Raw genomic sequence first — 56,307 nt, 5'->3', positions numbered from 1 at the left:
CCTCCGGCGACCGGGCTGGCGGCCATTCATCGCCGAATGCACGACGCGGGTAAGCATTTCGAGGCCGCGCAACTGCTCGTCGCGGCCTCCCACGCGCGGACCACCTTCGAGGTGGCCGACCGTGCCCGGCACGCACCGCCACCGATCCGGCTGGCCGAGGGATCCGGTGACACGGTGGTGGTGGCCTTCCCGGCGGTCAGCGCGATCTCCGGGCCGCACGAATACTCCCGGATGGCACAGGAATTGCGCGGCGAGCGCGATGTCGTCGTCATCCCCGCACCGGGTTTCACCGCGGGCAGCCAGGATCTGCCGGACTCGGTGCAGACGCTGGTGCGGCTGGGGGTCGAAGCGCTCACCGATGTCGTCGGTGATCGGCCCTTCGTGGTGCTCGGACGTTCGATGGGTGGGTGTGTCGCGCATGCGGTCACGGCGGCCGTGGAGGCCGAGGGGCTGCGGCCGCGCGGACTGCTGCTCATCGACAGCTACCCGATCGAGGCCGCCCTCGAACCCGGCATGGAATGGTGGACCGGCGCGATGATCGGCGGAATGCTCGCCCGCGTCGACCGATTCGACATGTCCGTGCAGGACGAGCGCCTGACCACGATGGGCACCTACAACCGGATCTTCCTCGACTGGCGGGCCGCGCCGGTGCGGGCGCCGATCCGGCTGCTCCGGTCGTCGACACCGTTGCCGGGCACCCGGCTCGACGGCCCACGCGACTGGCGTGCGTTCTGGCCCGTCCCGCACGACACCACCGACATCCCGGGCGACCATTTCACGGTATTGGAGGAGGACGCCCCGACAACCGCTGCGGCCCTGCGGGAGTGGATCGAATCCCTGGAGCGCGCCACGCCGTGAGCCGGGTGAACGCCGTCGGCCGGCACGGAAATCCGTGCCGGCCGACGGCGTTTCCCGGATCAGTCCCGGGTGGGTGTGCTCACCGGAGCAGTTGGGACACGATGCCGAAACGGTCGGGCAGCACGGCGTATTCGACGATGCGCCCGTCCCGGAATCGGATGGTGCTGATGCTGACCCCGGTGAAGCGGCGCCCCGCACCCGAATCGGGCACGCCGAACAGCTCACCGCGCTGCACCCCGTCGATGGTCCAGTAGACGACGACGCGATCACCCTCGGCGATGAGATCGTCCACCGTGGCGGTCACGCCCTCGACATTGGCACGCAGCCAGGTGATGTGCTCGACGAAACCCTGGCGGCCGGTGATGTCGGCGGCCGGGGACGCGGTGTCGCGTCCGTCGTCGGCGATGATCTCGTCGAGCACCTCCAGCTTGCCCTGGGTGATCGCCTCCTCGTAGAACCGGCGCGCGGCGGCCTTGTTGACCTCGACCGCGGAAATGGTCGTCATGATGTGCCTCCTCGATGAGATGGAACGTCGGAATCGGTTGGTGGAGCGAGGTGTTCAGAACCCCTGGCCGGGCAGCGGCAGGATGCCGAGGTTGGCGTCCAGGCCGCCGTCCACGACCAGGGTGGTACCGGTGATGTAACCGGCGGCGGGGGAGGCGAGGAACCAGACGGCCTCCGCCTGTTCGATCGGTTCGGCGAAGCGGCCCAACGGGATCCGGCGTTCGATCGCCGCCAGTACGCGCGGATCCTGATGCACGTTCGCGGTGATGCCGGTCCGGGTCAGTCCCGGCGCGAGCGCGTTGACCCGGACCCCGTCCCCGGCATAGTCGATCGCGAACGCCCGGACCAGATTGACCAGTGCGCCCTTCGAGGCGTTGTACGCCCAGTTGCCCGGGTCACCGCGCAGACCGGCCACCGACGAGGTGAGTACGGCCGATCCCCGCGACGCGCGCAGCGCCGGAATCGCCGCGCGCAGACCGTGAATCGGCCCGCGCAGATTCACGCCGAAGATCCGGTCGGCCCGGTCGACGGCGCCGGGCGCCTCCAGCGGCGGAGTGCCGCCGATGCCGGCGTTGAGCACGATGGTGTCGATGCGGCCGAACAGATCCAGCGCGGTCTGCACGGCGGCCCGGTTGGCGGGCTCGGTGGCGACGTCGCCGACCAGAGTCACCTGCCCGCCGGTCAATTCGGCGAGGCCGCGTTCGTCGACATCGACGGCGAGCACGTGCTCACCGCGTTCGGCGAACAGTTCGGCCGTGGCCCGGCCGATGCCGGAGGCCGCGCCGGTGACGATCGCGACCCGCTGGCCGGCGGTCGAGGTCATATGGTTCCTTTCGCGAGAGCCGCGCCTGCCGCACGCGGCACCGCGGCCAGCAGACGACGGGTGTATTCGTGCTGGGGTGAAGCGAAAACCTCTGCGGTAAGACCGGTTTCGACGATCCGGCCGTGCCGGATCACGGCGATCCGGCGGCACAGCCGGCGCACCACGGCCAGATCGTGCGAGATGAACAACAGGGCCGCACCGCTGTCGTGCCGGACCCGGTCGAACAGGTCCAGTATCTGGGCCGCAATCGTGATGTCCAGCGCGGACACCGGCTCGTCGGCGACGAGCAAGTCGGGTGCGGCGGCCAGTGCTCGCGCGATGGCGACCCGCTGCCGCTGCCCGCCCGACAGCTGGGCCGGACGGCTGTCGCGCACCGACGGCTCTAGTCCGACATCGCGCAGCAATTCGTCGATGCGCTCGGATCGCGCCGCGCGGGACCGGATCCGGCGCAGCGCCGCCCCGATGATCGCCGCCGTCGAATCGCGGGGATCGAAGGCGCTCAACGGGTCCTGATCGATGAGTTGCACCCGGTGCCGCGACGGCCGGCGGGCGGATTCGCGCAGCTCCGACCACGGCTGCCCGTCGAGCAGCACCGCACCCGCGTCGGGCGCCAGGTGGGCCAGGGCCAGCCGGGCGAGTGTGCTTTTCCCGGAACCGGATTCGCCCACCACGCCGAGCGCCTCGCCCGGATGCAGTGTGAGCGAGACCGAGTCGAGGGCGAGGTTGCGGCTGCCGCCGGGCAGGCGGAAATGCCGGGTGACCTCCCGGAACTCCAGCAACGGCGGCCGATTCGGCGTGGGTGGCGCGACCGGCGGGGCGGGTATCGGCGTCGTCGGCACCACGGTGCGGGACGGGTACAGGCAACGCACCCGGCGCCCGTCCGGCAACGTCACCGGTGGCGGACGCCGCGTCCGGCAGTGCGCGTCGGCCGCCGGGCACCGCGGCGCGTACGGGCAGCCGTCCGCGGCCGGTGGCGCCCACCGGCGCGGCGCCGCGGCGATCGGTCCGTCGATACGCGGTGTGGCCGCGAGCAATTCGGCCGTGTACGGGTGCGCCGGAGCGGTGAGGACCGCGGCCGCGGGACCCTGCTCGACCACGCTGCCCGCGTACATGACCGCGACGTCGTCGGCGGATTCGGCCACCACGGCCAGGTCGTGACTGATCAGCAGCACCGCCGTACCGGCGGCCCGCAGTTCCCGTAGCAGTGCCAGGATCTGCTGCTGCACCACGACATCCAGTGCGGTGGTCGGCTCGTCCGCGATCAGCAATTCGGGTTCCGCCGCGATGGCCGATGCGATGAGCGCCCGCTGACGCAGGCCACCGGACAATTCGTGGGGGTACTGGTGCCACCGGTGATCGGGGTCCGGGATGCCGGCCCGCCGCAGCAGCCCGAACACGGCGTCGTCGAGTCCGTCGCCGGATGCCAGCCGATGGATCTCCAGCGGCTCGGCGACCTCGTAACCGATGCGGCGCAACGGATCCAGCGAGGTCAGGGCATCCTGCAACACGAACCCCACCCGCCGGCCCCGGATGCGCCGCCACTGCGCGGCACTCGCGCGGCGCAGGTCCGTCCCGCCGAGCGTGAGGGTCTCGGCCCGCACCCGCGCCCCCGGACCGGCGAGGCCGAGCAGCGTGCGCGCGGTCACGCTCTTGCCGGAACCCGATTCACCGACGATCGCCAGGCAACCGCCGGCCGCCAGCTCGAGATCGACCTCGGCCACGGCGCGGGTGGGACCGAAATCGACCGACAGGCCACGTACTTCCAGCAGCGGGTCACTCATCGGGTGACTCCCCGTCCACCCCGGCCCGCAGGGCGCGGCCGAGCACGCTGATCGCCATGACCGTCACCGTGACCGCCAGTCCGGGGAACAGCGCCAGCGTCCACGCGGCGCCGAGATAGTTGCGTGACTGCGCGAGCATCGCCCCCCACTCCGGTATCTCCGAATCCGGGCCGAGCCCGAGGAAACTCAGCGACGAACCGATGATGATCGCGGTCCCGATGTTGATCACCACGAGAACCCCCAAGGGCAGCAGCACATTCGGCACGATGTGCCGCAACGTCACCCGCCAGGGCGCGGTGCCCAGATCCAACGCCGCACGGACATAGGCGAAGTGCCGGACCAGATGGGTACGGATGCGGACCAGTCGGGCGAAACCCGGTGTCAGCGCGATGGTGATGGCGAGCACGACATTGCCGGTGCCCGGCCCCAGCACCGCCACCACCAGCAACGCCATCAGAATCGTCGGAAAGGCCAGCAGCACGTCTGCCGCCCGCATCGCGATCCGATCGGCCAGCCGGCCGCCCAGCGCCGCGGCCAGCCCCCACAGCGTCCCCGCCACCGTCGACAGCACCGTCGAGCCGATACCGACCAGCAGCGATGTCCGCGCACCGTAGACCACGCGCGCGTACTCGTCTCGGCCCAGCCAATCGGTGCCGAACGGATGCGCCGCACTCGGCGCGCGCAGTGCGACACCGGGATCGATCGACTCCGGCGAGCCCGCGAGCAACCCGGGCGCGACGACCGCCACCGCCACCGCGAGGACTGTCAGCGCGGCCACGATCCGGCCCGGCCGCCGCAGCACCGCTCGGACCCGCACCACCCCCGGCACGGCGGCGAATGCCGCGGTCACCGGACGGCCTCCCGGATCCGCGGGTCCACCAGCCGGTACAGCAGATCGAGTACGAGGGAGATCAGCGAGAAGGCCGCCGCCGTGAGTATCACCAGCGCGGTCACCACCGGATAGTCGCGGCCGCGCACGGCGGTCACCAGGACCTGCCCCAAACCCTTACGCGCGAAGACGGTTTCGACGACCACCACACCACCGAGCAGATTGCCCAGCATCCATCCCGACAGCGTCAGCACCGGCGCCGCCGCATGCCGCAACGCATGTCGCGACCGCACCCGCAGCTCGGAGGCGCCGCGCGCGCGAACGGTCAACGCGAACGGTTGATTCAGGGCATCCTCGAGTCCGTCCCGGGTCACCTGGGACAACACCCCGGCGACCGCGACGGCGAGGGTCACCACCGGCAGCACCGATCCGCGCCACCCGGTCTCGCCGATCACCGGGAACAGCCGCCACCGGAACGAGAACAGCGCCAGCAGCAGAAATCCCACCCAATAGGTGGGCATCGACAGCGCGGTGAACTCCGCCGCGCGCGCCACCGCCCGCACCCGGCGCCGCTGCGCGGTGAACACCGCGACCGTCACCGACAGCCCCAGCCCGAGCAACAGCCCGCCGACCGCGAGCGACAGTGTGGGCCACAGCTGTTCGGCGATGATCGACCGGACCGCCCGATGCTGCTGATACGACGTGCCGAGATCCCCGCGCGACAATCGCGCCAGGAAGCGGCCGTACTGCACGTACAGCGGCGCGTCGAAGCCGTACTCCCGGCGAATCTGCGCGAGCACCTGCGGTGAGCTGGTCGCCGCGACACCCCCGGCGATGGCTCGCGCCGGATCGCCCGGAATCGCCTGCAGCCCGGCGAAAGTGAGGGTGGCCGCCGCCCAGATCACCAGAACCGCCGCGGCGGCCCGCCCCCCTGCCCGGCGCAGCCGTTCGGTCATGCCGCGAGCCAGGCGTCGTAGAACCGCGGATAGGTCTGCACGTCGAAGGTCAAGTCCCGCACGGATTTCGACACACCGGTCAGACTCACCGGCGTGTAGATCGGGATGATGTAGGCCTGCTTCAGCACATCGTGCTGCACCGCGGCGTAGTTCGCGGCGGCACGCCCCGCGTCCCCGGTGGCCGCCGCCTCGGTCACCTGTGCGTCGAGCTGCGGCGAATTCACCAGTGCCACATTGCCGCCCGCCTTGGCGTAGGTGTTGGCGGAGTAGAAGGCGAACCGCAGCACATCCGGAGTGGGCCGGGCGAAGCTGACGTCGACGAGATCGTAACCGCCACCGATCAGATACTTGTCGACGTAGGTGCCGGTATCGACCGTCGGCCGCTGGATCTCGATCCCGACCGCGCGAGCCTGCGCCCGGATACCGTCGGCGACGACATCGCGCTGCTCCCGCGTGCCGTCGGGCCAGTACGGCCACACCAGCGACAGCCGCGCACCGTCCTTCACCCGGATACCGTCGGGGCCGAGGCGATTCCACCCCGCCTGATCGAGCAGCCGCTTCGCGTTCTCCGGGTCGTATCCGGTCAGATCGTTGCGAGCCGAGGCATCGTAGTCGGCGGTCACCTTGCTGATCGGGTTGTCCGCCACCGGATACCGGCCGAAGTAGATGTTGTCCACCAGCTTCGCGACATCCACCGAGGCCGAGAGTGCCTTGCGCACAACCTGATCGGCCAGTGGCCCCCGCGACTGGTTGAGGTAGACGTTGTAGTTGAGCCCCGGCGTCTGATCGGCGCGCAGGGTGAATCCGTCGCGGCCGGCGAGATCGCCCGCCGACACCGGCGGCACACCCGCGATCGCCTGCACCTGCCCGCTGGTCAGCGCCCCGTACCGGGTCGCGTCCTCGTTGATGAACCGGAAGACGAGCTTGCCGAACCGCGCGGGCCCGGAATGGCGGGCGCCCGGCGGTGGCGAATCGTATCCGTCGAAGCGGGTCAGCGACTCGCTCTTGCCCTGATCCCACTGCTCGAATGCGAACGGACCGGTACCGACCGGCCGGTAATTCGCTGCGGTGAGCGCCGCGGGGCTCTGAATTCCCAGGCTCGGCGTCGACAATGCCTGCAGGAATGGCGTGAACGGCTGCTTCAGGACGATTTCCACCGTGTGCGGATCGACGATCCGCGTTTCCTGATAGGCACTGATCAGCGACGCCGCGTACGCCGATTTGGTGTTCGGGTCGACGACGTGATCCAGGCTGGCCCGCACGGCGTCGGCGGTGAACGGCGTGCCGTCGTGGAAGGTCACCCCGTCGCGCAGGGCGAACCGATAGGTCCGGCCGTCGCCGGAGATCGTCCACGACGACGCCAACCAGGGGGTGAACGTGTCCGGCCCGGTCTGCGCCACCAGGGAATCGAAGATGTTGCGGTTGATCACACTGGTCACCGCGGTGGCCGCGACGGCGGGGTCCAGCGACACCTGGGTGCCCGAGATCCCGTACACCAGCGTGCCGTCCGGTGCCGCGGCGTCCGGGCCGCGGGAATTCGATCCGGCGAACCCGGCGACGACACCGGCCACGACCACCACCGCGAGCACCGCGCCGGCGGCGATCCACGCGGCCCGCCGCCGGCGCGCACGTATTCCGCGCCGGCCGGACGCGCCGCCGCCCCCATCATGTGTAGACATTTCACCCGTTCGTCGAAGTGAGACCGGAATCGGGCAATGGTTGTGACCACCCTGTCGTGGACCCCGGATGCCCGTCCCGGCGGCCATCAAGACTTCAACACGCGAATATACCCAGGTCAATGATTTCGGTACGGCGTGAATTCAATTCGATCGATCACGTTCGGTCATGGAAATGTATCGTGATTTCGAACGAGAATTCCCGTCCGGGATATTGACGGCGGTGGCCGGAGTGCCTGCGACCGGCCGGCCGTGGCGCGCTCCGCGCATACCGTCCGGTCCGATTGTCCTCTGTGACAGCGGAATCGGGTATCGGCGCGTTCGCGACGTCCGTCGCCCGCGAGCGCGGGTGCGCGGCGGCCCGGGAGCGGGGGCGTGGCACCGGGTTCGGCGGGGCGGCGCGGCGGCCGGGCGGGCGTTCCGGGTGGTGTACTGTCGGGGCATCAAGACCACTGAGGCCTTGCAAATAAAGGACGTTCCCGTTGTCCGATAAATCTCCGCGCAGCACGATGTCCAAAAAGCAGGGAAAATCCATCAAGGAGAAGCGAGCGGAGAAGAAGGCCAAGTCGGCGACCGCTCAATCCGGTGTCGAGGCCCTGGAGAACAAGGTCAAGAAGCACAAGTAGCAGCCTGTTCGTCGCCGAGCTCGGTCGTCGGGTGCGCCGTTGCGCGGGCCGATCGGCCGGGCAGGGCCGGTAGCGGGGTCGAATTCCCGGCCGGGCCGGTGATACCGGCCGCGCGGTGCGTGTGATGTTGCCGATATCCCGCCCGGATCGGCTCACCGGAGTTGTCGGGATCGGTGTTTTGGATACTGTACCCGACATGAACGTCGTCATTCTCGTTGTGGAGGGCGTTGCCGACTTCGGGCTGGCCGCGCTGCTGGAGACCCTGAACACGGCGAATTCGCTTCGTACCGAACTGGATAACGCGTCACCGCCGTGGTCGGTGCGCTGTGTGTCGTTCGGCGCCGGGGTCCGCTCCGGATACGGCCATCTCATTCCGACCGTGCCGCTGGCGGAGTGCGACGGTGACGCGGACGTGATGATCGTGCCGGCGGTCGCGGCGCTGGAGGCCGAGGCGCTCATCGGATTGGTGTCGGCGCCCGAGAGCCGCGCGGTGCTGGACCTCATCGCGTGCTCGCGCGCGCGGGGCGTGCATCTGGCCGGGGCCTGCACCGGTACCTTCTTCCTCGCGGAGGCGGGGGTGCTGGACGGGCAGCCCGCGACGACGAGTTGGTGGCTGGGGCCGGTGTTCCGGCGCCGGTATCCGAAGGCGGAACTCGACGAGGGCCGCACGCTGTGCCGGGGAGACCAGGTGACCACGGCGGGTGCGTCGCTGTCGCATCTGGATCTGGCGCTGTCGCTGGTGCAGGCGCAGAGCCCGGCCTTGGCGACGCTGACCAGCCGGTACATGGCGGTCGGCAATCGGAAATCCCAAGCGGCGCATGTGATTCCGGAGGTCGTCGCGCGGGGTAACGTACTGGTCGCCGATTTCGAGCGGTGGGTGCGGACGAATCTGTCCGAGCCGATGCGGCTCGCCGACGTGTCCCGGATGCTCGGCGCCTCCGAGCGCGGTCTGCAACGTGCCATGCAGGCCGAATTGGGCAAGTCGCCACAGGAATTCGTGCACGACATCCGGCTGGAGCGCGCCGTCGAACTGCTGCGCACCACCGCGCTGACGGTGGACGCGGTGGCCGGGCGGGTGGGCTATCAGAACGCGAGCACACTGCGGACCCTGATCCGGCGGCGGCGTGGCGTCACGGTCGCGGAGATCCGTGCCGCTCGCTCCGCCTGGTGAAGGGTCAGTCGCGGCCCGGCGGGAATACCCCGTGCGCGGTGAGTTCCGCGGCGTGCAGTCCGCCGCAGATGATTTCCAGGCGCCGGGGCCACGGCTTGCCGGGAACGGTCCCCGGACCCGCGAAATAGAATGTCGAGCAACCTGTTCCGTGACTGCGCTCGTGCGGATTCCAGCCGCCGCCGTCGGGGTGCAGCCCGCCCGATTCGGCGAGATATGCGCGGATCGAACGATAAGTGTCCGAATCGAATTCGCGGACGGTGAAGGCGAAATGGGTCTCCCGATTGTGGATACGTTCGTCGGCGCGGGCCCGTCGCAACGCGGGGCCGGCCGATGCGGTGGGCGCCGGGTAGAACAGTTCCAGTCGCTGCGGTGCCGCCGCGCCGTCGCGATCGCGGGAGGCGAACAGGATGGAGACCGCGCAGTGCGCCGGGTCGAGCTCGTAGCGCTGGCAAAGTCGTTGCTGCACAATGACACTGGGAACGGTGTCCAGGATCCGGAAGCCGGCGGCGACGAGCCGGTGGTGCAGCGCGGCCACCGAGGGCGGGAACACCAGCGCCGCGGCATGGTCCAGGACCAGGCGGTCGCCGATCGGATCGCCGCTGTCCCGCCCGGCCAGCAGTCCGGTCAGAACGGCACGCGAACAATGGTGTGCCAGATAGTCTGTGAGTTGCCCCAGCCGGGTGTCGTCCTCGGTATCGCACAGGTCGGATCCGGGATCGGACACAGTGCCGGAGCGTGTTTCCGGTAAGTCGATCACGCGAGACACCCTAAGTCGCGCAACGTATTTCCGCGACCCGGCCGCAAATGTCGTATCCGGTACCGAATCTGTCGTTTTCGCCGCTGTTTCCGAATTCGCCGCGGTTCTAGGCTCTGCCGTGCCGGGCGCATCGGGCCGACGACGGCCGGCGCCCCCGAAAACATCGAAACCGTAGTGGATTGGCCGATGACCGATACCAAGATGCTGGACCGGATCCGGGACCTCGTCCCGGACATCGCGGCGCGCGCCGTGGACACCGAACGTGAACGCCGGGTGCCCGATCGCACCGTGCGCGAGTTGACCGACGCCGGCGTGTTCCGGATGTTGCAACCCCGGGAGTTCGGTGGGGCCGAGGCCTCGCCGGTGGAGTTCTTCGCCGTGGTCCGCGCGCTCGCCGCCGGATGCCCGTCGACGGGCTGGGTGACATCGGTATTCGGCACGCACGCATGGCAATTGGCGTTGTTTTCCGCCGCCGCGCAGCACGACGTGTGGGGTGCGGATCCGGATTCGGTGATCGCGACCTCGTATGTGCCCTCGGGCCGGGTGACGCGGGTTCCGGGTGGCTTCGAACTGTCCGGACGCTGGAGTTTCTCCTCCGGCTGCCAGCACGCCGGTTGGATCATGGTGGGCGCGCTGACCACGGCCGACGACCCGGCCCCCGGCGCCCACCTCACGCTGCTGCTGCCGCGCGCCGACTGCACCATCGACGAGGTGTGGCAGGCGGTGGGCCTGGCGGGAACCGGTAGTCACGATCTCGTCGTCGATGCTGCCTTCGTGCCCGCGCATCGCGTCCACGACGCCGAGCAGCACAATGCCGAGGACGGTCCCGATTCGGAACTGCCTGCCCTGTACCGCCTTCCGTTCACCAGCATCCTGCCCGGCGGGGTGACCGCACCGCTGCTCGGCGCCGCCGAGGGCGCGTACGCGGCATTCCTCGATCGGATGCGGGGCCGGGAATCCGGCCCCGGTGTCGCGGAGCGGGTCAGCCGCGTGGCCGCCGAGATCGACGCCGGAATACTGCAACTGGAGCACAATCTCGCCGCCGCGTTGCGCTGCGCCGAAGCGGGCGAGGAGATCCCGCTCGATCTGCGCCTGCGGGCCCGCCGCGATCAGGTGCGGGCGGTCGAGCGCGCGGTGGACGCGACCACGGCCCTGTTCCGGCTGGCCGGCGGCCGGGCCGCGCGCAGTCCCGATGTGCTGGAACGGCATTGGCGTGACGTGACCACCGGCAGCCTGCACCGCGCGAACTCCGCGGAACGGCCGCTGATCAACTTCGGGCAGGGCGCGCTCGGCCTGCCGGTCGCGGATCGGATCCTCTGATGCGACCGCCCGCACCCCACATCCAGCTCGCATTCCGAGGTGAAAACCTGTGACCGTCACGATGATCGACCCGTCTCTGCTCGGCATCGCCGCCGAACTGCCGCGGTCCGCGTACTCCACCGATGAACTGCTCGACGCCGGGCAGGGACATCTGTCCGACCGGCTCGAGGAGATGCTGGGCAGCCTCGGCGTCGACAACCGGCACTCGATCCTGACCAACTATCCGGACGTCCTGTTCCGCGGCGCGGAGCCCGAGATCGGTATCCCCGTCGTCGATCTCGCCGTCCGCGCCGCGCGCCGCTGTCTCGCCGGGACACCGGAGCAGGTGGAGTCGATCGGCCTGGTGCTCGGCGTCTCCAGCAGTCCGGGCCGGCTGGTGCCGAGCCTGGTCTGCGACATGTTCGCGCGGATGCCGGAATTGCCCCGCACCGCACAGAATCTCAGCATCGAGTACATGGGCTGCTCGGCCATGGCGAAGGCCATCGATACGGCGCGGTGGTACCTGGCCTGTCATCCCGGTAGGACGGTGCTGGTCTGTTTCGCCGAGGCGACCACCCCGCTGTCGCCGCCGCTGCCCGGATTCCACCGGCACTTCCTCGAATTGGCGCCGGAGGAGCGGCAGGAGGCGGTGAACGCGCTGCACGGCTTCCTGTTCGCCGATGCCGCGGTGGCCATGCTGCTCGGCGGCGAGGGCGACGGACCCCGGTTCGGCCCGGTGTCGAATCTGACCAACGCCCTGCCGGAGGACGCCGAACTCGGCACGGTGCCCGACGGCGGATCCGATATCCCGGTGGTCGACGGGCGGCGCGGGTACACCCTCAGCCCTCTGGTCACCCCGCGCGGCGCCTACTACGCGCGGGAGACGGTGAAAATGGCACTGGCCGACGAGGCGTGCAAGCTCGCCACCCCTGCCGAGGCGGCGGCGTTGCTCGTGCACACCGGCAGCGTCCGGATCCTGGACGCGTTGTGCACGGAATTCGGTGTCGCACCCGGCGACGAGACGGTCGTGTCCTCGTATCGGGTACTGCGCGACTACGGCAACACCCTGGGCTGCTCGGTACCGCTCATGCTGACCGAGCCGGTACACCGGCCCGCCGGTCAGGGCCTGCTGGTCGCCTTCGGATTGAGTTTCGGCTGCGGCGTTTTCACCATGACCGTGCCGGACGGCGGATGGACACCGCTGCCGTGACCGCGCTCGGAACCGCCGGACCGCGCACCCTCCCCGCGCTGTTCCGGGCCGCCGCGGCCGCGGGCGGGACCACCGGCGCGGTGTGGGTCGGCGACGAATTGCGGTCGTGGGACCGCTGGCGTACCGAATCGGACGCGTTGACTCGATTCCTCCAGGAATCGGGTGTCGGACCCGGCGATGTCGTCGCCGTCCACCTGCCGAACTGCTGGGAATTCCTGACCCTCCACGTCGCGGTCGCCGCCGCCGGAGCGGTGCTGCTGCCGCTGCCGATGGCGCTGGGCGCGTACGAGATCCGCGCACTGCTGGCGCGTACCGGCGCGGTCGCGCTGGCGGTGGGCGCGGACCGGTACCGTGCGCTGCTGCCCGCGCTCGGCGCCGAATTCGCCACGCTGCGGCCGACTCTGGTGGTGGGTGGCGACGACGAGAGCACCGGCGGCCACTGTGCGATCGACCATGCGGTGCGCCGCTGGACCGGTACCGCGCCACTGCCCGTAGAGGTCTCGCCGGACGACCGCTTCGTACTCGTGCCGTCGTCGGGAACGACGTCGTTGCGTCCCAAGATCTGCGTGCACACCCACGAGAGCCTGATCGCGAACGCGGTCGCGGTGGCCGCGGACGCCGCGGCGCGGGCCGACGACACCCTGATCGCGGCGGGCCCGCTCACGCACCTGTTCGGTCTGCTGTCGGTCCATCTGAGCCTGGTGACCGGTGGCCGCCAGGCCCTGCTGCCCGAATGGGACCCGCGCGTCGCGGCGCGACTGGCCCGGGACAGCGCCGCCACCGTCCTGTTCGCCGCGCCCGCGCAGATCCGGGACCTGTTGCGCGAGAAGGAGAGCGGGACCGGACTGCAGCTGCGTGAGATCCGCGTGAGCGGCGCCGCGGTACCCGCCTCCCTGGTCGCCGACGCGCGCCGGGTGTTCGGCACCGCGGTGATCGCGCAGTGGGGGATGTCCGAGGTCGGCGCAGGGCTGTTCACCCGCCCGGACGACCCGGACGATGCCGCCGCCCGGGGCGTGGGCCGTCCGGTCACCGGCGCGCGGGCCCGGGTGGTCACTGCGGACGGCGCCGAATGCGCTCCCGGTGAGACCGGAGAGTTGCAGTTCCGCAGCGACTTCCGATGCCGGGAATACCTCGGGGACCCGGAGCTCACCCGGGCGGCGCTGACCGCGGACGGCTGGCTGCGCACCGGCGATCGAGCCGCGGCGCACCCCGACGGCAGTATCACGCTGCGCGGGCGGGACGCCGAGGTGATCAATGTCGGTGGCCTGAAATTCGTTGCGCCCGAGGTGGAGACGCTGCTGGATGATCTCCCGGGCCTGGACCGCGTCGCGGTGATCGGCCGCCCGGACGAGCGGCTGGGCGAATATCCGTGCCTGGTCGCGACGCTGCGCTCACCCGGCGCCTCGATCACCCTGTCCGGGATCGCTGCGCATCTGACCGCGAAAGGTGTAGCACCGTATCGGATTCCGGCGGAGCTGGTGATCCTGGACCGGCTGCCGTACACGGCCACGGGCAAGGTCGCGCGGGTCAGGCTGGCCGAACTGCTGGATCGCCGTGCCGCCGAGCCGGATCCGGTCTGGACGCGTGCGGTGTCGGGTCTCCCGGCCACCGAACAGCGGGCCCGGGCACTGGAACTGGTGCGGGCGCAGGTACTTACGGTGGTCGGCGCGACCGAACCCATCGGTCCGGATCAGGTGTTCACCGACTACGGGCTCACCTCCTCCGGCGCGGTACGGCTGAGCACTCAGCTCGCCGAGGCAACCGGGCTTCCTGTCGCCACCACGGCCGCCTACGACCTGCCCACCCCGGCCCTGCTCGCCGCGCATCTGACGACGCTGCTCGACTCGAAAGCAGTGGCAGGCGTGCGTGTTTCGGACGGTGCGGCATCGCCTTCGCGCACGGGTGCGGAGTCCGCAGGAGGCGCAGGTTCGGAGGGGATCAGGGACGCGGGTGCGGAGCCCGCAGCGGGCCCGATTTCGGGGGCGAACACGAGCGCGCGGGCGGACGATCCGGTCGTGGTGATCGGGATCGGCTGCCGGGTGCCCGGCGGCGTCTCGTCCCCGGACGAGTTCTGGGAACTGCTGGCCGCCGGACGGGACACGATCGGCGATTTCCCCGACGACCGCGGCTGGACCGTCGATCCCGACGCCGGCTATGCCCGGCGCGGCAGCTTCCTGGACGCCACCCGTTTCGACCCGGCCTTCTTCGGGATCTCGCCGCGCGAGGCCGCCACGATGGATCCCCAGCAGCGTCTGCTGCTGGAAACCGCCTGGGAGGCAATCGAACACGCACGCATCGACCCGGAAACGCTGCGCGGCAGCGATACCGGGGTGTTCGCCGGAGTGATGGCCTCGGACTACCTGCCACGCAGCTACGAGGTCGTCACGGCCTCGGATGCCGCGATGATGACCGGCAACGCCGGCGGAGTCGCCTCCGGCCGCATCGCCTACGTGCTGGACCTGCACGGCCCGGCGATCACCGTGGACACCGCCTGCTCGTCCGGCCTGGTGGCGCTGCATCTGGCGGTGCGCTCGCTGCGATACGGCGAATGCACGCTGGCGCTGGCCGCCGGGGCCGCGGTGCTCTCCACCCCCGTCGCCTTCGCCGAATTCGCCCAGCAGAACGGGCTCGCGGCCGACGGCCGTTGCAAACCGTTCGCCGCGGCGGCCGACGGCACCGGCTGGGGGGAGGGCGTGGGAGTCCTGGTCCTGGAACGACTCTCGGCGGCGCAGCGGGCCGGGCACCGAATTCTCGGCATCGTCCGGGGCAGCGCCGTCAACTCCGACGGCACCTCGAACGGGCTGACCGCACCGAGCGGACCCGCCCAGCAACGAGTGATCCGCCGCGCACTGGCCGACGCCGGCCTGGGCCCCGCCGACGTGGACGTCCTGGAGGCGCACGGCACCGGCACCACCCTCGGCGATCCCATCGAGGCCAACGCGGTGCTCGCGACCTACGGCCACGACCGCGCGCAACCACTGCTGCTCGGCTCGCTGAAATCCAACATCGGCCACACCCAGGCCGCCGCCGGAATTCTCGGCACCATCAAAATGCTGCTCGCACTGCACCATCGGGTCGTCCCGTCCACGCTGCACGTCGACACCGCGACACCGCATGCCGACTGGGCCGCCGGATCGGTGCGCCTGGCCACCGCCGCGACCCCCTGCCCCGAGTCCGATCGCCCGGCCCGTGCGAGCGTCTCGGCCTTCGGCATCAGCGGCACCAATGCCCACGTGATACTGGAGGCGGCCCCCGCCGGATCGCATTCCGGCGCAACCGAACCCGCACCGGGCGAGACGAACGCACTGTTACCGCTGATCCTTTCGGCCGCGACACCCGCCGCCCTGGCCGCCCAGGCCGAGCGCCTGCAGGCGGTACTCGACGGCGGTGCGGCCGCCACGGACGTCGGCTGGTCACTGGCCACCACCCGGGCGCGGCTCGAACATCGCGCCGTGGTCTTCGGCGCCGACCGCGCCGACCTGGCCGCACTCGCGTCGGGCCAGCCCGGTTACGCCGTCACCGGCCGCGCGGATGTGCGGGGCGGCACCGTATTCGTCTTCCCCGGCCACGGAACCCAATGGGCGGGAATGGCTTCGGCGCTGTCGGAGACATCGCCGGTCTTCGCGGCGGTGCTGGCCGACTGTGAAGCCGCGATCCGCGAGATCGCGGGCTGGTCCCTGACGGCCGTCTCGAACGACGAATCCGCCCTCCGGCGCACGGAATTCGTGCAACCGGCGGTCTTCGCGACCACGGTGGCGCTGGCCCGACTGTGGCAGTGGTACGGCGTCGAACCCGACGCGGTGATCGGCCACTCCTTCGGTGAGATCGCCGCCGCGCACCTCGCGGGGGTGCTGTCCCTGCGCGAGGCGATCGAGGTGGTGGTGCACCGCGGCGCCGCCTGCGCTGCCCTGTCCGGCCGGATGCTGTCGATACAGTCGCCCGCGGCCGAGGTCGAGGAACGACTCGCCGGCCGACCCGGTATCACCGTCGCCGCTCGCAACAGCGCGCGAGTCACGGTGGTGTCCGGACCGGACCGCGAGATCGAGGAACTGCTCGCCGAATACCGCAAGGCGGGTGTCGTCGCTCACCCGGTGGCCATCGACTTCGCCTCCCACTCACCACATGTCGAGCCCGCGCGCGCCGCCTTGACCGAGCACCTGTCCGTCCTGCACCCGCGTGCGGCCCGAATCCCGTGGTATTCCACCGTGACCGCGGCCGCACTGAACGGCCCGGAAGCCGACGCCGGATACTGGTACGACAATCTCCGCGATCCCGTCCGCTTCGCGGACACCGTGGACACGTTGGCAGCCGGCGGTTTCCGCTTCTTCGTCGAGGTGAGCCCACATCCGGTGCTGTCCACCGCGATCGCGGAGACAGCCGGCGAATCCGCCCAGGTGCTGCCGACACTGCGCCGCCGCCGAGGTGGCCTCGACCAGTTCGCCACCGGCCTGGCCCGCGGATACGTCCGTGGCCTGCCGGTACGCTGGGACCGCTGCTTCGGCTCCGCCCGAACGATCGACCTGCCCACGTACCCGTTCCAGCGCGACCGGTACTGGCTCACCCCACCGCGAACCACACGATCGACCGCACAACCAGTTCCCGGCCCGTCTGCGGCCACCACCACCGAAGGCGCACCGGGAGCATTCCTGGCCGAGTTCGCGCAACTCGACGTCACCGACCGCCGGGGCCTGCTGGAGGACCTGATCCGCGCCCGCGCCGCCACCCTGCTCGGCTACCCGGACCCCACCGCGATCGCCCCCGGCCACCGTTTCGGCGAACTCGGCTTCGACTCCCTGACCGCGATGGAACTACACGATTCGATCAACCGGATCACCGGCCTGTCCCTGCCACTCACCACGATCTTCGACGCCGACACCCCAACGGCGCTCGCGGCACTGCTGCTCTCCGAGCTCAGCGACCGGATCGGCTCGGCGACCCACTGACGGGATCGAGAGTGCCCCGCCGGACCGCAGAGGTCCGGCGGGGCACTGGTTCGATGGCCGAGGCCGCCGCGTCCCCGAGAACCAGGCACCGCGCGCCGCGGAACGAGAAGTGCTCGCCCTCTCCAGCGTTCAGCGATCGGACGGATCCGGGCGGCACTCGCCGTCGGGTAGCGCGTCAACCGACCTCGAGCGGATTCTGCTGGATCGAGCCGTGGCAGTAGATGATTGCGCTGAACGGGACATCCACCGGGTTCGGGTCGTCCGGCAGGGTGACTCGCAGGTAGGCCGTCGGCCTCGGCTTCTCGACATCGGGGCCGTCCTGGGCACCGCAGACCGGGCCATCGACGTATCGGCCGTGGATGATGCCGGTGGCAGCGGCGGGTAGGACGGTGTTGCCCGCGGCAGTCGTGGGTGCGCTCGGCGAGGTGGTTCCCGGGTATTGCAACTCGTGGTTCTCGTCCAGCGGTTGCAGGTTCGGACCGGGATCCGCGATGGCGCAGTCGTTCTCGGTGTGATTAGTCAGCTCCACCGCGAATCCGGCATGGCTCATGCCGGATCCGTTCGCATCACGTCGCGCCCGGATGGTGAGATCCGTTGTCCGGCAAGCTGGAATCGAGGGAGACAGTGGTCCTTCGATATGGTGGACGACCGCGACGGTGGTGGGTTGCGCGTCGCGGTGGGACGTGTCGGTGAGCCGGCCGCATCCCGTAGCCGCCAGGACAGCCGTCACCGCGACTGCTCCGAACAGGTGAATCCTCCCCATAGCGACCGATGATACTGCGCTCCGCCGTGCTGTCCGCCCGGTCGGTTCCGGTAGTGACTTCTCCGGTCCGGAATTCGGTGAAATGTGCTGTCACCAGCCCGTTTCGGCGCTCCCGGCGATGCCGGGCTGGCTCGAGCGCCGGGTTCGCGGCGTAATGGACGACGACGGGAGGGGTTGTCATGGACGGTGGGCGGTGACGGGATCAGCGGTGCACGTCGGGTACCGGGAGATCCCGCCAGACGCGGCGTTTCTTCCAGCGGACGTGGATCTCCCGGACCAGTCGCAGCGCGTCGATATAGGACACGACCGCGTTGTGCGGTTCGCTGTGCTCGTCCCACACCGCCGCGATGCGGTCGAGCATCTCGGCCTGGCCGGGGCGTTCGCCGATCTCGCGGAACACCGCCAGTACCCGCTGGGCGAGATCCGCTGTCGCGGAGATGTCCCCGGTCTTGTAGCGGACCAGGGCCAGGCCGATGAAGGCGTACACCTCGCCGAGCCGGTCGCCGATCTCGTGGAAGATCGCCGGCGCCTGCTCGGTCATCGCCAGAGCGCCGGGGTAGTCGCCGGCCTTGTACCGCAACAGGCCCAGGCCGATGAAGGTGTAGGCCTGGCTCACCCGGTCGCCGATCTCGGTGAAGATCGCGAGGGCCTGCTCGGCCAGGGCGGGGGCGTCGGCGATCCGGTCGGTGGAGAACCGCAGGATGCTCAGGCCGCCGAGGGCGAAGGCGTGGCCGAACCGGTCCCCGATCTCGGCGTAGATCGAAATCGCCTGCTGGGTGAGATCTTCGGCGCCGGTGACATCACCCGCGGCGAACCGCAGGCGGCCCAGGGAGCTCAGCGCGTAGGCCCGGCCGACCCGGTCCCCGATGTCGGTGAACACGTCCAGGGACCGGGTCACCCGATCGATACCCGTATCGCAGTCGCCCGCGGCGTAACTCAGCCGGCCCAGGCTGGCCAGCGTGTAGGCCCGGCCGACCCGGTCGCCGATATCGCCGAATATCGAAAGTGCCCGCAGCAGAACCTCTTCCGCTCGATCGTGCTCGGCGGCCGCATAGCGCGCCAGGCCGAGTCCGATGAGGGTGTACGCCTCGCCCATCCGATCGCCGATCTCGGTGAACGTGGTGAGTGCGGACTCCAATTGTGTTCCGGCGCCTACATAGTCGGCGGTGGCGTAGTGGATCAGGCTGAGGTCGCCGTGGGTGTAGGCCCGGCCGAGCCGGTCACCGAGTTCCTCGAAGATCGCCAGCGCTCGGTGGATCTGGTCCGTGGCGCCGGCGGTGTCGCCGGTCGCGTACGACAACCGGCCCAGGCTGCTCAGTCCGTAGGCCTCGCCGAGGCGGTCGCCGGTCTCGCGGTGAATCGCCAACGCGGCCTGCAACAGTCGCTCCGCACCCGGATAGTCACCGGTCGCGAACCGCACCCAGGCGAGGTCGGTGAGGGCGTAGGCCTCGCTGAACCGGTCGCCGGTGTCGCGGTAGATCGTCAGCGCCGCCTCGACCGCGTCGGCGGCGCCGGCGTAGTCGCCGACGGCGTAGCGGACCACGCCGAGTTCGTTGCGGGCGTACGCTTCTCCTTCGCGGTCCTCGATGTGCTGGAAGCTGCGCAGCGCCTCGCTCATCAGATCCGTGGCAGCGGAGTAGTCGCCGGTGGCGTACCGCACGACGCCGAGGCCGGTGCGAGCGTAGGCCTCGCCGGCGTGATCGCCGCCGTCGCGGTAGATCATCAGGGCCCGCCGCATCAGGTCCGCGGTGCCGGGATAGTCGCCGGTGGCGTACCCGAGCCTGGCCAGGTTGCCCAGTGCATAGGCCTCGCCGATCCGGTCGCCAGACTCCTGATAGAGGGTCAGCGCGCGGCGCAGGGCCTCGGTGGTGGCGGGATAGTCGCCGGTGGCGTAGCGGACCGCGCTCAGATCGCAGAACGCGTCCGCGGCGCCGACACCGTCGCCGAGGCGTTCGGCCGTCGCCGCGGCACGCCGATGCAGGTCGACGGCCTGATCCCAGGGTCCGTCCAGTCGGAGCAGTCCCGCGACGGCGCCGGTGAGTCCCACCACCCGCGCGGGCCGGTGGGTAGTCGCCGCGTATTCCAGGCAGGACGTCAGGTTGGCGCGTTCGCGGCGCAGCCAGTGCACGGCGTCGCTGCGGGACGAGAGGGCGGGACCGGACGCCACCGGCGACACGTTCGGCGCCGCGGTGAGTTGCCGATCGGCGTGGTTGCCGAGGTCCTGATAGAAGTCGAGGAGCCGGTCGACGGCCTCGGTGCGTTCCTCGGCGGGGTCGGCGGCGGACAGCACGAGCCCGAATTCCCGCAGCAGATCGTGCATCCGGAACCGGCCGGCGCTCGGCTCGTCGAGCAGATGGTCGGTGAACAGCCCCTCGAGCCGGGTGCGGGCCTCGGCGACACTCACACCGCCGAGCGCCGCGGCGGCGTATCGGTCGATGTCGGGACCGGGATGCAGGGCGAGGCGACGGAACAGTTGCCGGCTCTGCGGGGTCAGATCCTGATAGGACATCGTGAACGCCGCCTGCACCGCGCGCTCACCGGCCTCCATCTCGCCGAGCCGATCCTGCGCGGACGCCAGATCCGCCGCGAGCTGTTCGACGGTCCACATGGGGTGGTGGGCCAGCCGGCCACCCACCAGCACCACGGCCAGCGGCAGATATCCGCACAGTGCGACGATCTCGGCCACCGCCGCGGCATCGTCGGTTCCGCCGCGGCGGGAGACCGCCCGGAACAATTCGGCGGCCTTGTCCGGCTCGAGGGTGGCGAGTGCGAAGGATTGCGACCCGTCCAGGGCCACCATGCGCTTGCGACTGGTGATGATGGTCAGGCAATTCGGATGGTTCGGCAGCAACGGCTCGACCTGCGCGTGATCGTGCGCGTCGTCGAGGACCAGCAGAATCCGCTTGTCCGCCAGCCGATCTCGCCACAACGCGCGCCGGCTCTCCAACGTGGGCGGCAGCACGCGTGGATCGACCCCGAGATCGGTGAGCAGTCCGCCGAGCACATCCTCCGGTCGCGCGGCCGACCGTCCCGAGGAGTGGGCGTGCAGGTTGACGAAGAACCGGCCGTCGGGGAACTGGTCGGTGAGCTCGTGCGCGGCCCGCGTCGCCAGCGCGGTCTTGCCGACGCCCGGCATCCCGTCGATGGTGTAGACCGACACCGGGCGTCGGCTGCCCGCCATCCCCAGGAAGTGCGCGAGTTCGGTGTCGCGGCCGATCAGCGTCTCGACATCCCGGGGCAGGGTGTCGGTGACGGCGGGCCGCGCCGGCAGGGGAGTGCCGCTGTACGCGGCGACGGTCTCCTGCTCGGCGGCCTCCTCGTGCCGGGCCTCCTGCCAGAGTTTGCGCCAGGTGGCGACATTCAGCAGATCCGGCGGCACCGGCGCTCGCTGCGCGCGGGCCCGGAAGATCAGGGTCGACAGATGCGGCTCGAAGACGTCGAAGCGATCGGGCACGTTCTTACCCGTCCGCCAATCGCTGAGCCGCTGGATACTGGCGACCGTCCGCTTCGGGCCGAGCCGATCCTGGGTGGCCCGCACGATCTGCTCGAGCGTGGGCTTCTTCGGGGCCGGGACGAACAGTTCCCGCAGGTGCCGGGCGAACCTCTCCCTGGCCGATTCACTGCCCCGACCAATGTCCGCGCCGGATCTTGCTGCCACGCTGCCAGGCTACACAGCCACCGCCATTTCCCTTGCGCCAGCACGCTTTAAGGATCCGCCGAGTCGGTGGGGCGGTCGGTCGCCTGCCGCACCGGAACTGCCGGGACGTTCGGACCGCGGACGCGATCGTCAGCGGACGCGGGCGCGCCGGGTCCGCTCGGCGGGAAGGATGGTGGGTACCGCAGTTCCGGTGCGGCGCAACTGTTCCCGATCGAGGGGTGCTTCGCGCGGCTGTGTGCTCTGCGCGAGGGCGTACCGCTTGAACGCCTGCGCCGCCGCGCTCGGCCGGTAGTCGATGGTGTCGCTCAGGTGGTCCAGCCGTGCGTCGCCGCCGCCGATGACGGTGATCTCGCAGTCCCCGGCGTCGAGCCGCTCGGCCACCATCCGCCCGGCCGGTGCGGAGGACCCGCACACGTCTCCGATCACCGCGATCCCCTGTGGCGCGGGCGCCGATCGATGGATGCGGACGAAATCGGCCAGCCGGACCACATCCGCGCCGAGGATCCGGATCGGCATCGCGCCGGGATCGGCGGCCGCGGCCGTCAGCACCGTGACATCCCAGCCGGCCATGACCCGATCGAAGAGCCAGCCACCGGCCTCGCAAACTGCCTGTGCCGCAGTGGGTGTCATCACCAGTAGCCGGTACCGCAACGCGTGTTCACGGGCCCGGGCCCGCACGACGGCGATCGAGGTCACCGACATCGAAACCCTCCTGCGCTCACAGTGTTCCACGTGCCCGGTCCGCCCCGGCCGTCGCCGGCGAGCAGCCTTCGCCTGCCGAGTCAACATAACGCCACGAACGTTATGATTGCAATACTTACAAGATAAGCGGGGCGGGTGGATGAGTATGCGGCACCGGTGGTTCGCGGCCGCCGGACGCATCGACGGTTTGAGGTCGGACAGGCGGGTTATACGCAGCTCGCCGGACGGGTTGAGAGAGCAGCCCGCCCGGCTTTCTTCGGTCGCCGCACCGGCAGCGGTGTGGGGTTTCGGTCTTCGCCGGGGTCCGGACCGCACAGTCCGAAACGCCCACTGCGCCTGCGGAGGCTAGAATCGAGTCGGCGCCGGCCGGTGAGGCAGGTGAGCGATACTTCGATCGCTGCCACAAACCCCAGGAGCCCAGGCATGCGTGTACTCGGCGAACCCATCGATATTCTGCTGGTGGAAGACGACGCCGGTGACGAGCTCATGGTCCGCGAAGCCCTCGAGGAAAACGGGCTCGGCAACACCCTGTATGTGGTGCGTGACGGGCAGGAAGCGCTGGAATTCCTCTACCGCGACGGCGCTCACGCCGCCGCACCCCGGCCGGCATTGATCCTGCTGGATCTGAATCTGCCGAAATACGACGGCCGTCAGGTCCTCGACCGGATCAAATCCGATCCGGACCTGTCGTCGATACCGGTGGTCGTGCTCACCACCTCCGCGGCGGAGGAGGACATCCTCAGCAGTTACCGCCGCCACGCGAACGCCTACGTCACCAAGCCGACCGATCTGGTCAGCTACCTGTCCACGATCAAGAGCATCGACGACTTCTACGTCCAGACCTCCCGCCTGCCCTCGTGAACTGATCACCCGCGCTGTGCACCCTCGCGCAGGGAATCGACCATGCTCCGCAGGATCCGGAACGCCTCCGACTGCTCGGGCCCGGTCAGGCCGGCCAGCATCTTGTCCTCGACGGATCGGACCGCTGCGGTCGCCTTCTCGAGGCTGCGGCGGCCGCGCGGCGTGAGCCGGGTGGGTAGAACCTTCCCGACGGGCGCCGCCGCGGGCCTGGTCACGTAGCCGTCGCGTTCCAGGGCCTGGAGCAGCACGTTCATCGTCTGCCGGGTCACGAACGCGCCCCGCGCGAGCTCGGAGTTCGACAAACCCGGTCGTTGAGCCAGCAGCTCGAGGCAGGAGTAGTGCGTCACGCTCATCCCGAGCGGCCGCAGCACCTCCTCCATGGCCGCGCGGAGGGCGCTCGACGCCTCCTTCAGCAGATAGCCCAGTGACGTCTCCAGGTCGACGCCGGCACCGTCTCGACTCATGTCAGTATTCTGACATAGGATGGTCTGTGTCAGAAAACTGACATATCAGGAAGGAGCATCACCATGCCCGTCACCGGTCCCGACTTCGTCTCGCTCCAAACGCGCGATCTCGATGCCTCGCAGGCGTTCTACGAGCAGTACCTCGGCCTCGTCCGCTCGCAGGCCGGACCTCCGCACGCCGTCGTCTTCGAGACGAAGCCGATCGCGTTCGCGCTGCGCGACATCGTTCCCGGCACGGACCTCGCCTCCGTCGCCCAGCCCGGCATCGGCGCCGCGATCTGGCTCCACGCCACGGACGTCCAGGCCATCCACGACGCTCTCGTCGCCGACGGTCACCCCATCGTCTCCGCGCCGATCGACGGCCCGTTCGGCCGCACGTTCACCTTCGCCGACCCCGACGGGTATCAGATCACGCTCCACGACCGCGCCTGAGGGATCGAGATCGCTTGCGGCACCGGTCGACTCGTGAGCGATGGTCGTGCCTGCCGGGCCCGGGAAGTTCCGTCGGCCGGGTCGGTGCGAGGTCTCCGTCGTTCCGGGTCGCCGACCGGCCTCCCGAGTGGTGCCGCCTGCTCGGCGCAGGCGTCCCGGAGCGTACGTGTGGTGCTGAGCTCCGGGACGCCGCGAGGTGTCGTCAGTGCTGGCCGACTCGCCGTCGGCCGATTCTCTGCGACGCGCTCACCAGGGGCTGGGAGTACGCGAGCATGCGGTGTTGGTAGTCGGTTACCGCGTCGCGCAGTGTTCGAGCGGTGGTGACCGCGGTGGTGAGTTCGCCGGCGTCGCGCAGGGCGGTGTTGGCCCCCATGGCCAGGACCGGGCTCATCGCGTGGACGGCGTCGCCGAGCAGGGTGACCGCGCCACCGGGCCACGCCTGCACCGGTGCGGCGGTGGAGATGCGCAACGGGAACAGGGTCGTGGTGTCCCATCGGTCGAGGATGTCGTACAGGTCGGGATGCCAGCCGTCGCCGAGCAGATCGCGGGCCACGCGGGCGAGCGCGTCGCCGTCGAGACGACGCAGGTCGGTGAACGAGGGCAGAGCGGGATGGTCGGTGCGGGCGCCGACCATCGTGGCCACGTAGTCGGCGACCGGGGTGAAGCCCCCCGGCTCGGTTCGGCCCCGCGCGCCGAACAGGACCGGCCCGAGCCCGATGTGGGTGTGGCGAGGGCCGGTGGCGACGGTGAACATGGTGTCCAGCACCCAGCCCGGGAGCGCACTCCGGTTCGGGAGGGGGACGCGGCCGTAGATCAGCCGCAGCCCGGCATCGTCCACGCGCGCATGGGGGAGCAGTGCGTCGCGGACGGCCGAGCCCACCCCGTCGGCGCCGACGAGCAGATCGGCGACATCGGTGCGGCCGTCGGCGAACCGGACCGTCACCCGACCGTCCGCGCGACTGTCGAATCCGGTGCACTCGCAACCGAATTCGGTGGCACAGGGCAGCGTGGACAGCAGGACCTCGCGGAGCGCGGCGCGATGGAACGGGTAGGCCTGGGTCTGCGCGGTATAGGCCGACGGCAGACCCGCCTGTTCGCTGACGGCATTCAGCCGATGATCACGCACCCGCGGTGGCGACAACGGAATGCCCGCGGTGGCCAGGCACCGCCGCAACACCTCCGGCGGCAGGCACTGCCGCAGTCCGTTCAGGCCGGGCGGGTCGAGCTGGATGCGGTAGCCCTGCGGCCGGGCCGTCGGCGACGGGTCCTTCTCGTACACAACGACCTCGGCGCCCAGTCGCGCCAAGCCGTGCGCGCAGGCCAGACCACCGAGACCGGCACCGATGATGACAACACGAAAACTCACGGTTCACTGCCTTCGTCAAAGGAACGAAGGAAGCACCGGAACCCGTGGGTTACACACGCGACGAGCGCGCGCCGCCGGAAACACCATCCTCGGCAGATTTTTTGTGCGTCCTACACAACGTCCCGACCATACCGCACCCTCGGCCGGGGCCGCACCGCCTCGGACCCGATGGGCCGGGCCCCTCGTCGCAGCGCGATGCGAGAGATCGCTGCCGGTTGTGGCAGAGTGGAGGTCGAGAACGGGCTCCTTATCAAGAATTTGCCCGGCTCACTACAGAGAAGAAGTTGTTTACAGCATGGCTCAAGGCAGTGTGAAGTGGTTCAACGGTGAAAAAGGCTTCGGCTTCATCGCTCAGGACGGAGGCGGCCCGGACGTCTTCGTGCATTACTCGGCCGTGAGCGGCGCGGGTTACAGATCCCTGGACGAGGGTCAGCGTGTCGAGTTCTCGGTGGAGCAGGGCCAGAAGGGTCCCCAAGCCCAGGACGTCCGCGCGATCTGATTCAGCGCGACTTCGTTGAAGAGCTTCGCACCGTCTTCGGTGCGAAGCTCTTTTCGTCGGGACCGGTACGGGTTGCCGTGTCCGCGGCGATTCGTTGTGACCGACGCCATGACCCGGACGCCACAGTGACCCGTTTCACTGCCAGCCGGGCCGGACCAGACCGGATTCGTAGGCCATGACCACCAGTTGGGTGCGGTCGCGGGCACCCAGTTTCAGCAGGATCCGGCTGACGTGGGTGCGGACGGTGGCGGGGCTGAGGAACAGTCGCTCGGCGATCTCCGCATTGGTCAGCCCCTCGGCAACCAGCGTCATCACCTCGCGTTCCCGGTCGGTGAGCTCGGACAGCACACCGATTGGCATCGGCTTTGCGCGCGAAGCGAATTCGGCCACCAGGCGGCGGGTGACGCTCGGCGACAGCAGCGCCTCACCCGCCGCCACCACTCGCACCGCCTTCACCAGGTCGGCGGGCTCGGTGTGCTTGACGAGGAAGCCCGTCGCGCCGGCGCGCAGCGCGTCGAACACGTATTCGTCCAGTTCGAAGGTGGTCAGTACGACCACCCGCACTTGCGACAGTCGCGCCTCCGCCACGATGGCCCGGGTGGCTGCCAGCCCGTCCAGGACCGGCATCCGGATATCCATCAGCACCACATCGGGCACCAGCTCCCGGGCCAGCCGCACGGCCTGTTCCCCGTCCCCGGCCTCCCCGATCACCTCGATCCCGTCCTGCGCATCCAGCAACGCCACGAACCCGGCCCGGACGAGGGCCTGATCATCGGCGACCAGTACCCGGACACTCACCGCCGCGCCTCCTCTCCGTGGCACCACATGCGAAGTGCGAGGCGACGATTCGGGCAGGCGTGCGGGTTCATTGCTCCTCCTGCGCCGGATGGCCGGGGACCGGAAGCCGGGCGTGTACCCGGAAGCCGCCGCCGGGCCGGGGTCCGGCGGTGAATTCTCCGCCGAGGATGTGCGCGCGCTCCCGCATTCCGGCTATTCCGTTGCCGCCGTGCCCGATCGGCCGCTGCGGCGGTATCGCGGGCGGGGTACGGGGTCCGGTGTCGTCGACGGTGAGGTCGATACCGGACACCGAACAGCGCACGGTGACAAGGGCTTCCGCACCGGGGGCATGACGCAGCACATTGGTCAGCGACTCCTGGACGATCCGCGCCGCCGCCAGGTCCACCACGGCGGGCAGCCGGGGCATCGTGCCCGGTACCACCGTCCGGACCGTCAGGCCCGCGGCGCGCGCGGGGCCGAGCAGATCGTCGAGCTCGGTGATCCGCACCGCCGGCGTCACCGGCGCCGGGTCCCGGCCGACATCGGAGAAGTCCGCACCGCCGCCGGCGGACGCTGCCCGGACCGGATCGGTGGTCGCCGACGTGCCCGTTCCGGCGCGCAGGGAGCGCAGCAGGTCGTTCACCTCGCCGAGGGCATCGCGACTGGCCGATTTGATCGCGGCCAGAGCGGTGGCCGCCTGTTCGGGCTTGCGGTCGAGAAGTTCCAGCGCCACCGCGGACTGCACGTTGATCAGTGACAGGCTGTGCGCGAGAACATCGTGCAGTTCCCGGGCGATGGTGAGGCGCTCCTCGGTGACCAGGCGCTGCTGCTCGGCCAGCTGCCGCGCCCGGTCGGCCTGTTCCCGCCGCCGGGCGGCCTCCGCACGCTGGCCGCGTGCCACCGCGATCGCCCGGCGCTGCCGGATTCCCTCGGCCACCACGACCAGCACCCCGAGCCAGACCAGTAGGCTCACCACCTGCCAGGTGCTCAGCGTCAGGGTGTGCACCGGCGGGCCCGGCCACACCAGCAGCAGAAAGCCGGCCGGGACCAGCGGATAGCTGAACCAGCGCGAACCACTGGTCGCGGCGGTGAGGAACGCGATGATCAGCGAGACGAAGATCGGCCCGTAACCGTATCCGGTGAACAGATATCCGGCGACCACGGCCATGGTCGCGGCGAGGACGGCCCACGGCCACCGCCGCCGGAACATCAGCAGTATCGGCCCGGCCAGCAGCAACAGCCAGCCCGTCCGGTCCAGCACGCGCACGCCGGCGATGGCCTGCGCCATGTGCTCGTTCGCCAGATGCCCGCCGACCAGCTGCACGACGAGGACGGCCAGGGCGACCAGCACGTCCCGGGCGTGAATTCCGGAGTCGCCGGGCCGCACGCGCGAGTCCATGTCTGCACGGTAATCCGCCCGTCGGGGGTGTGACACCGCACCGGCCGGAAATACGCGTCGATACGTACACCACCTCGCGCCGCGGTACGGATGTGCGCGCTACGGCCGCGGGCGGATCCTGACGGTCATGAACGATTCTGTCGTGGTCACCGACGGGCTGACCAAACGCTATGGGGCGCAACTCGCCGTGGACTCCGTGGCGATGACGGTCCGCCGCGGCGAGGTCTACGGATTCCTCGGCCCCAACGGCGCGGGCAAGACCACCACGCTGCGCATGCTGGTGGGCCTGATCCGGCCCAGTGCCGGCACCGCGACCGTGCTGGGCCGCCCGCCGGGTGATCCCGGCGCACTGCGCCGCGTCGGTGTCCTGATCGAGAGTCCGGGCTTCTACCCCTACCTGTCCGGCCGGGACAACCTGCGGGTGCTGGCCCGCTATCAGGGCGGCGCCGAGGCGGAGGTGGAGCAGGCGCTGCTGCGGGTCGGCCTGACCGACCGGGCCGGCGACCGATTCCGCGCCTACTCGCTGGGCATGAAGCAGCGCCTCGGCGTGGCCGCGGCCCTGCTGGGCCGGCCGGACCTGCTGATCCTCGACGAACCGACCAACGGCCTCGATCCGGCGGGCATGGCCGAGATGCGTGAGCTCATCACCGCGCTCGCCGCCGACGGGCAGACCGTCGTGCTGTCGTCGCATCTGCTCAGCGAGGTGCAGGAGATCTGCGACCGGGTCGGCATCATCGCCCGGGGCCGACTGCTGACCGAGGCCACGGTCGGCGAATTGCGTGGCGCGGCAACGCTTTTGCTGCGCGCCGAGCCGATGGAACTGGCCTTCCCGGCGGTCCGCCGAGTGGCCGGGGAGCACGGTGCGATGCTGACCTCGGCGGGTATCCGGATCGAGGCGGGCGCGGCGGCGGCGCCGCAGGTGGCGCGCGCGGTGATCGAGGCGGGTGCGGATCTGCTGGAGTTGCGCACCGACGAGCGCTCCCTGGAGGAAGTGTTCTTCGAACTGACCGGAACGGCGGTGGCGTGATGACCCGAGACTACTTCGATTGTGTCCGTGCGGAATTCACCCGGCTGCGGAAATGGTCCGCCTGCTGGATCATCCTCGCCGTCGCGGTCGTGCTGAATCTGGTCTTCACCTACCTGTTCACCTTTCTCGAATACCGGACGGGCAGCAGCCCGCGCAGTTCGACCGGACAGCCCCGCGCGGCCCTGATGCAACTGATGCTGCCGCCCGCGGTGCCGCAGGTGTTCACCCAGGGCATGGCGATGTTCGCCGGCGTGCTGATGCTCGTGCTCGGCGCGCTGGCGGTGGGCAGCGGGTACGGCTGGGGCACCTGGAAGACCGCGTTCACCCGGGGCCCGTCACGGGTGACGGTGCTCGCCGGCACCCTGACAGTGCTCGCCGGCATCGTCGCCGCACTGGTGCTCGTCCTGTACGTGGTGGATACCGGCGTCGCGGCGGTCATCGGCGCGGTCGAACACGAGCACCTCGGACTGCCCTCGCCCGGCCGCGCACTGCTGGGCCTGGTCGTGGCCATGGCGATCCTGGGCATGTGGATGCTGGCCGGTGCGGCAATCGGTGCGCTCGCCCGCGGGCCGGCGCTGGCCGTCGGCCTGGGACTGGTGTGGGTGCTGGTCGTGGAGAACCTGTTGCGCGGAGTGGCCGCGGTGTTCGCACCGATCCGGCCGATCATCGACCATCTGCCCGGCACCGCCGCCGGATCGCTGGCCGGATCCATGCGCGTCCTCGGCGGCGAATCGGTGCCGGGCGTACTGGACACGCTGTCCCGCCCGGCGGCGTTCCTCACGATCGCGGTGTATCTCGCGGTATTCACCCTGGGCACCCTGACGCTGGTCCGCACCCGCGACCTGGTCTGAGCCGGCGCCGCCCGGAGGTCTCGGGATCAGGGCGGCGGTGGAGCCGGATTCACCGCCGCTCGAGGGCAGCATCGACGAGGGTGGTCGCGGCGGCCAGCGCGGCGCGAGCGACGAGCGTGCAGTCCCGCATCTGGGCTTGCGCGATGGCTCCGTCGAACAGGATGGCCAGTTGATCGGCCAGGCCGTTCGGGTCGGCGATTCCGGCGTCGTGGGCCAGGACCCGAAACTGGTCCCGGGTGGCGGTTTTGTGCCGCTCGGCGACGGCGCGCGCGGGGTGTCCGGGGTCGGCGAGTTCCAGGCTGGCGTTCATGAACGGACAACCGCGGAATCCCCTACTGGTGAACCAGGTTTCCAGCAGGGTGAAGCCGCCGAGCAGGCGGTCGCGGGCGGTGCCGGTCGCGGTCGCGGCGGCCAGCATGGCTCGCGCCGGCTCGTCGCGAGCTTCCAGGACCGCCACGACCAGATCGTCCTTGGTGGGGAAATGACGGTAGAGGGTCATCTTGCTGACGTTGGCCTCGGTGGCGACGCGGTCGACGCCGACGGCGCGAATACCTTCGCGGTAGAAGAGTTTCGAGGCGGTCGCCAGGACCCGCTCGCGCGGGGTCACGGCGTGAACACCAACTTGGTGTAGTCGTGCGCGGTCAGGGCGTCGGTGGCGTCGGCGAAGGGGACGACGCGAGTGGTGACGGGTGTGGGGTCGAAACGTCCGGAGGCCAGCAGGTCCAGCAGCGCCGGGGCGTCGCGACGCGCGTGGATGCGGCCGGTGATGAAGGTCGAGTTCATGGTGTACAGCGTGAGAAGCGGGAGCCGGGGTTGCGCGGCCGGATCGAAGTAGATGGCGGTGGAGGTACACACCCCATCGCGGTCCAGGCTCGCGAGCGCGAGGGACAGACCACGGATGTCTCCGGACGCATCGACGGTGATCGGGAACCTGGCGTCGAGCCGGTCCGGGATGTGGTCGAGGGTTTCGACGCCGTAGCTCTCGGCCACGGCCCGGCGGGCCGGATCGGTGTCGAGGTAGAGCACCCGTTCGCTGCCCAATGCCTCGGCTTGGGCCGCGGCGTAGAGACCGATCGACCCGGACCCGGCGCCACCGACCACGAGTACGGGTGCGGCGGGACGCTGAGCGAGGTGCGGCGCGACGGCGCGGAAGCCGTCGGTGAGGTTGTCGGAGGCTCCGGCGGCGGCCGTGGCGGTCAGGCCCGCCGGGACCGGGATGAGCATCGCGTCGGCATAGGGAACGTGGATCAGATCCGCGAGGAAGCCACCCCACCGGGTGCCCTGCTCACCGAGCCCGAATCCATAGGTCGACATCAGGGGCACGCTCAGGCAGTTGCCGGTCCGGCCCGCCCGGCACGCGGCGCAGGCGCCGCAGCTGATCTGGAAGGGAACGACCACGCGGGCACCGGGCTCGACGCCGCGCACGCCGTCGCCGACCAGCACGACTTCGGCGACACATTCGTGGCCGAGGACGAACGGCGGCTCGAACGGCGTACGGCCGCGGATGATCTCGATGTCCAGGTCGCAGGTGGCCACGGCCAGGGGTCGGACGACGGCCTCGCCGCTACCCGTGACCACCGGGTCTGCGACGTCGCGCCATTCGAGCCGGCCTCGGCCGGCGAAGGTAAGGGCTCGCATGGCTGTACTGTACTGTTCTGTATCGCGGCCCGGCAAGGCCGGATGTACCGACTTCGGAGCAGGTATTCCGGTGGCTGTGGGTTCGTGGTCCGAGGTAACCGCTCTCGGCGGGGAGTCAGTGCATGACTGCGCCGAGTTTGCCGATACCGGGGCCGGCGTCATCGGCGAATTGCCTCACGCCTTGTGCGCTGCACAGTGACAGCGCCGGATCGGCAATCTCTCTCGCCTCGTCGTGCCAGCCGGCATCCCACAGGCAGCAGGCATACAGCAGACGGGCCTGGACGAGGGCCTTCAGACGGTTCTGCCGGCCGATTTCGGCAACGAGGTGCCGGGCCTGCTCACATGCCTTCGCAGTGGCTGCCGGGGCGCGCTCGGCCAGAAGTAGTCGGATCGCTGAATCCTGTCCGAGTTCGGCGGTGTGTGCGTGCACCCTGTCGGCACAGGCCCGATACGGAGGGAGATTCAGCAGTTGGGCCCGGGTGCGGTCCGGTAACGGCATTCCGGCGCGAATGCGTTCGTTGATCATGCGAGCGGCCAGACGGGGCAGTGACCTTTCCTCGGCGAGTCGTGTTCCGGTAGCCAGTAGCTGCTCGGCCCGGGCGAGGTCACCTCGGCAGGTGGCGAGCCTGGCTGTAGTGCCGTACATGGTGAGAAGGAAATCCACTATGGCGGCGTGCGGAAGTACCGCGGCACCTCTTTGCAGAAGTGCCTCGGCCTCGGAGAGACGACCCTGCTGGTATCTCAGGTCACCGAGCAGGATGATGGTCTGCAACGGAGCATTGATGATTCCCATGTCCGCGTCGTCGGGCACCGTCAGCTCGACGGTGAAATGCCTTTCCGCCGTCGCGGCGTCGAATTGTTCCCATGCGGCCAGCCCCACAATGCAGTGGCTGTACTGGGCCATCATCGCCGCGGTCCCGAATCCGATCGAGGAGCGATGCCAACGCTCCACATCGGCGTAGTCGAAGCGGTTCAACGCATCGGCAGCCGAGAGATCGGAGGTGAGCACGGACAGGATCGGTCTCGCCAAACCGTCGACGCGATCGATCACCGAATCCGGCAGTCTCTCGATGTGGTCCCTGATGTTCCGGTCCATCGCCGTCGCCAAGGTGACCTCGACCTGCAATGCGGCGCGATTGTCCGCGGGGATGTCACCGGTCTCGAGCGCTGTGACCACATTCCGGAGTGCGGCCTGAGCAAGCTCACCGCGGCCGAGCCCGATATTCGCCCAGCCGACGCACAACTGCAGCCGTGGCCGTAGGTCGGTCAGTGGCCGAGGGAGCTTCGCCATCAAACCGAGCAAGGTGGCCAAACGGAAGTCCTCGACGAGGTCCATCGCGTGGGCCTCGACCAGGTCCACCGCGCGATGCGGGTCGTCCGCAGCCAGCGCGTGATCGACGGCTTCGATGAGCATGCCATGGTCGGCGAACCAGGCTGAGGCGCGCGTATGCAGCAACGTCACGCGGTCGGGGTCCTGCTGCTGAAGTTTGCGTTGCAGGTGGTCGGCGAACATTCGGTGATAGTGGAACCATTCTCCCGTGTCGTCGGTTCGCTGCAGGAACAGGTTGGCATCGGCGACCTGGTCCAGCAGCTGCTGGCTGTCGGACCGGCCGACCAGGGCCGTGGCCAGATCCGCGCAGATCCTGGCCGTACCCGAGGTGGCCATGAGGAAATCCACCAGCGACGACTCCAGCGAGGCGAGGACGTTGTCCGTGAGATATTCACCGATGACATGCTGGCGGCCGCTGAGATTGCCGATGAACTCTGCCGGGTCGTCGCGGCCTGCCAGTGACAACTGAACCAATTGCAATGCCGCCGGCCACCCCTCGGTCGACTCCTGTAATCGCGTCACGTCGTCGGCACTCAGGGAAAGGCCGCTGTGGTCGACGAGAAATTCGGTGGCCTCCGTGAGGTCGAAACGTAATGCGTCGGCATCGATTTCGACCAATTCGTCGTGCGTCAGCAGCTCTTCGAGTGGTAGTCCGGCCCGGCCACGGCTGGTTATCACGAATCGTAGATCGCGGCGGCCACGCAGGAGGAGGTAGCGCAATGCGTCCACTGTTTCTGCGCTGCGTATTCGATGCCAGTCGTGCACCGCCAGCACCATCCCTCGACCGCTGTCGTGGATCTCGTCGATCAACGTCGACAGGATCGACTGCACGACATCAGGGGACATCGAGTCCAGTTGCCCGGCCAGTTCGCGGGCCAGATCCGGGCGAACCCGGCGAATCGCCTGAATCGAGTGGGAGAGAAACCAGACGACATTGTCGTCATCGGAATCGACGGTGAGCCACGCGACGGCGACGCCGTCGGCCTCCAGCCGACGGGCCCACTGAATGGCCAGTGTGGTCTTCCCGAACCCGGCTGGGCCGTGGACGAAGACCAAGCGTCGTTGGCCGGTCTCACGCAGAACATCGAGCAACCGGGTCCGCTCGACCATCGTGCTGACCGGAGTCGGCAGCTGAAATCCGGCCACCGCAGATGGCCGCGGAGTTGCAGAGCCGGCCTGTGTGACGTCGTCCGCACGATTTATCGGGTTCCGTGAAGCCACCTGTCCATGATAGGAGCGGGCACCCGGCAGCGGAGGCAGACCGAGTCATACCCGCCACAGCATGACTCGATTCCGCTGAAGCGCACACTCCGGCTCGATCGCAGACCCGAAGAATCGCCGCTCAGGAGCACGACAGGATGACGTCGGCGAGGATATCGGGCGTCCGCACAAGGAGCTGCGCTTTCGCTCGCGCCTGAAGACTGCACAGGATCCCGGCCTCCGGCAGGACATCTTCCGGCGTGAGAAACACAGGGATTTTGCTGCGCCGGATGCGGCACCATGTAACGATGCGAGACCCGGTCGATCGCGCGGTCCACGCGATTGCGCGCCGCAATTCCTATGCGCTCGTATGGGCCCAGTTCGTGGTGGCGCACATCGTTTTCCTCGGCGGACTGTACGTGCTCCGGCTCTACGTGCCGATGTCGACAGCCAATTTCTGGTTACTGCTGGCGGTTTCGCAGGTGGCGGTGGCGATCGAGAACGCGATCTCGACCGGGTTCACGCTACGGCTGTGGGCGCCGGTCCGCGCCTGGCAGCACGGCGCGCGCGACCCCGATTCGACGGTCGCCGCGTGGCTGGCACTGGCGACCTTTCCGCTCGAGTACGTCCGATGGGCGCGTAGATACCCGGTCGCCTGCCTCTATCTGCCTTTCATCGGCTTCATCGTGTGGCGGCTGCGGCTGTCGTGGGAATCGGCGGTGATCATCGTCGTCGTCGGTTCGGTGGCGTTGGTCTACAGCCTGGTCCTGCGGTTTTTCCTGATGGAGGTGGTGGCCCGGCCGGTACTCGAGCGCATCGCCGAGGGACTGCCCGCCGACTTCACCAGCAACGCTGCCGGCCTACCGCTGCGATGGCGGCTGCTGGCGGCGGCACCCGCGATCAACGTCATCACCGGCGTCGTTGTCGCAGGCCTGTCCTCTCCGCGTGACCAAACGCTCAAGCAACTGGGTATCTCGTCGCTGATCGCGGTCACCGTCTCGTTCACCATCTCGCTCGAATTGGTGGTGTTGGTGATGCGCCCGCTGACGAGTTCGCTGCTCGACCTGCAGCACGCGATCGATCGGGTGCGTGCCGGCGACTTCGAGACCAAGGTACCGATCGTGTCCACCGACGAGACCGGCGAACTGGCGCAGGCGTTCAATCGCATGGTCGGCGGCTTGGACGAGCGCGAGCGGCTGCGTAGAGCGTTCGGCGCGTACGTCGATCCGGGACTCGCCGAACGAGTGTTGCGCGAGGGCGCCGACTTGGGCGGTGTGGAAATCGAGGTCAGCATCCTGTTCCTGGACATCCGCAACTTCACTGCCTACGCAGAGCAGGCCGAGCCACACGAAGTCGTGGCGCTGCTGAACGGCTTCTGGGAGTTGGTGGTACCGATACTGCTGCGCAACGGCGGGCACGCCAACAAATTCATCGGCGACGGACTACTGGGGGTTTTCGGCGCTCCCGATCACCTGGCCGACCATGCCGACCACGCCGTCACCGCCGCGATGGAGATCGTCGCAACGGTGCGCGAGCAGTACCAGGATCGGATCGCCGTCGGCGTCGGCGTGAACTCCGGCCGCGTCGTCGCCGGAACCGTCGGTGGCGGCGGGCACATCGAATTCACCGTCATCGGTGACACCGTCAACACGGCGGCGCGCGTCGAAGCCGCCACTCGCAGAACAGGCGACGACGTACTCATCACCGAAGCCACCCGGTCACGCCTGCGCACCGTAGAACTCGACTTGGTCGAGCGCCCGCCGGTCCCACTCAAAGGCAAAACGGAAACCGTCCGCCTCTGGACTCCACATACGTCGTAGACCGAGCGGGTCCGTACGTTCTCCGGCTCTGCCTCACTTTCGGCTCTGTCCGACACTCGGTGGTGATGCTGTCGTGACGGCACGATACGTAGCTGGCGAGGTGAATGTGCTTGCTGCCGTGGCCTTTTCGGGGTTGCTGCCGCTGGTGGTGGGCCACATTCGGTGCGTCACGGTAGTGCCACGCACGGGCCTCCCGCCAGAAGTAGAACCGCACCTCCGGCATCTGCGTGTTGTTGACTGCTACCGCCCAGGCGGGTGCATCGAAGTACGGGGGCCTGTCCTTGCCGGGGTGTTTCCACCGGCCGCCGGTGCCTACCCAGCCGTACGGCGCAGCCCGGTCGTCGAAATCGACGCTGCGCTCAATGGGTCAGTGCGTCACCGCTGTTCGGATGTTCTGCGTAGAACCTCGGGCAATAATCTCGGATGTATTGCAGCGCTGCTCTTTTCGTTGGCGCTGCAGCGCGCCTGGAGCCGACAGCTGGAGGGCCGCGGCCGGCCGTCACCGGCGGCCGCGGCGCGTGGGATTTGTGCCGGGGCACCGCGGTGTCAGAAGTCGCGCAGAATGCGGTGGCGTTCGGCGTGGACGAAGTCGCGGGCAATGTAGTCGGCCCAGTGATTTCCGGCTGGGACGTGGAACAGCCACCACGCCACTTTCGGTGAATGCACGACGAGCAGGCGGCCTTGCGGGTCGGGTGTGGCGTGACGCAGGACAGTTCCGAGGTCGGTGCGGTAGACGTTCGGCCCGACGGTGTCCAGGTGCTCCTGCAGGTACGCGCGTGCTTCGTCGGCGGTGTCGAACAAGTCCCAGACGGTGATGTCGATTCCGTCGACGGTGTAGTAGACCCCGGAACTGGCCGGGTTGTGCGGCTTGAACTCGACCCACGCCCACAACGCGTTGAGGCTCGGTTTCCGTTCCTCCGATGATGGGACGGCCGGATCCGGCTGCACAACGCGGGTGGCCCGCGCTGGCCTGCGGTCGATGTAGCGTCGCTCGATGGCGATGCCGGCTGCGAGGATCACCAGCAGGACGATGATCCCGAGGACCATGCTGGTCGCCTGGCCGATGAAGCCTCCCGCGCCGAGGGCGGCGAAGGCAGTGAGCACGCGCAGAAGGGCGCGTGGAAACGATAGCGGCACATCCCACCCCTGTGGTCGTCGATCTCGATCTCGATCTTAGCCACGCGGGTCCACCACATCCCGCGGATCGATCGCTTTGGCGTCACCGAACAGAGGGCCGCGGTCCTGGGAATGAGCAAGTGCTACAGCTGGTCTGGCTGCACCTGTCATGGCGATCAGTCATGCCCCGCGACGAATGATCTTGACTACCAGTCGCTTACGTCGATCGTGGTGCCGTTGCCCCGGCACCGGCGAGTGTCACCGCGCAGTAGCCGCGCAGCGAATCCCGCTGTGGGCCATCGTTTCTTCGCTCTCGGGCTCTGCTGCGGCGCGGTGCCGCCGCTCAGCCGGTCTCCGGTAGTGCGGTCGTGAGCCGGGCCGGGTCCGGAATCCGCTACCGATCCGTGACTGGACAACTCCTGGTAACACAACGCCCGTGAGATCCGACGGAAGGGCAGTCACGTCACACCCTCTGGAAGGAGCTCACAGATGTCGGCAAGGATGTTCTCGGCTGTGGTGGTCGTGGGGGCCGCGGTCGCCGTGTACGCGTCGTCGGCCGCCGCGGTTCCCACCAGCACGACGACGGAGCCGGTGCCGGGTGTCACCCTCGGCGGTGGGGTGGGCGTCGGCGGGCTCGACGCGGGCGGTGGGGTCAGCGTGGGCGGCAACGGCGTGACCATCGGCGGCAACAGCTCTGTGGGCGGCGGTGCGGCCCCGACGGGCAGCGCCTCGGCTGGGGGCGGCGCGGGGCTCGGCGGGAACCCGGTCGTGCCGGGTCCGGCCGCACCGGGTGCGCAGGGCGGGACCGGGATCGGCATCACCGCGGGCGGATCCGCCCAGACCGGTGGCAGCGCCGCGGTCGGCGGCGCCGGTGGCGGTAGCGCGCAGACCGGCGGCAGCACAGACCTCGGCGCGGGCGGTGGTGCCGGCCTGGGTGCCGGCGGCTCGGCGCAGACCGGTGGTGGTGCGGGCCTGGGTGTCGGCATCGGCGGCTCGGCCCAGACGGGTGGCAGCGCCGGCGTGGGTGCCGGGGCGGGCGGCTCGGCGCAGACCGGTGGCAGCGTGGGCGTGGGCGGCACCGGCGGCGGGCAGGCCGGGGTCGGCGGCTCGGTACAGGCCGGCGGTCTGGGTGGCGTCGACCTGGTCACCGCCGGGTCGGCGGCGGCCGGCGCGGACACCGTGTACGGCATGGCGATCGCACCGGACGCGACCACCGGCATCGCCGGCGGCCCGGCGGTCACCGACCTGGTCCCGCCGGGTGGCTACGTGATCCCCAAGGGCGCACCCGACACCGGTGCGGGCGGGATGGCCGCCGAGGTCAGCGGCAAGTGAACAGCACGAACAGGATTGGGAGGACCACGATGAAGTCCGGTCGGACACGTATCGGCGCCTGCGCCGCCGCCGCGGCGGTGGCCGTGGCACTGATCGCGGGCTGCGGATCAGCGGACCACAGCCGACCGGCGGCGGCCGCGAACACCGCCGCCGCGTCGACCACCGGTGTGCAGACCGCGCCGTCGATCGGCCGCTCCACCCCGGTGTCGTTCGGGATCTCCTCGATCGATGCCACGGGATCGCTGATCGCGCTGGGGCTCAACACCGACGGCTCGGTCCAGGTGCCCGCGGACTACCGGCAGGCCGGCTGGTACCAGAAGGGCCCCGCACCGGGCGAGCAGGGCTCGGCCGTCATCCTCGGCCATGTCGACTCGTACCAGGGCACCGGCGTGTTCTTCTCCCTCAAGAAGGTCAAGCCCGGCGACAAGATCGATGTGACCCGCGCGGACGGGAAGACCGCGCACTTCAAGGTCACCGACGTACGCATGTACGACAAGACCCAGTTCCCCGACCAGGTCGTCTTCGGCCCCCGCGGCGGCGCCACCCTCCAGATCGTCACCTGCGGCGGCCAATTCGACCAGGCCGCAAAGAGTTACCTGTCCAATGTGGTCGTCTTCTCGTCCCTGGACTCGGTGACATAGCGGGTCCGGTACCCGGCGACGGCCGAGATGCGCTGGGTTCGGAATCCAAGGCGACTGTGCGCCGGCGCTGGTTGCCGGTGCGGGCCTGTATCGAGACCGCCGGATCGCTGCTGATGCTGGTGGTGTTGGTCGCCCACACCACGGTCCCGTCGCCGCGCTGCAGCGTGACGTTGCCGTCCTCGTGCAGGACCAGCATCTTGGCGCCGGAATGCTCGGTGCCGGTGGCCCAGCGCGCTACCTTCCGCGGTCGGTCGGTGACCTACACCGAATAGTTCATCCTGTTCTGGATACAGATTCTGCTGTACTGTTCGGATGTGGAGACCGCAGTGCACCATGACGCGCTGGCCCGGTTCGGGCACGCCCTGTCGGATCCGACCCGGACCCGGATCCTGCTGAGCCTGCGGACCGCACCCGAGTACCCGTCGCAGCTGGCCGAGCAGATCGGGGTCACCCGCCAGATCCTGTCCAACCATCTGGCATGCCTGCGCGGCTGCGGACTGGTCGTCGCGGTCCCGGAGGGCCGGCGCAGCCGCTACGAGCTGGCGGACGCACGCATCGGCCGGGCTCTGGACGACCTGGTCGGGCTGGTGCTCGCGGTCGACCCCGCCTGCTGCCCGGCCGCCGCGACCGAGGCGTGCTGCTGATGTCGCAGCTGGGGATGCCGCTGGTGCGGCCGGGGCCGAGTCCGGCGCGGCGGCAGGTGCTGTCGCGGCGGATCCGCTGGTTCGTGGCCGCGACGATCGGCTACAACGTGATCGAGGCGATCATCGCGCTGACCGAGGGCACCCGGGTGTCGTCGACCGCGCTGGTCGGGTTCGGTCTGGATTCGGTGATCGAGGTGTCCTCGGCGGCGGCGGTGGCCTGGCAGTTCGCCGGCCGCGATCCCGAGGCCCGGGAGAAGGTCGCGCTGCGGGTCATCGCGTTCTCGTTCTTCGCGCTGGCCGCCTACGTCGCCATCGATGCGATCCGGGGCCTGGTCGGCGTCGGTGAAGCGCGGCATTCGCCGGTGGGGATCGGGTTGGCCGCAATCAGTCTGGTGACAATGCCGGTGTTGTCGGCCGCGCAGCGCCGCGCGGGGCGTGAACTCGGCTCCGCGTCCGCGGTCGCGGATTCCGAGCAGACCCTGTTGTGCACCTACCTGTCGGCGGTACTACTGGCCGGGCTGCTGCTCGACAGCCTGTTCGGCTGGTCGTGGGCCGACCCGATCGCCGCCCTCGCCATCGCCGGGATCGCGGTGACCGAAGGTGTGAACGCCTGGAAGGGCGAAACCTGCTGCGCTACACCACCTCCGGGTTCCGCACCGGCCGCGCGGTCAGGGCACGACTGCTCCTGCTGCGACGACCGACTTCGGTGCTGTCACCGATCTCGGTCAGGTATGCCCGGTGATCGTCGCGACACGATTCCTCTGCACCGGCACCGGATGCACGCCGCCGAGAACGCGCTCGTGGTCGGCGAGGGTCCGCTCATGGAGCCGGACGGCGTGGCCGGGTAGTCCCTGGTCGTTCAGGAATCCACCGATCTTGTCGGGGACGGCGATGGTCGTGTCGGTATGCGGGTCGGTGGGTTTGCGGTGGCGGATGTCAGGGTCCCGCGGCACGGTCGAGTCCGGTTCAGACGGTGTCGGCGGGCTGCGGGAACTCGTCCTGTTCGGCCGGGTAGCGGACTTCCGGCAGCGCCTGGCCGGCAAGGCCGTACCACCGTGATCATCGCCCACCGCTCGTCGACGATCCGCAGCGCCGATCACATCATGGTCCTCGACAACGGCACCATCGCCCAGACCGGCACCCACGACCAACTCGCCGCCCACCGAGACGGCCCCTACGCCGAGATGATCGCCACCCGATTCGACTCCTGACCCGGTCCCTATCGTGGAGCGCGAGCAGGTTTTGGCGTCGAAAAACCGCTCGATATGCGGCATGCGCGGATGTTCGTGGCTACTTGGGTAGTAATATCGCGGCACTTGCGATGAGAGGACTGAGGACCGGGAGGGTGGTCTGCAGGTCCGCGAAAACGGTGCGATCGATACCGATCAACTGTTCGAGCTTCGAGCGTTGTTCGAGCCGATCGACAAGTTCTGCGGGATCGGTCGGCGGCGGACCCGAAGCCGAGATCGCCGCCACCGATCGCTCACCATGGGCCCGGATCGCCGATGCGGCCGCCGCATGGAACAGACCCACCAATACCGTTCCGCCGCCCCCGAATACGATCACCACTTCCTTGGCCGGAGCCTTGGTCATCAACACACTCGCCCCCAACGCCAGGGTGGACAACGCCACGAGCGACCCGAGAGCAGAGGTCAGACGCTGGAGAAGTCGTCTCAGCGACAGCAACTCGATGAAATCCTGTTCCAGACCAACGATATCCCCCTGCGGCACTGGATAATTCGCAGCCGACCGAATCCCGAACATGGTCACCCCCGCGAATCCTCCACCGAGATAAGCGAATACGACCAGCAGATCCCCGCGCCACCCGCTGCCGGGGTGCGGAGCGGTCGCTTCACCGAGCGCGAGCACCAGCAGGACGCAGACCCCGATGAGCACCGTGGGAATCACAGTGCTGCGCAACGGTACTTGTCGCTGCCGCGTGAGAGTTCGCCACGAACCCATCCCATAGACGGCCACGAGCCCGGCTGCTGCGCACAGGCCGATCGCCAGCGAAGCCCACACCGGCCACAGCGCATTCGATCGGTAGTGCGAGGTGAGCGTGACACCGAGCCCGGCAAGACCGGACAGCAGCACCGATCCACTGCTCCGCCACTGAGATCTCGACACGCCGTCGCCCCCTGCCTCACCGAGAGCGTCTCGACGAGTCGCCTCTATTCGACCACGCAGCACGTACCGGCAGGGTGTTTCCCGGTGCGTTCGGTTGCGTCGCCGGTCAGCCCGCCGCTCGCCAGAGATGCACGTTGGCGCGGTATGAGCCGCCGTTGTCGTTTCGGTCGCTGTCGTTGGGCGCCAGCCAGAGTGCCGAGGGCACGGCCGTATTGCCGCTGGGGACTATCATGCAGGCGCTTCTCGACGAACGGACTCCGTCACCGGTAGCGAATACGAGATAGCCCGCCTCGTCACCGCCGAACTGACCAACAAACAGATCGCTGAACGGCTTGTCATATCCGAGCGGACCGTCGAGAACCACCTGCGCTCGGTGTACGGCAAACTCGGCGCCCCGAACCGAACAGCCCTCAAAACCCTTCTCCAAGGGTAACCGCACCGGACGAAAGACGCTCGCGGAGAAGAGAACTGACGCGTTGCCACGTGGACCGGATCGTCGACGCACCACGGCCCGATCGCCGGCGTGGACGGCCGGCCCATCGGCAGCGCAGCGACGCGGCCATCTCACCGCCGACGCCGTCCAGACCACGGGCAGCGCCCGCGGCAACGACGTCGTGACCGCGTCAGCAATGAGTCGACCGAGCTGGCCACGAAACCGCATTCGTTGACGGCAACCGGACATTCCATTCGTCGGAGCGTACCCTGCAAGCTACTGGCAATCACTGGGCTGCAACAAGATTCAGTGATTTATCGAACCGACCGATCCGGGCCGCTGTGCGCCCGACAACCTGACCCCGATCAAGCCGGTGTCGAACATCCGGTATCGGCTACTTACCGTGCGACGCCAGTACAGTGCGACGCCGCCGACCGGGACCGCGGTCGAGGTGGCCATACGGACCGTCACGTGGGTCAGGGTGCGCAGGAGCCGGAAACGCCGGCAAGCTGCTGTGGGGGTGCAGCTTCCGCTCGGACTATGTTCGTCGCGGTAAGGAATGGGTTCGGATAACTACACAAATGCGGCGAATAGGTAGGTCGCTGACCTGCGGCAGCCCCATTCGTACTGGATCGGCGCTACCGGGACACATCGCGTCGTTGTTCCTCTGTCCTCTCAATGGCCTTTGCGGGCTGCGTCGAGCTGGGCGTGTGCGGTCCATCGCATGACCTCGACGGCGTCGTCACGCGACAGGCCGGCGACGTCGATCAGCCAGATCAGGGCTTCGATGCCTGTGGCCGATCGGACCGCGATCGCGAGTTTGTGGATGTCGGTGCCGGGATGGGAATCGCGAAGGGGTGCGAGTGCTTCCTCGAACCAGCCGATGGCTCGGCCTCGTCGCAGCGGCGGGGCGTCGTTGTCCGGTGTCAGCGACATGCGCAGCGACATGCGCAGTTGCGGTTCCCATTCGAGCTGCAGTCGCGTGAACTCCCGCACGACGTGGTCGAACCGGCTGTCGACGTCGGCCGGTGGATGTTCGGGTAGCAGTGTTCCGTGCTCGATCTCGGGATGGGCGGCGATCAGCAGCGCTTCCTGATTCGGAAAGTATCGGTAGGCCGTGGTGCGGGAGATTCCCGCCGCGGCTGCCGATTCCTCGACGGTCGGGTTCTTTCCGTCCGCGAGCAGTCGCCGCGTCGACTCGACCAGCGCGCGACGGGTGCGGGACTTCTGCGCGATGCGCCCGGAGGACTCATATGGAACCGACATGCCCATCATGGTATCGTCATCCTTTGTGGGACTTGAGTCCCATGAAGAGTGAGGAGCCTGGCATGTCGAGCGATCCCGTCGTCACCGATCCGGACCTGTACACCGTGTTGTTCGAGAACGAACGGGTCAGAGTCCTCGAATACAAGGACCGACCCGGCGGCCGAACACATGTCCACTGGCACCCCGACAGCGTGTTGATCCCGCTCGCGGATTTCACACGACGGATCTCGGCGGGCGGACGCGAGGTCGAGGTATTGCTACAGGCCGGCCAGGTGCGCTGGCTCGATGCGCAGGAGCACCAGGGGTTGAACATCGGCGACACTGATTCGCGGGCGATCTTTGTGGAGCTGAAAGAGCCCGCACAAGACGGACGTTCGGTAACGGGCGCGGTGGTCGGACCGAGTGGCCGGGCCGGTTGACAGCCGCGACCGGCGGCGTGAGCGTGACCTCCGTGCCTGCGCCTCCTGGGTCGGTACGAAGGGGCGAAAGAAGGCCGAGTACAGCAACTTCCGAGTTCTGCACGCCGATGGGATCCGGCGGGAGTGGACCGGGGCCATCAGTCGTAATTTTCGCCCCGGGGGGGAATTGCTCGCACGGAGGACAAATATCGTTGCTGTGCAACAGTATTCGTCTTGATTGGTTCCCGAAGGGTGCATCTCTGTTCGAGCGCGGAGCTACATCCGGCCTCGCTGACGCAATGCCATATCTACACTTCGATATTCGCATCCAACTGGGTGATCCGGCGGAGGCGGATGAGACCGACGTGGTCGGATTCGTTTCCGGAGAGCATGATTCAGGGCGTGGGATGACTGGCTCGCCGCCCACGCTCCGATGTATGCGGTTACCGGCCGGTCTGGCGTTCGGCCAGCTTCTGCAGTGAGTCCATCAACTTTTGCAGTGCGAAGGCCGGGTTGAGTTCCAGTGCGCGCGTGGGCTCGTCGTAGATCAGCACGTGGCCGGCTGGGAAGAAGTACGCCTCGCCGGCTGTGGCGATCTCGTCCGGCAGGGTGGTGCCCGGGTAGGCGGCGCGGATACTGCCGCTGAAGATGTAGCCGTAGTGGGGGCACATGCACACTCCGCCGGCCAGGTCGCTGTTGCGGTACAGCTCCGTGCAGTCCAGTGGCGAGTCGACCGAGGTGAATCCGACCTCCAGATCACCCCACTGCACCGACCGGAACGCCTCCCCGGTGCTCGGCCAGCGGCCACCGCCGGCGGCGGGCAGATCTTGTGGTTTCGCATGTGGCATGATTCGGCTCCCTACCTGGTGATTACGGTCGGCGGCATCGAATACCGGATCAGCCGTGGCCCCGTAGGACGGTTGAGCGCGAGAATCGAACCGACTGTCGCAGTTCGTATCCGAGCCTCCTCGCGCACTCCGCAGCCGAGTCCCTCGATGAAACGACCAGATCGAACAATAGTGGAGTTTCCATCAATCGGGATCAGTATTCTTGAGTTTGGAAGTGAAGTTCTACTTGTAACAGGTCTTATGCCGTGCTGGCGAGAGACTTCGATCAGCGGATCGGCATGAGGCGTCCAACCACGCCGGTCGCGGGTGCGGTCGGAGTCGAGGTGGCGAACGAGGCGTACAGCGAGCCGTCCGGTGACCAGCGGGCGGAGGTGTGCTCCGGGGTGCTGGTCGCCCAGCAGGGTTCGTTCATGATCGGTGCGCCGGGTGGGGTTATCGTGGCGCTCTAGAAGGTGGGTGCGGCCGCGGTCGGGTCGGCCGTGACGGTCCTGTCGTGCAGGTCTACGACGCTATGGCCGTGGGTGACATGGAGCGGGAGGCCGGGGTAGTTGTCCGGGCCGGTCGTGATGAAGGTGTTTGGCGGGGATCGACTCACCGCCTTCCACAAACCGATCATCGCCGCCTTCGCCCACAGCTGTGACGCCCTTGTCGAGTTCGACGTAGTGTTCCTCGTTGGGACGCAGCCCGTAGAACTGGTTGTCCGACAGGCCCGAGGTGTCGCCGTACTGTTTGTGATGGGTATCCAGTTCGGTAGAGGGCCCGGGAAACAGTAAGCGGTTCAGAGTGTTTCGGCGTTCGGTGGCCGTGCCGTCGAGGGCGGCCGTGTCGGCGGGGCCAGGCGCGGGTTCTCGGGCTTGCGGTGCCGCGACTTCGCCATCAACTCCAGCAGGCTGGCTCCGGACTCCCCGAGATGGGTGAGGCCCGAATGCCGCAGTTCGTGGAGATCCCAGCCGGTCCCGGGCCCGTCGACGGCGGTCTTCTGGATCCGGTGCGTCTGAGAGCAGCGCGTCCTGCCGATCCCGCCAGCGGTCCGCAGCATCCTCACGGCGGCGGCATGGCCAGATCGCCACATCGTCGCCCTGGCGCTCACCGAGGGAGCCGAGGAAGCGCCAGGAGGCCCGACGTGCCAGGAGGAGCACATCTACCGCGAGAGCGACATGGGTGAGGAAGTCCGGACGCCCGCGCTGCAGCTCACCGTCAACGGCGGCACCTGCCTTGCGTGCAAAGAGTCCTGGCCGCAAGAGAACCTTTCGTGGCTCGCCCGTTCGGTAGGCGCTCCACTACTCCCCGAGGGAGTTCTCGGCGCATGACTCCTCTAGTTCCGCCTCTCGTCAGCCCGCGTTACTCGTCAGGGGTTCAGCCAAACGACCCTGCTTGCTCCACCGAGGTTGCTGACGCAGCTGTTGACCATGCCGCCGATATTCCAGTTGGTCGCTGCCTGCCACCACCAGCTGACAAGGCTGTTCGCATCCCCGGTGTCCAGTGACCGTAGGGGCGAAATGTCCCAGTTGTAATCCCGAGACCCAGGCGTGAACGTGCCGTTGAGGTGGCCCTGAGTCGCCCAGGCGTAGGCGGTGCCGCTTTGAGCCTTGACTACAATCGCAAGGGCGACGTCGTAGTTGCCGGCTCCCGAGTCATGGAAATGTCCAGAGAATCTACTACCCCCAGCGCCAAAGACAGTTAAAGCCCCCCATCCGCCGACCGGCACGCCCGAATGGAAGACGATAGGCCCGGTGTTCAGCGTGGTCTCACCGTGCGCGCGCGTGACGAACTGGCTCGGTTCACTCGGCTCACGATCCGATATTTCGGATCCCCCACTTACCAAAGAGACTCCCTCGGCAGTGAGCTTTACTTCATATGTGCTAGTGACGTCTACATCATGATCGACACTCATGGCGTCTCCTTATGTTGAGTATGCGTCACGAACTTTTTGCAAAGGCCGATTAAAAAATTTTAGCCCCCGCTTCCGGCTCGCGTCTACCGTCGTGAGTGCTCGCGTATCGGTGCCCCGCCTGGTCCTGCACGAACTTCTCCGGATACCCGAATTCGATCAGGTGCGTGATGTAGGAATGACGCAAGGAATGCAGATCCAGCTCGGGCGCCACGCCGGCGGCATCACGGACCTCGAAGAACGCCTCGTTCACGCCTCGCAGGCTGATCCGGCCGCAGCGTTCGGTGAGCCAGAGCTGCAGGGTGACCATCGGCGCCGAACATCGGCCGGATCTGCGAGTGCGAGCTGGTTGATCGGCTCGAATCCGACCGGTGTCAACATCGAGTCGGCGTCGGCGTCGGCGGTGATGGGTGCGTTCTATCCAGGTGATGACGGATTCGACGGCCGGACTCCGTATGAGCCTTCAGTAGAAGACGCAAACCGGGATTTTGGCGTAGGCGATCACAGCCGCGACATATCGACCAGGTTGAAGTCGGAGCCGGGATTTCGGGCATGGCCAGTGTGCCGACAGTGTGCCGAGACAAGAGCGAACTGGCCGGCCAGGCGGGACGAACGGGACGTTTCGATCGGTTCAGACCCGGCCTGCGGCGGTGGAGACAGGGCCGAACGCGGCGGCGTTGCGTACTGCCCATTCGCGGTACGACCCGGCCGGACGGCCCAGCACCGCTTCGATATCCGGGCTGATCTCCTGCTCGGCCGGGACCGGGGAACCGAGGATGTCGAGCGTGTGCTCTGCGACCGGCGCGGGCATGAAACGGATCATGTTGGTGAAGGCTTCTTCTCGGGTTGCCTCCTCGAACGGGATCGGGTGGCCGAGGGCGGCCGAGAGGTCCTGGACCTGCTGGCGCGGGGTGATCAGGGCGGGGCCGGTGAGGGTGTAGGTGCGGCTGTGGTGGCCGTCCTCGCGGAGTGCGGTGGCGGCCACGGCGGCGATGTCGGCGGGATCCACGGTGGGCAGGCCGATGTCGGCGAAGGGGGCGGTCACCGGGCGGCCGGTGCGGATCGGTTCGATCCAGGCGAAGGTGTTGGCGGCGAAACCGCTGGGGCGCAACACCGTCCATTCGAGATCCGATGCGGCCAAGGCCTTTTCGAAGTCCAGGGTGCGGGCGTAGCCGTCGCTGCCGGGGCGGGTCGCCGCGCCTTGGGAGGAGATGAAGACCACTCGTCGGATGCCTTGTGTGGCAACGGTTTCCAGGAGGCGGTGGGGTTCCGGGCCGGTGGTCAGCTGGGGGCCGGTGATGAGCAGGAAGAGGGCTCTGGCGCCGGATACGGCGGCGGCCAGGTCGTCGAGGTTGCCGAGGTCGGCGCGGCGGTGGGTGGCCGTCGCGGGGATGTCGACCGGGCGTTCGCCGCGGGAGATCGCGATCACCTGTTCGCCGGCTGCGGCGAGGGTGTGGACCAGGGGGTTGCCGATATTTCCGGTTGCGCCGGTTACCGCGATCATTCGAATGTCTCCTGAGTTAGTTGGCTGACTTAATCGACCTTAGGGCACCGGGGCGGTGGCTGTCTATAGTTAGTTGTATGACTGACTCAGTGCCTGCGCGGGCGGGTAAGCGGGAGCGGCTCGCGGATGCCGCGGCTCGGGTCTTCCACGAGCAGGGTGTGGAGAAGACGACCATCGCCGATATCGCGCGGGTCGCCGAGGTGCCGGTGGGCAACGTCTACTACTACTTCAAGACCAAGGATCAGCTGGTCCAGGCCGCTATCGGGGCGCATGCCCGCACGCTGCGCGAGGTGCTCGACGAGCTGGAACGGCAGGAGGCACCGGGTGATCGGTTGCGGGCGCTCGTGCGCGGCTGGGTCGAGCAGCGGGAGACCGCCGTGCAGTTCGGGTGTCCTTCCGGCACGCTCGCCACCGAGCTGGACAAGCGTGCCGACGGTCTCGATGTGGAACTGGCCACGGTGATGCGTGAGCTGCTCGCCTGGATCGAGGCGCAGTTCGCGGCGATGGGGCGGGCCGACGCGGCGGAACTGGCGGTGGCGCTGCTCGCCTCGTATCAAGGAATATCGTTGCTCACCAATACATTTCGTGATCCCGGGTTGATGGCCACCGAGGGGCGGCGGCTGGTGGGGTGGATCGACTCGCTCGAGGAATCGGTTGCGGTGTGACACGTTGCATACCCGGGCGGTAGCGCCGGCGTTGCCCGGATGTGCCGGTGATTCATAGGATGTTTGCGGCCGGAGGTGGTGGCGAGTGATCGCCCGTGGTCCGAGCACGGTGCTCGGGGCGGCCGCCGCGAAGGGTTGCGAACGTTGAACGAGTGCCGGTGACTGTCGTCGAAGTGGCCGAGTTGGTGGGTGCCGGATTCGCGGCCGGGCTGGTGAGTGTGCTGGTGAGCCTGGCGTCGCTGGTGTCGTATCCGGCGTTGCTCGCGCTCGGATTGTCGCCGGTGTCGGCGAATGTCACCAATACGGTGTCGCTGGTGTTCATCGGGGCCGGGGCGGCCTTGGGGTCGCGCGCGGAGCTCGCGGGCACCCGGCGGATCGTGCTGCGGTTGGGGCTGGTGGCCGCGGTCGGCGGGGCGGGCGGGTCCGCGTTGCTGCTGATCGCGCCGGCGTCGACGTTTCAGGCGGTGGTGCCGTTCCTGATCGGCGGGGCCTCGATCTTCCTGCTGGGACAGCCGTATCTGGCGCGGCGCCGGGAATCCCGCGGCGTGGTGGCGGCGCCGTGGTGGCGGGCGCCGCTGCTGTGGACGGCGATGCTCGGATCATCGGTCTACGCCGGGTATTTCGGGGCGGCCGGCGGAATTCTGGTGCTGGCCATCATGACCGCGATGTTCCCGGACTGGCCGCCGCATCGGATCAACGCGGTGAAGAACGTCGTCGCGATGTTCGCGAACGGGGCCGCGGCGCTCGGATTCGCCGGATTCGGGCCGGTGCATTGGAGTTTCGTGGCGCCGCTGGCCGTGGGCTTCTTCCTCGGCGGCCGGGTGGGACCGGTGATCGCCCGGCGGCTGCCGAACAATACGTTGCGGGTCGTCGCGGCCGGGTGCGGGATCGCGATGGCGGTCAAGCTCGCGTTGTGAGCGCCGGAAACCGGTTCGCGGCAGCGGGTTTCGGCTCAGAAGGCGGTGGAGGAGACGCGGGCGTAGACGCCGGGGTAGCCCGGCTGGGCCGAACCCCTGCCCCACGAGGTGACCCCGACGAGCTTGCCGTCGACCAGAATCGGCCCGCCGCTGTCGAATTCGCCGGTGTCGGCGATGGTGGAGCCGGCGCAGAACGCCTCGCCGGCATCGAATTCGGTGCCGTAGGCGGCGGCGCAGTCGGCGTCGGAGGCCAGCGGGACGGTCACCGTGTGCAGCCGGGCGTTGGCCCAGTCGCCGTCGGCGGTGGCGCCCCAGCCGACGACCGTGCCGGTCTCGCCGTGCGGGCTCGCGACGGCCACCGGCGCGACCGGCACCGGCTGAGCCAGGGTGAGGATGGCCAGGTCGTGGTGGTACGTGAGATCGCTGTCGAAGATCGACACCCGGAACCGCGGATCGATCCGGATGTTCTTGACGCCCACGGTGATTCCGCCGCCGCCGCCGCCGAGATCGTCGCGACCGAAGGTGGCGGTGAGCGCGTCCGGCGTCTCCTGGGCCAGCACCGCGCAGTGCGCCGCCGTGATCACCTGGTCCGGGGCGATCAGCGCGCCCGCGCAGAACTGGCCGCCGGGCCGCACCGCGAACGCCGGGGTGCCGATCGCGGCCAGCCAGGGATAGGCGCCGGGTGCGGCCTCGGTGCCGCCGACGATGGCCCGGGCCGGGCCGCCGGTGGCGACGACGGCGGCCGCGAGCACCGCCGCGGCGAGCGCTCCGCCCGCGACCGATCGGGTACTGCGTGGTGAATCCTGCACGGTGACCGCCTCGATGCTCGGAATCGATGCAACGAAGCCTCATTCAACCAGATCCGGGAGCCGGATTCCCGGCCGGTCCGTGGATGTCGGTGCCCTGCACTACGGTGCCCGGCATGACGACTTGGCGTGCGTTCGCAACCACCGCCCCGCTCATCTCGGCAATCTTCCTGCGGCGGCACGCCGCGGCGAAGAATCTCTGCCTGCTGGCCACCACCCGCTCCGACGGATATCCGCGCATCAGCCCGATCGAGCCGCGCGTGTTCGAGGACCGGCTGTGGCTCGTCGGCATGCCGGGGACCACGAAATTCAAGGATCTGCAACGGGATCCGCGGTTCTGCCTGCACACCGCCACGGTCGACACCGAGGTCTCCGACGGCGACGCGAAACTGTGGGGCACGGTGTACGACGTTCGCGACGAGGCGCTGCAGGCGCGGTGGCTGCAATCGCTGTACGAGGAGACCGAGTTCGACCTCCGGGACGAGACCTTCGATACGTTCTTCGCGGCCGAACTCACCGGCGCGTCCGCGGTCGAGGTGCGCGACGGTCATATGGACGTGCACATCTGGAAGCCCGGCACGCCGGAACACACCGTGCGCAAGCACTGAGCCGGTGCGAGTCAGCTCGTGGCGTGCACCGCCGCGAGCCGGGCCGCGCGGATCGCGTTCCACAGCGGGCGCAGCAGCGTCTCCTGCGCGGACAGGGCGCTGGCCGAGGTGGGGGCGGAGGCCGGTTCGCGCTGGGCCACGGCCAGGATGGCGGCCACATGATCGGCGGTGTCGAGAATGCGGCGGGCCCGCAGCGGGATCGAATCCGGGTACTCGTGGCGCGCGTAGTCGGCGAGTTCGGCCTCGACCATCTCGCGGGGGTCGTCGCCGCCGGAGTTGAGGCCGGTGGTCTGCAACCGCATCAGCGCGTCGGCGGCGTCGCGGACGGCCTGGCGCATCGCGAACTCGGCCTCGCCGAGCGGCATGTCCGGCTCCGGCGCGGCGGGGATGGCGGTGCGGAACACCGTCCACAGCAGCATGTCCTCGTCGGCCCACTGCGGGACCAGGCCGACCCCCTCCTCGCCGGGTACGCCGATCAGCACCCCCTCCTCGGCCTCCAGCGCGGCCGCGCCGAATTCACCGGCCGGGGGCAGGCCCCGCACATCGCCCGGGACCGGCAGCACCAGCCGTAGCCGGCTGCGCGAATCCGCGAACTCCTCGCGAATCAGCTTCAGCAACACCATGATTCCCGCGCCCTGGCCGTCGGGTGCGTCGCCGGCGGGCCAGGGCAGGCCGGTGTGCCCACCGGTTACCGGATCACCGGCGGCCACCGTCTGGCGCGTCGCCCACGCCCGCAACGCATCGAGCACGTCGTCGGGCGCACTGCAGCCGGCCAGCCACGAGCCGGCCCACACCGTCAGCGTGGCACTGGGAGAGCACATGATTCGAGGATAACCAGTGGTCACGCTCGGCATCTCGCCGGACGGCCGGATTCGGCCGAAACCACGCCCCGGACGGGCGGAATCTGCTTCGCTGATGCGGAGAAGATCATTACTGCGAAGCGAGGTGGCGGAGATGACCGTGCGACAGGTGGAGGTCGGGCTCGTCAGCGCCGACGATTCCCTCGTGGATTTCTACGCGCACGCGTTCGGTCTGCGCCGGGTGCCCGCGAGCGAATCCCGTTCCGGGACACTGCATCGGCTGCAGGCCGACGGCGTCTCGATGAAGGTGATGGTGCCGGCCCGCCCGCCCGCCGCCGCCGATCGCAGCGCGGCGTTCCTGGACGTCACGGGACTGCGGTACGTCACCTTCCACGTCGACGATCTCGACGGCACCGTCGATCGGGTGGTCGAGGGCGGCGGCGCGGTCCTGCACGGCCCGATGGAGATCGGCGGCGGCCGCCGGGTGGCCGTTCTGCGCGATCCCGACGGCAACACCGTGGAAGTGACCGCCGGTCCCTGATCTGCCACGGCCGACTATCGTGATCTTGTCCGAATCACGTGGTTGCCCGTCGAGAGGACCTTTCCGATGCCGAAGATGACCCCGGCCGAACGCACCGCCTTCCTCGCCGAACTGCATGTGGGCGTGATCGCCGTCGAGCGCCCGGACCGGGCCCCGCTGGCCGTCCCGATCTGGTACGGCTACGAGCCGGACGGCGAGGTGCTGCTGTGGACCGAGGCCGGCTCGGTGAAGGAGCAGCTCATCCGCGCCGCCGGTCGATTCTCGCTCACCGCTCAGGTCGAGCAGCCGCCGTACCGGTACGTGACGGTGGAGGGCCCGGTCGTCGGCATCGCGCCCGCCGATCCCGACACCGCCCGCGCGATCGCCGACCGGTACCTCGGCGAGGCGGAGGGCAAGGAATTCACCGCGGCGAACCTCGGCCCGGAATCGCTGATCATCCGGATGCGCCCGGAACGCTGGCTGAGCACCGATTACTCGAAGCCGGAGTAGTCCGGTAGCGGAAATCCGGTTGCGGTTCGCCACCGCCGCGCCCACCATATGCGGATGATCGGCGAACCACCGCGCACACTCGCGCCGGGTATCGCACCGCCGCATCGGATCGACTTGGGGGACTTGCTGTTACGGCGGTGGCAGCCCGCGGACCTGATACCGAGATTCGAGGCGATCAGCGCCTCCTACGAGCACATCCATCCGTGGATGGAGTGGCTCGCGCAGCCTCCCACCCTGGAGCAGCAGCGGGCCTTCCAGGCCACCGGATGGCCCGGCGCCGGAGGCGGGTACAACTACGGCATCTTCGCGACCACCGGCGACACCGGCGCGGTACTCGGCGCGATCGGCCTGCACGACCGGCTCGGTGATCATGCGCTGGAGATCGGCTACTGGTGTCACGTCGGCCACACCGGGCGCGGCGTGATCACCCGCAGTGCCGAGGCGCTCACCGATGTCGCGCTGGCGCTGCCCGGCGTGCATCGAACCGAGATTCGTTGTGACGCGGCCAATGTCCGCAGTGCCGCGGTGCCGCGGCGGCTGGGGTATCGGCTGGATCGGCTGGAGCCGCGCGAGATCCGCGCCGCGGCCGAGAGCGGGCAGGGCATGGTCTGGGTGAAATTGCGGATGTAAGCGGCTGTGGCAGAGGGGTTCCGGGGCGCGGTACACCGGTGGTGGAGAGGAACCACCATGGGTATCCACGGATCCTGGGACACCGTCACCGAGGCCCTCACCCGCGTCAGCGGACCCGGTCGCACCAGCGGCGACTGGGTCCGATACCTCTGCCCGGTCCACGAGGCCGACGGCCGCCGCCATCGCCCGTCGCTGGGCATCGTCTACAACCACGGCAAGCAGCGGACGATCGTCCGCTGCTTCGCGGGCTGCCGGGACGAGGAGGTCCTCGCCCGCCTCGGCCTGCGCGTGCGGGATCTGTTCGACGGCCCGCCGCGGCCGCGAACGGGCCATGTCCGGGGCGGTGGTCGCGCGGTGGCGCCGGCCGACCGCGCGGCGCTCGCGTCCGGCCTGCCGCTGACCGTCCGCAAACCCGATCTCGGCCCCGCGTGTGGCCCCGGCCGGGTGGTCGCGACGTATGTCTACACCGGCCCCGGCGGTGATCCCGAAGGCCGGGTGATCCGGGTGCACACCCCGCACCTCGGCGGCCGCGCCAAACACTTCTGGCAGCAGCGGTGGACCGGAACCGGTTGGTGCAACGGCGGTTTCGGCACGGTCCCGTACCGGCTTCCCGAACTGCTCGCGGGTATCGCAGCCGGGGCCGACGTGTATGTCTGTGAGGGCGAGGCGGATACCGACACCGCCCGGCATGCGGGCGCCATCGCGACCACCAATGCCGGTGGCGCGCACAACTGGCGGCCCGAGCACGCGGCGCGATTGCGGGGCGCCGCGCGGGTCTGGATCGTCGCCGACCGCGACCCGCCGGGCTACCGGCGCGCGGTGGCGGTCGCGACCACGTTGCTGGGGCTCGTCGGGGAGATCCGTATCGTCCAGGCCCGCGACGGCAACGATTTCACCGACCACGTCGATGCCGGACACGATCTCACAGATCTGGACCCGGTTCCGTTGCTGGACAACCACTTCCGAAACCTCGCGGTATGAGCATCCATAACCACGGGTTATAGCCGAAGGTATTGGACGGTTTCCTCCTCGCTTCGCAGACTGACGAGGTCACTCGTTGTGCCCCATCGTGTCGGAAGGCTCACGCATGAAGGCGATCGTCGTCGATCCAGCGTCCGCATCGAAGTTCGGTTTCGCCGAGGTACCGGAGCCGGTGCCGGGACCGGGACAGGTGCTCGTCGACGTCCGGCACAGTTCGCTCAACGCCGGCGAGTTGTACATGGCCGGTGTACTCGACCCCGGCGCGGTGCTGGGCTTCGAGGCGACCGGCCTCGTCGTCGCGGCGGCGGCGGACGGCAGCGGCCCGCCGGTGGGCAGCCGGGTCATGACATACGCCGACAACGGCGGCTGGGCCCGGCTGCGGGCGGTCGACACGACCGATGTCGCGGTCGTCCCGGATTCGATCGATCTCGGGGTGGCCGCGACGCTGCCCGTCGCGGCCGGTACCGCGCTGCGCGCTCTGCAGCAGGCCGGGCCGCTCACCGGGCTGCGGGTGCTGGTCACCGGAGCCGTCGGGGGTGTCGGGACGTTCGCGGTGCAGTTGGCGCAGATCTCGGGTGCGTACGTGATCGCCTCCGTCAGTTCCGCCGAACGGGGAAAAGGATTGCGGGAGTTGGGCGCCGACCAGGTGGTGATCGGTCTCGACGGTATCGACCGGCCCGTCGACGTCGTCATCGATCAGGTGGGTGGCCCGCAACTGGTCCGGGCCTACGGACTGCTGGCCCCCGGCGGCAACGTGCAGAGTGTCGGCTGGTCCTCGCAGCAGGCGGCGACCTTCCCGGTGGGATCGACACTCGGGCGACGCCGGCCGATCACCCTCACCTCCGTGTACAACGGCGGCGGGCTGACCGACCGCGGCACGAATTTCCGCATCCTGCTGGACCTGATCGACACGGGGAAACTGGAACCCGTCATCGGCTGGCGGGACACCTGGGACCGGATCGACGACGCCGTGTCCGCCCTGACCGGTCGCACCCTGTCGGGTAAGGCGGTTCTCGACCTCACCTGAGCTCCGTGCGCGCCGACGGCGCGAGGCTAACTCGCAGCGATCTCCCAGCCGGACCCGATACGGTCTCGGGCGTGTCGAGTTTTTCTGTGCTGGCGGCGGCCGCGCCGCCTGCCCCGGGCGTGGGGCGAGTGGTGATCGAGGCTGCTTACTACGCCGGGCCGGCGATCGCGGTCGGTGTCGGGTCGACGGTGGCGTGGCTCGCGCCGCCGGAATCGACCGGCGGTGTGGTGGCGGGCCGGGTGCGGCGGCTGGCGATTCCGGCCGCGATCCTGGTCGCGGTCACGACGCTGCTGGAATTCGTCGCCGTGGCGGCCCGGACCGAACGGACCGGAATCGGCTCCGCCTTCGGCCGGTCGGTGCTCGACGGCTATCTGCACGCGAAACCGGCGCGCGGGAACACCCTCGGTGCGGGCACGGTCGGGG

General features: G+C 69.0%; 58 protein-coding genes and 2 pseudogenes (2 of these 60 cut by a window edge). 30 read left to right on the top strand and 30 right to left on the bottom strand.

The features are described 5' to 3' along the window. Positions 1-858, top strand: partial view of a type I polyketide synthase gene (locus G361_RS50240; RefSeq protein WP_369797912.1) — the final stretch only. The gene continues 5,682 nt to the left of window position 1, outside the view; 858 of the gene's 6,540 nt are visible here — the last part of the coding sequence; the start codon falls outside the window, past its left edge; its stop codon occupies positions 856-858. A gap of 79 nt (positions 859-937) precedes the next feature. On the opposite strand, the gene G361_RS0108960 is transcribed toward G361_RS50240, so the two are convergent. Genes G361_RS0108960 through G361_RS0108935 form a run of 6 tightly spaced genes read right to left on the bottom strand, consistent with a single transcriptional unit; the run spans position 938 to position 7,430 of the window. Continuing rightward, positions 938-1,363 carry an ester cyclase gene (locus G361_RS0108960; protein ID WP_019926732.1) on the bottom strand — a complete coding sequence of 142 codons (426 nt, stop codon included), beginning with the start codon at positions 1,361-1,363 and terminating at the stop codon, positions 938-940. A 54-nt stretch (positions 1,364-1,417) separates the two neighbouring features. Then, positions 1,418-2,185 carry an SDR family NAD(P)-dependent oxidoreductase gene (locus tag G361_RS0108955; protein WP_019926731.1) on the bottom strand — a complete coding sequence of 256 codons (768 nt, stop codon included), beginning with the start codon at positions 2,183-2,185 and terminating at the stop codon, positions 1,418-1,420. After that, the gene (locus tag G361_RS42890; protein WP_019926730.1) at positions 2,182-3,966 is read right to left on the bottom strand and encodes an ABC transporter ATP-binding protein; all 1,785 of its coding nucleotides are present in this window, start codon (positions 3,964-3,966) and stop codon (positions 2,182-2,184) included. The genes G361_RS0108955 and G361_RS42890 overlap by 4 nt, the downstream gene beginning before the upstream one ends. Continuing rightward, positions 3,959-4,816, bottom strand: coding sequence for an ABC transporter permease (locus G361_RS42885; protein WP_019926729.1), 858 nt, complete (start codon positions 4,814-4,816; stop codon positions 3,959-3,961). Before G361_RS42885 ends, G361_RS42890 begins: the two co-directional genes overlap by 8 nt. Beyond that, positions 4,813-5,751 carry an ABC transporter permease gene (locus tag G361_RS0108940; RefSeq protein ID WP_019926728.1) on the bottom strand — a complete coding sequence of 313 codons (939 nt, stop codon included), beginning with the start codon at positions 5,749-5,751 and terminating at the stop codon, positions 4,813-4,815. Before G361_RS0108940 ends, G361_RS42885 begins: the two co-directional genes overlap by 4 nt. Then, positions 5,748-7,430, bottom strand: coding sequence for an ABC transporter substrate-binding protein (locus tag G361_RS0108935; RefSeq protein WP_019926727.1), 1,683 nt, complete (start codon positions 7,428-7,430; stop codon positions 5,748-5,750). Before G361_RS0108935 ends, G361_RS0108940 begins: the two co-directional genes overlap by 4 nt. 819 nt (positions 7,431-8,249) lie before the next feature. On the opposite strand from G361_RS0108935, the gene G361_RS0108925 reads away from it, so the two are divergent. After that, entirely contained in the window at positions 8,250-9,224 is a 975-nt protein-coding gene (locus G361_RS0108925) for a GlxA family transcriptional regulator (RefSeq protein WP_019926725.1), read from the top strand. Between the two features lie 4 nt (positions 9,225-9,228). Here the strand turns inward: G361_RS0108925 and G361_RS0108920 are convergent, their stop codons facing one another. Further along, positions 9,229-9,948, bottom strand: coding sequence for a hypothetical protein (locus G361_RS0108920; RefSeq protein WP_019926724.1), 720 nt, complete (start codon positions 9,946-9,948; stop codon positions 9,229-9,231). Positions 9,949-10,167: 219 nt separating this feature from the next. On the opposite strand from G361_RS0108920, the gene hsaA reads away from it, so the two are divergent. The 3 genes from hsaA to G361_RS42880 are packed head-to-tail and all read left to right on the top strand — an operon-like array spanning position 10,168 to position 17,433. Continuing rightward, a complete protein-coding gene (gene hsaA / locus G361_RS0108915; RefSeq protein ID WP_019926723.1) occupies positions 10,168-11,301 on the top strand; it encodes a 3-hydroxy-9,10-secoandrosta-1,3,5(10)-triene-9,17-dione monooxygenase oxygenase subunit in 1,134 nt (377 codons plus the stop codon). A 49-nt stretch (positions 11,302-11,350) separates the two neighbouring features. Then, positions 11,351-12,490, top strand: coding sequence for a 3-oxoacyl-[acyl-carrier-protein] synthase III C-terminal domain-containing protein (locus G361_RS0108910; RefSeq protein WP_019926722.1), 1,140 nt, complete (start codon positions 11,351-11,353; stop codon positions 12,488-12,490). Beyond that, a complete protein-coding gene (locus tag G361_RS42880) occupies positions 12,472-17,433 on the top strand; it encodes a type I polyketide synthase (protein WP_019926721.1) in 4,962 nt (1,653 codons plus the stop codon). The genes G361_RS0108910 and G361_RS42880 overlap by 19 nt, the downstream gene beginning before the upstream one ends. 175 nt (positions 17,434-17,608) lie before the next feature. Here the strand turns inward: G361_RS42880 and G361_RS0108900 are convergent, their stop codons facing one another. From G361_RS0108900 to G361_RS42870, 3 genes are all read right to left on the bottom strand, one after another. Then, positions 17,609-17,983, bottom strand: coding sequence for a hypothetical protein (locus G361_RS0108900; RefSeq protein WP_019926720.1), 375 nt, complete (start codon positions 17,981-17,983; stop codon positions 17,609-17,611). A 415-nt stretch (positions 17,984-18,398) separates the two neighbouring features. Next, on the bottom strand, positions 18,399-21,854 hold the full coding sequence (locus tag G361_RS46775; protein ID WP_155981373.1) for a tetratricopeptide repeat protein: 3,456 nt from the start codon (positions 21,852-21,854) through the stop codon (positions 18,399-18,401). 129 nt (positions 21,855-21,983) lie between these two features. Continuing rightward, positions 21,984-22,556, bottom strand: coding sequence for a hypothetical protein (locus tag G361_RS42870; protein ID WP_019926718.1), 573 nt, complete (start codon positions 22,554-22,556; stop codon positions 21,984-21,986). Between the two features lie 423 nt (positions 22,557-22,979). On the opposite strand from G361_RS42870, the gene G361_RS0108885 reads away from it, so the two are divergent. After that, positions 22,980-23,417: a response regulator gene (locus tag G361_RS0108885; RefSeq protein WP_019926717.1), complete on the top strand. Its 438-nt coding sequence runs from the start codon at positions 22,980-22,982 to the stop codon at positions 23,415-23,417. Between the two features lie 5 nt (positions 23,418-23,422). Here the strand turns inward: G361_RS0108885 and G361_RS0108880 are convergent, their stop codons facing one another. Beyond that, entirely contained in the window at positions 23,423-23,881 is a 459-nt protein-coding gene (locus G361_RS0108880; protein ID WP_019926716.1) for a MarR family winged helix-turn-helix transcriptional regulator, read from the bottom strand. 63 nt (positions 23,882-23,944) lie between these two features. Here G361_RS0108880 and G361_RS0108875 point away from each other — a divergent pair, with 63 nt between their 5' ends. Then, on the top strand, positions 23,945-24,313 hold the full coding sequence (locus G361_RS0108875; protein ID WP_019926715.1) for a VOC family protein: 369 nt from the start codon (positions 23,945-23,947) through the stop codon (positions 24,311-24,313). Positions 24,314-24,515: 202 nt separating this feature from the next. On the opposite strand, the gene G361_RS0108870 is transcribed toward G361_RS0108875, so the two are convergent. After that, on the bottom strand, positions 24,516-25,679 hold the full coding sequence (locus G361_RS0108870; protein ID WP_019926714.1) for an NAD(P)/FAD-dependent oxidoreductase: 1,164 nt from the start codon (positions 25,677-25,679) through the stop codon (positions 24,516-24,518). A 295-nt stretch (positions 25,680-25,974) separates the two neighbouring features. Here G361_RS0108870 and G361_RS0108865 point away from each other — a divergent pair, with 295 nt between their 5' ends. After that, entirely contained in the window at positions 25,975-26,178 is a 204-nt protein-coding gene (locus G361_RS0108865; RefSeq protein WP_019926713.1) for a cold-shock protein, read from the top strand. A gap of 135 nt (positions 26,179-26,313) precedes the next feature. Here G361_RS0108865 and G361_RS0108860 read toward each other — a convergent pair whose 3' ends face one another. Together G361_RS0108860 and G361_RS0108855 are read right to left on the bottom strand one after the other, a co-directional pair. After that, complete coding sequence (locus G361_RS0108860) at positions 26,314-26,976, bottom strand: response regulator transcription factor (protein WP_019926712.1); 663 nt, start codon at positions 26,974-26,976, stop codon at positions 26,314-26,316. A 67-nt stretch (positions 26,977-27,043) separates the two neighbouring features. Beyond that, positions 27,044-28,354 carry a sensor histidine kinase gene (locus tag G361_RS0108855; RefSeq protein ID WP_019926711.1) on the bottom strand — a complete coding sequence of 437 codons (1,311 nt, stop codon included), beginning with the start codon at positions 28,352-28,354 and terminating at the stop codon, positions 27,044-27,046. A 127-nt stretch (positions 28,355-28,481) separates the two neighbouring features. Here G361_RS0108855 and G361_RS0108850 point away from each other — a divergent pair, with 127 nt between their 5' ends. Together G361_RS0108850 and G361_RS0108845 are read left to right on the top strand one after the other, a co-directional pair. Beyond that, positions 28,482-29,381, top strand: a complete 900-nt coding sequence (locus G361_RS0108850; RefSeq protein ID WP_019926710.1) for an ABC transporter ATP-binding protein — start codon at positions 28,482-28,484, stop codon at positions 29,379-29,381. Next, positions 29,381-30,232, top strand: a complete 852-nt coding sequence (locus G361_RS0108845) for an ABC transporter permease subunit (protein ID WP_019926709.1) — start codon at positions 29,381-29,383, stop codon at positions 30,230-30,232. Before G361_RS0108850 ends, G361_RS0108845 begins: the two co-directional genes overlap by 1 nt. Before the next feature lie 49 nt (positions 30,233-30,281). Here the strand turns inward: G361_RS0108845 and G361_RS42865 are convergent, their stop codons facing one another. The 3 genes from G361_RS42865 to G361_RS42860 form a co-directional block, all read right to left on the bottom strand. Continuing rightward, positions 30,282-30,839, bottom strand: coding sequence for a TetR/AcrR family transcriptional regulator (locus G361_RS42865; RefSeq protein ID WP_019926708.1), 558 nt, complete (start codon positions 30,837-30,839; stop codon positions 30,282-30,284). After that, positions 30,836-31,870: a zinc-binding dehydrogenase gene (locus tag G361_RS0108835; RefSeq protein ID WP_026342837.1), complete on the bottom strand. Its 1,035-nt coding sequence runs from the start codon at positions 31,868-31,870 to the stop codon at positions 30,836-30,838. The genes G361_RS42865 and G361_RS0108835 overlap by 4 nt, the downstream gene beginning before the upstream one ends. A gap of 115 nt (positions 31,871-31,985) precedes the next feature. After that, on the bottom strand, positions 31,986-34,421 hold the full coding sequence (locus tag G361_RS42860; protein WP_196814446.1) for an AAA family ATPase: 2,436 nt from the start codon (positions 34,419-34,421) through the stop codon (positions 31,986-31,988). A gap of 287 nt (positions 34,422-34,708) precedes the next feature. Between G361_RS42860 and G361_RS46770 the strand changes: the two genes are divergently transcribed. After that, the gene (locus G361_RS46770; protein ID WP_019926704.1) at positions 34,709-36,220 is read left to right on the top strand and encodes an adenylate/guanylate cyclase domain-containing protein; all 1,512 of its coding nucleotides are present in this window, start codon (positions 34,709-34,711) and stop codon (positions 36,218-36,220) included. A gap of 546 nt (positions 36,221-36,766) precedes the next feature. Here G361_RS46770 and G361_RS0108815 read toward each other — a convergent pair. Then, positions 36,767-37,324, bottom strand: a complete 558-nt coding sequence (locus tag G361_RS0108815; protein ID WP_019926703.1) for a hypothetical protein — start codon at positions 37,322-37,324, stop codon at positions 36,767-36,769. 501 nt (positions 37,325-37,825) lie between these two features. Here G361_RS0108815 and G361_RS46765 point away from each other — a divergent pair. The 5 genes and pseudogenes from G361_RS46765 to G361_RS42845 form a co-directional block, all read left to right on the top strand. Next, positions 37,826-38,668 carry a hypothetical protein gene (locus G361_RS46765; protein ID WP_155981371.1) on the top strand — a complete coding sequence of 281 codons (843 nt, stop codon included), beginning with the start codon at positions 37,826-37,828 and terminating at the stop codon, positions 38,666-38,668. 29 nt (positions 38,669-38,697) lie between these two features. After that, the gene (locus tag G361_RS0108800; RefSeq protein WP_081635333.1) at positions 38,698-39,309 is read left to right on the top strand and encodes a class F sortase; all 612 of its coding nucleotides are present in this window, start codon (positions 38,698-38,700) and stop codon (positions 39,307-39,309) included. A gap of 56 nt (positions 39,310-39,365) precedes the next feature. Continuing rightward, a complete protein-coding gene (locus tag G361_RS0108795; protein ID WP_019926700.1) occupies positions 39,366-39,581 on the top strand; it encodes a hypothetical protein in 216 nt (71 codons plus the stop codon). Positions 39,582-39,623: 42 nt separating this feature from the next. Further along, on the top strand, positions 39,624-39,953 hold the full coding sequence (locus G361_RS0108790; protein ID WP_019926699.1) for a helix-turn-helix transcriptional regulator: 330 nt from the start codon (positions 39,624-39,626) through the stop codon (positions 39,951-39,953). After that, positions 39,953-40,648, top strand: a pseudogene (locus G361_RS42845) (cation transporter); the annotation flags it as partial. The gene G361_RS0108790 and the pseudogene G361_RS42845, both read left to right, overlap by 1 nt. A 30-nt stretch (positions 40,649-40,678) precedes the next feature. On the opposite strand, the gene G361_RS51740 reads toward G361_RS42845, so the two are convergent. Continuing rightward, complete coding sequence (locus G361_RS51740; protein ID WP_369797883.1) at positions 40,679-40,906, bottom strand: tetratricopeptide repeat protein; 228 nt, start codon at positions 40,904-40,906, stop codon at positions 40,679-40,681. Between G361_RS51740 and G361_RS51435 the strand changes: the two genes are divergently transcribed. Together G361_RS51435 and G361_RS49235 are read left to right on the top strand one after the other, a co-directional pair. Next, positions 40,887-41,012: a hypothetical protein gene (locus tag G361_RS51435; RefSeq protein WP_255359792.1), complete on the top strand. Its 126-nt coding sequence runs from the start codon at positions 40,887-40,889 to the stop codon at positions 41,010-41,012. The two genes, G361_RS51740 and G361_RS51435, sit on opposite strands and share 20 nt — an antisense overlap. Next, complete coding sequence (locus G361_RS49235; RefSeq protein ID WP_019926696.1) at positions 41,009-41,164, top strand: hypothetical protein; 156 nt, start codon at positions 41,009-41,011, stop codon at positions 41,162-41,164. Before G361_RS51435 ends, G361_RS49235 begins: the two co-directional genes overlap by 4 nt. A gap of 79 nt (positions 41,165-41,243) precedes the next feature. On the opposite strand, the gene G361_RS42840 is transcribed toward G361_RS49235, so the two are convergent. Beyond that, positions 41,244-42,047 (bottom strand): hypothetical protein, encoded by an 804-nt coding sequence (locus G361_RS42840; protein WP_019926695.1) that lies wholly within the window; start codon positions 42,045-42,047, stop codon positions 41,244-41,246. A gap of 139 nt (positions 42,048-42,186) precedes the next feature. Next, positions 42,187-42,444, bottom strand: coding sequence for a hypothetical protein (locus G361_RS50795; protein WP_019926694.1), 258 nt, complete (start codon positions 42,442-42,444; stop codon positions 42,187-42,189). Here G361_RS50795 and G361_RS50790 point away from each other — a divergent pair. Then, complete coding sequence (locus tag G361_RS50790; RefSeq protein ID WP_369797911.1) at positions 42,385-42,513, top strand: response regulator transcription factor; 129 nt, start codon at positions 42,385-42,387, stop codon at positions 42,511-42,513. The two genes, G361_RS50795 and G361_RS50790, sit on opposite strands and share 60 nt — an antisense overlap. A 675-nt stretch (positions 42,514-43,188) precedes the next feature. Here the strand turns inward: G361_RS50790 and G361_RS0108755 are convergent. After that, positions 43,189-43,779 carry a TetR/AcrR family transcriptional regulator gene (locus tag G361_RS0108755; RefSeq protein WP_019926692.1) on the bottom strand — a complete coding sequence of 197 codons (591 nt, stop codon included), beginning with the start codon at positions 43,777-43,779 and terminating at the stop codon, positions 43,189-43,191. Positions 43,780-43,841: 62 nt separating this feature from the next. On the opposite strand from G361_RS0108755, the gene G361_RS0108750 reads away from it, so the two are divergent. After that, positions 43,842-44,198 carry a hypothetical protein gene (locus G361_RS0108750; RefSeq protein ID WP_036494779.1) on the top strand — a complete coding sequence of 119 codons (357 nt, stop codon included), beginning with the start codon at positions 43,842-43,844 and terminating at the stop codon, positions 44,196-44,198. Positions 44,199-44,620: 422 nt separating this feature from the next. Here G361_RS0108750 and G361_RS0108745 read toward each other — a convergent pair whose 3' ends face one another. Then, the gene (locus tag G361_RS0108745; protein WP_019926690.1) at positions 44,621-45,025 is read right to left on the bottom strand and encodes a hypothetical protein; all 405 of its coding nucleotides are present in this window, start codon (positions 45,023-45,025) and stop codon (positions 44,621-44,623) included. Between the two features lie 278 nt (positions 45,026-45,303). On the opposite strand from G361_RS0108745, the gene G361_RS49230 reads away from it, so the two are divergent. Further along, the gene (locus G361_RS49230) at positions 45,304-45,474 is read left to right on the top strand and encodes a hypothetical protein (RefSeq protein WP_155981369.1); all 171 of its coding nucleotides are present in this window, start codon (positions 45,304-45,306) and stop codon (positions 45,472-45,474) included. A gap of 60 nt (positions 45,475-45,534) precedes the next feature. Here G361_RS49230 and G361_RS51735 read toward each other — a convergent pair whose 3' ends face one another. The 5 genes and pseudogenes from G361_RS51735 to G361_RS0108715 form a co-directional block, all read right to left on the bottom strand. Then, a complete protein-coding gene (locus G361_RS51735) occupies positions 45,535-45,771 on the bottom strand; it encodes a hypothetical protein (RefSeq protein ID WP_369797910.1) in 237 nt (78 codons plus the stop codon). A gap of 32 nt (positions 45,772-45,803) precedes the next feature. Beyond that, on the bottom strand, positions 45,804-46,070 hold the full coding sequence (locus tag G361_RS50780) for a hypothetical protein (protein ID WP_231387064.1): 267 nt from the start codon (positions 46,068-46,070) through the stop codon (positions 45,804-45,806). A 303-nt stretch (positions 46,071-46,373) separates the two neighbouring features. Further along, on the bottom strand, positions 46,374-46,919 hold the full coding sequence (locus G361_RS49220; RefSeq protein WP_155981367.1) for a hypothetical protein: 546 nt from the start codon (positions 46,917-46,919) through the stop codon (positions 46,374-46,376). A 94-nt stretch (positions 46,920-47,013) separates the two neighbouring features. After that, positions 47,014-47,251: pseudogene (locus G361_RS0108720) on the bottom strand (tyrosine-type recombinase/integrase); the annotation flags it as partial. Between the two features lie 296 nt (positions 47,252-47,547). Then, positions 47,548-48,420 carry an SDR family oxidoreductase gene (locus tag G361_RS0108715; protein ID WP_019926684.1) on the bottom strand — a complete coding sequence of 291 codons (873 nt, stop codon included), beginning with the start codon at positions 48,418-48,420 and terminating at the stop codon, positions 47,548-47,550. Positions 48,421-48,497: 77 nt separating this feature from the next. On the opposite strand from G361_RS0108715, the gene G361_RS0108710 reads away from it, so the two are divergent. After that, positions 48,498-49,085: a TetR/AcrR family transcriptional regulator gene (locus G361_RS0108710; RefSeq protein ID WP_026342835.1), complete on the top strand. Its 588-nt coding sequence runs from the start codon at positions 48,498-48,500 to the stop codon at positions 49,083-49,085. A gap of 158 nt (positions 49,086-49,243) precedes the next feature. Next, a complete protein-coding gene (locus G361_RS0108705) occupies positions 49,244-50,002 on the top strand; it encodes a sulfite exporter TauE/SafE family protein (protein ID WP_026342834.1) in 759 nt (252 codons plus the stop codon). Between the two features lie 35 nt (positions 50,003-50,037). Here the strand turns inward: G361_RS0108705 and G361_RS0108700 are convergent, their stop codons facing one another. Beyond that, positions 50,038-50,811, bottom strand: coding sequence for a serine protease (locus tag G361_RS0108700; RefSeq protein ID WP_019926681.1), 774 nt, complete (start codon positions 50,809-50,811; stop codon positions 50,038-50,040). A 113-nt stretch (positions 50,812-50,924) separates the two neighbouring features. Here G361_RS0108700 and G361_RS0108695 point away from each other — a divergent pair, with 113 nt between their 5' ends. After that, positions 50,925-51,416, top strand: a complete 492-nt coding sequence (locus G361_RS0108695) for a pyridoxamine 5'-phosphate oxidase family protein (RefSeq protein WP_019926680.1) — start codon at positions 50,925-50,927, stop codon at positions 51,414-51,416. 11 nt (positions 51,417-51,427) lie between these two features. Here G361_RS0108695 and G361_RS0108690 read toward each other — a convergent pair whose 3' ends face one another. Then, a complete protein-coding gene (locus tag G361_RS0108690; protein ID WP_026342833.1) occupies positions 51,428-52,237 on the bottom strand; it encodes a hypothetical protein in 810 nt (269 codons plus the stop codon). Positions 52,238-52,370: 133 nt separating this feature from the next. On the opposite strand from G361_RS0108690, the gene G361_RS0108685 reads away from it, so the two are divergent. The 6 genes from G361_RS0108685 to G361_RS46755 form a co-directional block, all read left to right on the top strand. Further along, positions 52,371-52,757: a VOC family protein gene (locus G361_RS0108685; protein ID WP_026342832.1), complete on the top strand. Its 387-nt coding sequence runs from the start codon at positions 52,371-52,373 to the stop codon at positions 52,755-52,757. A gap of 66 nt (positions 52,758-52,823) precedes the next feature. Further along, positions 52,824-53,246: a pyridoxamine 5'-phosphate oxidase family protein gene (locus G361_RS0108680; RefSeq protein WP_019926677.1), complete on the top strand. Its 423-nt coding sequence runs from the start codon at positions 52,824-52,826 to the stop codon at positions 53,244-53,246. A 54-nt stretch (positions 53,247-53,300) separates the two neighbouring features. Beyond that, positions 53,301-53,876, top strand: a complete 576-nt coding sequence (locus G361_RS0108675) for a GNAT family N-acetyltransferase (RefSeq protein WP_155981366.1) — start codon at positions 53,301-53,303, stop codon at positions 53,874-53,876. Positions 53,877-53,933: 57 nt separating this feature from the next. After that, complete coding sequence (locus tag G361_RS46760) at positions 53,934-54,857, top strand: hypothetical protein (protein WP_019926675.1); 924 nt, start codon at positions 53,934-53,936, stop codon at positions 54,855-54,857. 106 nt (positions 54,858-54,963) lie between these two features. Then, positions 54,964-55,884: a zinc-binding dehydrogenase gene (locus tag G361_RS0108665; protein ID WP_019926674.1), complete on the top strand. Its 921-nt coding sequence runs from the start codon at positions 54,964-54,966 to the stop codon at positions 55,882-55,884. Positions 55,885-55,955: 71 nt separating this feature from the next. After that, positions 55,956-56,307, top strand: the beginning of a protein-coding gene (locus G361_RS46755) for a CopD family protein (protein ID WP_081635332.1). It continues 806 nt past the right edge of the window; the window shows 352 of its 1,158 coding nt (coding positions 1-352); it begins with the start codon at positions 55,956-55,958; its stop codon lies beyond the right edge, outside the window.

It is taken from the genome of Nocardia sp. BMG111209, assembly GCF_000381925.1.
GTDB lineage: Bacteria > Actinomycetota > Actinomycetes > Mycobacteriales > Mycobacteriaceae > Nocardia.
Note: the sequence above shows the minus strand (reverse complement) of the source record. Positions and strands in the feature narration are given on the sequence as shown.

Coding starts and splice junctions, on each gene's coding strand:
- G361_RS0108960 (WP_019926732.1), bottom strand. CDS start 1,363: ATGACGACCATTTCCGCGGTCGAGGTCAACAAGGCCGCCGCGCGCCGG.
- G361_RS0108955 (WP_019926731.1), bottom strand. CDS start 2,185: ATGACCTCGACCGCCGGCCAGCGGGTCGCGATCGTCACCGGCGCGGCC.
- G361_RS42890 (WP_019926730.1), bottom strand. CDS start 3,966: ATGAGTGACCCGCTGCTGGAAGTACGTGGCCTGTCGGTCGATTTCGGT.
- G361_RS0108940 (WP_019926728.1), bottom strand. CDS start 5,751: ATGACCGAACGGCTGCGCCGGGCAGGGGGGCGGGCCGCCGCGGCGGTT.
- G361_RS0108935 (WP_019926727.1), bottom strand. CDS start 7,430: ATGTCTACACATGATGGGGGCGGCGGCGCGTCCGGCCGGCGCGGAATA.
- G361_RS0108925 (WP_019926725.1), top strand. CDS start 8,250: ATGAACGTCGTCATTCTCGTTGTGGAGGGCGTTGCCGACTTCGGGCTG.
- hsaA (WP_019926723.1), top strand. CDS start 10,168: ATGACCGATACCAAGATGCTGGACCGGATCCGGGACCTCGTCCCGGAC.
- G361_RS42880 (WP_019926721.1), top strand. CDS start 12,472: ATGGACACCGCTGCCGTGACCGCGCTCGGAACCGCCGGACCGCGCACC.
- G361_RS0108900 (WP_019926720.1), bottom strand. CDS start 17,983: ATGAGCCATGCCGGATTCGCGGTGGAGCTGACTAATCACACCGAGAAC.
- G361_RS42870 (WP_019926718.1), bottom strand. CDS start 22,556: ATGTCGGTGACCTCGATCGCCGTCGTGCGGGCCCGGGCCCGTGAACAC.
- G361_RS0108885 (WP_019926717.1), top strand. CDS start 22,980: ATGCGTGTACTCGGCGAACCCATCGATATTCTGCTGGTGGAAGACGAC.
- G361_RS0108880 (WP_019926716.1), bottom strand. CDS start 23,881: ATGAGTCGAGACGGTGCCGGCGTCGACCTGGAGACGTCACTGGGCTAT.
- G361_RS0108875 (WP_019926715.1), top strand. CDS start 23,945: ATGCCCGTCACCGGTCCCGACTTCGTCTCGCTCCAAACGCGCGATCTC.
- G361_RS0108865 (WP_019926713.1), top strand. CDS start 25,975: ATGGCTCAAGGCAGTGTGAAGTGGTTCAACGGTGAAAAAGGCTTCGGC.
- G361_RS0108855 (WP_019926711.1), bottom strand. CDS start 28,354: ATGGACTCGCGCGTGCGGCCCGGCGACTCCGGAATTCACGCCCGGGAC.
- G361_RS0108850 (WP_019926710.1), top strand. CDS start 28,482: ATGAACGATTCTGTCGTGGTCACCGACGGGCTGACCAAACGCTATGGG.
- G361_RS0108845 (WP_019926709.1), top strand. CDS start 29,381: ATGACCCGAGACTACTTCGATTGTGTCCGTGCGGAATTCACCCGGCTG.
- G361_RS0108835 (WP_026342837.1), bottom strand. CDS start 31,870: ATGCGAGCCCTTACCTTCGCCGGCCGAGGCCGGCTCGAATGGCGCGAC.
- G361_RS46770 (WP_019926704.1), top strand. CDS start 34,709: ATGCGAGACCCGGTCGATCGCGCGGTCCACGCGATTGCGCGCCGCAAT.
- G361_RS46765 (WP_155981371.1), top strand. CDS start 37,826: ATGTCGGCAAGGATGTTCTCGGCTGTGGTGGTCGTGGGGGCCGCGGTC.
- G361_RS0108800 (WP_081635333.1), top strand. CDS start 38,698: ATGAAGTCCGGTCGGACACGTATCGGCGCCTGCGCCGCCGCCGCGGCG.
- G361_RS51435 (WP_255359792.1), top strand. CDS start 40,887: ATGTCAGGGTCCCGCGGCACGGTCGAGTCCGGTTCAGACGGTGTCGGC.
- G361_RS0108755 (WP_019926692.1), bottom strand. CDS start 43,779: ATGTCGGTTCCATATGAGTCCTCCGGGCGCATCGCGCAGAAGTCCCGC.
- G361_RS0108750 (WP_036494779.1), top strand. CDS start 43,842: ATGTCGAGCGATCCCGTCGTCACCGATCCGGACCTGTACACCGTGTTG.
- G361_RS0108745 (WP_019926690.1), bottom strand. CDS start 45,025: ATGCCACATGCGAAACCACAAGATCTGCCCGCCGCCGGCGGTGGCCGC.
- G361_RS49230 (WP_155981369.1), top strand. CDS start 45,304: ATGAGGCGTCCAACCACGCCGGTCGCGGGTGCGGTCGGAGTCGAGGTG.
- G361_RS49220 (WP_155981367.1), bottom strand. CDS start 46,919: ATGAGTGTCGATCATGATGTAGACGTCACTAGCACATATGAAGTAAAG.
- G361_RS0108715 (WP_019926684.1), bottom strand. CDS start 48,420: ATGATCGCGGTAACCGGCGCAACCGGAAATATCGGCAACCCCCTGGTC.
- G361_RS0108710 (WP_026342835.1), top strand. CDS start 48,498: ATGACTGACTCAGTGCCTGCGCGGGCGGGTAAGCGGGAGCGGCTCGCG.
- G361_RS0108695 (WP_019926680.1), top strand. CDS start 50,925: ATGACGACTTGGCGTGCGTTCGCAACCACCGCCCCGCTCATCTCGGCA.
- G361_RS0108690 (WP_026342833.1), bottom strand. CDS start 52,237: ATGTGCTCTCCCAGTGCCACGCTGACGGTGTGGGCCGGCTCGTGGCTG.
- G361_RS0108685 (WP_026342832.1), top strand. CDS start 52,371: ATGACCGTGCGACAGGTGGAGGTCGGGCTCGTCAGCGCCGACGATTCC.
- G361_RS0108680 (WP_019926677.1), top strand. CDS start 52,824: ATGCCGAAGATGACCCCGGCCGAACGCACCGCCTTCCTCGCCGAACTG.
- G361_RS0108675 (WP_155981366.1), top strand. CDS start 53,301: ATGATCGGCGAACCACCGCGCACACTCGCGCCGGGTATCGCACCGCCG.
- G361_RS46760 (WP_019926675.1), top strand. CDS start 53,934: ATGGGTATCCACGGATCCTGGGACACCGTCACCGAGGCCCTCACCCGC.
- G361_RS0108665 (WP_019926674.1), top strand. CDS start 54,964: ATGAAGGCGATCGTCGTCGATCCAGCGTCCGCATCGAAGTTCGGTTTC.